We start from the raw sequence: 41,156 nt of genomic DNA on the forward strand, positions 1-41,156 counted from the left end.
GGCGTTCCAGCGCGAGGCCATCGCCCCGGGGCGGCTTGCCTGGCTGGTGCTGGCCTTTGGCGGGGTGGTGCTGATCACCGGGCTGGAGCACGGCGGCGCCAGCGGCGGCATGCTGTACGGGGTGGCGCTGGCGATGCTGGCGGCCTTGCTGTACGCCGTCACCACCATGGCCACGCGCCGCCTCAAGGGCATTCCGGCAGGGCAGATCGCGGGTTTGCAGATGGTGATGGGGGTGGTCCTGCTGTTCCCGCTTGCGCACCCGGCCGTGGAGACGTTTGGCGGGCGCACCTGGGGGGCGTTGCTGGCGCTGGGCCTGGTACATACCGGCGTGATGTACACGTTGCTGTACGGCGCCTTCCAGCGCCTTAACGTGCTGTCGATCGCCACGCTGTCCTTCGTGTACCCGCTGGTGGCCATCGTGATCGACGTGCTGGTGTTCGGGGTCGTGCTCACGCCGCTGCAAGTGGCCGGCATGGCGCTGATCCTGCTGGCAGTGATCGGCAACCAGCTGGGCTGGAATCCGTTCCGGCACGCGCGGACGCAGGGCTGAAGCCAACGGACTGGAGGAGAAGTTCGACGGCGGCACCAGCATCCGTCCATCGTTTGCAGTATTATCGAACGATCGTACTTTTTTGGTCCCAACATGTCAGCCACGCCAGCCAGCCAGACCGTCCATTCCTTCGACCACGCGATCGCGCTGGAGCCGGCGGGCGACAATCTGTTCCACGGACGCACCACGCCCGCCTACTGGAACATGATCGGTCCCTTCGGTGGCATCACGGCGGCAACCCTGTTGCAGGCCGTGCTGCAGCATCCCGCCCGGCTGGGCGACCCGTCCGCGCTGACTGTCAACTTCGCCGGGCCGATCGTCGAAGGGCCGTTCGTGATCGAGGCGCGCCCCGTGCGCACGAACCGCAACACCCAGCACTGGTCCATCGAACTGCGCCAGGGGGACGAGGTGGCAACCACGGCCACCGCCTTCTTCGCGGTGCGCCGCGAGACCTGGAACTGCGGCGAGGCGGTGTTCCCGCAAGTACCGCCGGCGGAAACCGTGGCGCCGATGTCGGGCTTCGCGAAGGTGCGCTGGCTGGATGCTTATGAGTTGCGGCCAGTGCGCGGCGCCAAGCCAAGCACGGAACCGGGCACCGAGCACCCGGACAGCCTGACGCAGTTCTGGCTGCGCGACGCGCCGGCGCGTACGCCGGACTTTGCCGCGATGGCGGCATGGTGCGATACCTTCTACCCGCGCATCTTCCTCAAGCGCGCCGGTTTCGTACCGGCCGGCACGGTGTCGCTGACCACGTATTTCCATGCGGACGCGCCCACGCTGGCCGCGCTGGGTGACAGCCATGTGCTGGGCAGCGCCCAGGCCCAGGTGTTCCGCCAGGGCTTCTTCGACCAGAGCGCGCAGATCTGGAGCCCGCAGGGCGAGTTGCTCGCGACCTCGCACCAGATTGTCTACTACAAGCAGTAAGAGTAAGCGCGTGCTAGCTGGTCTCAGGCCGCGGCGCGGGCCTGCGCCTCGTAGTGGTGCACGGTGTGGCGCATCGCCCATAGCAGCGCCACGCCGGGCAGCGCCGCCACCACGGTGCTGAGGTAGAACGCCGGCCAGCCGAAGGCCTCCACCAGGTAGCCCGAGCTGGGGCCCACATAGACGCGCCCGACCGAGGCCAGCGCCGACAGCAGCGCGTACTGGGTGGCCGAGAACGAGCGGTTGCACAGCGTCATCAGCAGCGCCACGAAGGCCGCCGTGCCCATGCCGCCGCAGAGGTTTTCCACCGCGATGGTGGCGCCCATGGTCCACAGGTGCTGCGGCGTCACCGCCAGGATCCAGTAGCCCAGGTTGGATACAGCCTGCAGGATGCCGAACAGCATCAGCGAGCGATACAGCCCCAGGCGCACCATCAGCGTGCCGCCGAACAGCGCGCCCACGATGGTGGCGGCCAGCCCCAGCGTCTTGTTGACCAGGCCGACTTCGCCAGCCGAAAAACCCACGCCGCGGATCAGGAAGGTGGTGGAGAGGCTGCCGGCAAACGCATCGCCCAGCTTGTAGAGCACGATCAGCAGCAGCAGCCACCAGGCACCGGGGCGCGAGAAGAAGTCGCGCAGCGGGCCCAGAATCGCTTCCTCCATGGAGCGCGGCGTGCGCGCCGGAGATTCCGCCTCGGGCGCCCACAGCAGGCTGAAGATGCCGATGCCCATCAGGCCCGCCATCAGGATGTACATCTGCTGCCAGCCCATCACGCGGTCGGCCAGCCACAGCGCCAGCCCGCCCGACACCAGCATTGCCAGCCGGTAGCCCAGCACCTTGACCGCCGCCCCCACGCCGCGCTCGGGCGCGCGCAGCACGTCGGTGCTGTAGGCGTCGAACACGATGTCCTGGGACGCCGACAGGAAGGCCACCAGCGTGGCCAGTGCCGCCAGCGTCCACAGCGCCTCGTGCGGCGGACAGAAGGCCATGCCCGCGATGCCCAGCACCAGGCCGAGCTGGGTCACCAGCAGCCAGCCGCGGCGCCGGCCCAGCAGCGGCGGCGTGTAGCGGTCCATCAGCGGCGCCCACAGGAACTTGAAGATATAGGCCTGGCCCACCAGGGAGAAGAAGCCGATGGTCTTGAGGTCCAGGCCTTCCACCGTCATCCAGGCCTGCAAGGTGCCGGACGTGAGCGCCAGCGGCAGCCCGGAAGCGAAGCCCAGCGTGAGCATGGCGCCAATGCGGCGATTGCGGAAAATGTCGAGATAGTCTTGGAAGGTCATGAATCAGGATGGCAATCAGGCGGGGCAAGGCGCCGTGTATTATTGCATTACCGTCAGCACAGGCCTGGTGAGCGGGATGCGCCGGGTCCGTGCGGTGCCCTGGCCGCGCCAATCCTTCAGCGCCCTGCTTGCCGAAAACCGCATCCGAGGAATCGCCATGTCCGATCGCCAGCGTTGTCAGAACCGCCACCAGCGGGCCGGGATTGCGTTGCCGCGGCAACTGGCCGCGCTGGCGCTGGCCGCCAGTGCCACGCTTGGCATGGGAGTGGTACAGGCCCAGGGCCAGGCGCAGCCACAGGACGCGGACGAGGGTATCCGCGTGCAACGCGGCGGGGCGTCCATCCGCCAGATCGTGCCGGTGGAGGTCATCGAGCAGCAGGCCTCGCAGGAGTACGAGCAGATCAAGGGGGAAGCGCAGGCCAAGAAGACGCTGGTCGGCGACAACAATCCGCAGTTGCAGCGCCTGCGCGCCATCGCCAGGCGCATCCTGCCGCAGACCACGCGCTGGAACGAGCGCGCGAAGCAATGGAAGTGGGAGGTCAACCTGATCAATGCCAAGCAGGTCAATGCCTTCTGCATGCCGGGCGGCAAGATCGCCTTCTACACCGGCCTGCTCGACCAGCTCAGGCTGACCGACGACGAAGTCGCCATGGTGATGGGGCACGAGATCGCACACGCGCTGCAGGAGCATGCGCGCGAGCGGGCCGCCAAGTCCGAGATCACCAACCTGGGCGCCAACGTGATTTCGCAACTGTTCGGCTTCGGCAACCTGGGCAATATGGCGCTGGGCACCGGGGCGCAGTTGCTCACGCTGCGGTTCTCGCGCTCGGACGAGACCGAGGCCGACCTGGTGGGCATGGACATCGCGGCGCGCGCCGGCTACGACCCGCGCGCCGCCGTATCGCTGTGGCAGAAAATGGGCACGGTGTCCCAATCCACGGCGCAGTCAGGCTCGGAGTTTCTTTCCACCCATCCCTCGGGCCGCACCCGCATCGCCGAACTCGAGAAGCACCTGCCCGAGGTGCTGCCGCTTTATGCCCGCGCGATCGACTCCAGCGTCGGCAAGCTGCCGCCTTACCGCGCCAATATGGCCAACCTGGGCGGCGCGCCGATGGACAGCGGCGACGACGACCGGCAAAAGCCGCTGAAGAAGTAAAGGCGCCAGCGGTACAGGGGCGCATCCTGAGCGAGGATGCCGAGCGGGCTGGTCCGGGCGCTTCGGCCCCAGACAAAAAAAGAGCCACACAGGGTGGCTCTTTTTTTGTTCTCGAGGACGTTGGCTTGCTTCAGGCGCTCAGGCCGGTCGCTTCATCCGCGCCCACATGCACGTTCATGCATTGCACCGCGGCGCCGGCAGCGCCCTTGCCCAGGTTGTCCAGGCGCGCCATCAGCACGATGCGCTCGGCCGAGCCGAACACGAACAGGTCGACGCGGTTGGTGTCGTTGCTGCCCTGCACGTCGAAGAAGCCGCCGTCGAGGTTGGCTTCGTCGCCCACTGGCATCACGCGCACGAACTGCTCGCCTTCGTAGTGCTTGCGGTAGATATCCGCGATCTGCTCGGGCGTGACCTTGCGCGCCAGGCGATCCGGGTACACCGGTACCGTCACGGCCAGGCCTTTGAGGAAGTTGCCGACGATGGGGTTGAAGATCGGCGCTTGCGCCAGGCCGGCCTGCACGCGCATCTCGGGCAGGTGCTTGTGCGCGAGGCCAAGCGAATACGGACGCGGGCTGTCCAGCTTCGGGTTACCGCCGGCTTCGAACTCGGCAATCATCTGCTTGCCGCCGCCGCTGTAGCCGGTCAGCGAGAACGCCGAGACCGGGTAGTCGGCCTGCATCACGCCGGCTTCCACCAGCGGACGCACCGCCATCAGGAAGGCGCTGGCGTGGCAGCCCGGCACCGCGATGCGCTTGCTGGTGCGGATCTTCTCGCGCTGGCCGCGCGTGAGTTCCGGCAGGCCATAGGCCCAGCTGTCGGTGGTGCGGAACGCCGTGCTGGCGTCGATCACGCAGGTATTGGGGTTGGTCACCAGCGCCACGGCTTCGCGCGAGGCGACATCGGGCAGGCACAGGAAAGCGACGTCGGCGGCATTCAGAAAGCGTGCTCGTTCGGCCGGATCCTTGCGCTTGTCATCGGCGATACGCAGCAGCTCCACGTCGGAACGGCCGGAGAGATAGTCGAGCAACCGGAGACCGGTAGTGCCTTCCTGACCATCTACGAACACTTTGAAAACCATGGCGGACTCACTCGGAAATACGAAAGGTCCCATGCCGGAATCGGATGGGAACCAGCATTGTAACTAGGTTGGGGGACGTCGCAGGGTGCATGCCGCGGTGCATCGCAAATTCCCTTGTTAGTTGTAACCTAGTAGGTTAAATTCGATGGAGAAACATACGCCTCACTGCAGGCTCTCGGTGATCAGGACTTGGCCATCGACGGGCGGATTTGCCTGACCAGCTCTGCTGCCGTTCACAGTCGCAAGCTCGGATTCGACAGTGCCGACGTGATCGCCGTCATTGCTTCGCCGACTTCGGCCGACTTTTACAAGAGCATGACGACCTACGCGGATCACAAGGTATGGCAGGACGTTTACCGGCCGATTACCGCCGCCGGTGCCCTGTATCTGAAACTGACGGTCACCGATGCGGTGCTGGTTGTGTCATTCAAGGAGCTGGAACCATGAAATGTCCAGAATGCGGGGGTGCGGAACTGGTGCAGGACACGCGCGACGTGCTTTTTACGTACAAGGGCGAAACTGTCATCATTTCCGCGGTCTCGGGCGGCTTTTGTCCGGCGTGCGGGGAAATCGTGCTGGATCCGGATCAGGCGGACCGGTACGGCGAAGCGGCGGTGGCGTTCCAAAAGCAGGTCAATGCCGCCATCGTCGATCCCGCCTTCATCGTGGCCGTGCGCAAGAAGCTGAGCCTGGACCAGCGTGAGGCCGCCGAGATATTCGGCGGCGGCGTCAATGCCTTCTCGCGCTACGAAACCGGAAAGACCAAGCCGCCGCTGGCGCTGGTCAAGCTGCTCAAGGTGCTGGAGCGGCACCCGGAGCTGCTGGAAGAGGTGCGCTCGGCGTAGCCGGTGCGCCCTTGGCCGTACTCGTTACAGCGGGAAGTCGTAGTCGATCGACAGCGGCGCGTGATCGCTGAACTTCTCGTCCTTGTAGATCGAGGTGGCTCGCGCGGTCTCGGCGATCTTCGCCGTGGTCAGGTGGTAATCGATGCGCCACCCGACGTTCTTCGCATAGGCCTGGCCTCGGTTGCTCCACCAGGTGTACTGTTCGGGGCGCGGGTCCAGCTTGCGGAACACGTCCACATAGCCATGCACGTCGAAGAGTTCGCCGATCCAGCCGCGCTCTTCCGGCAGGAAACCCGAGTTCTTCAGGTTGCCCTTCCAGTTCTTGATGTCGATTTCCTTGTGCGCGATGTTGACGTCACCGCACAGCACGATCTCGCGGCCGCTGGCCTTGAGTTGCAGCAGGTGGGGCAGGAAGGCTTCCATGAAGCGGAATTTCGCCTGCTGGCGTACTTCTCCGCTGGAGCCCGAGGGCACATAGACCGAGATCACGGCGAGGTGCGGATACTGCACCTCGACATAACGGCCTTCGTTGTCGAACTCGGGGACGCCGAAGCCGGTGATCACGCGCTCCGGCTTGTGCCGCGTGTAAAGGCCGACACCGCTATAGCCTTTTTTTTCCGCATAATGGAAGTAGCCGTGGTAGCCATGTGGCGCCAGAAACGCTTCCGTCATGTCGGCAGCCTGCGCCTTGAGCTCCTGGACGCAGACCATGTCGGCGTCCTGCTTGCCCATCCATTCGAAAAAGCCTTTCTTGGCCGCGGAGCGGATGCCGTTGAGGTTGGCGCTGATAATCCGTAACATCTCGGGAAATTTTGAAATCAGAGAGAAAAGATGACGCAGCAGACGACGCAGCCCGGCGCTGGCGACCTGAGCCAGACCTTCATCCGCTTCGCGCTGGACGCCGGCGTGCTGTCCTTCGGCGAATTCGTGACCAAAGCGGGCCGCAAGTCGCCGTATTTCTTCAACGCGGGCCTGTTCAACCAGGGCGCGATGCTGGGCCAGGTGGCGCAATTCTATGCGAAAACCCTGCTGGCCTCCGGTTTGGAGTTCGACGTGCTGTTCGGGCCAGCCTACAAGGGCATCACGCTGGCGTCCGCCACGGCGGTTGCGCTGTCCGGTCTCGGACGTGATGTCGGCTTCGCCTACAACCGCAAGGAAGCCAAGGACCACGGCGAGGGCGGCACCCTGGTGGGCGCCAAGCTGCAGGGCAAGGTCGTGATCATCGACGATGTGATCTCGGCCGGCACCTCGGTGCGCGAATCGATGGCGATGATCCGCGCCGCGGGTGCGGAGCCCGCCGCCGTGCTGATCGCACTGGACCGCATGGAAAAGAGCGGCACCGCGGACCAGGTGGGGACGCATTCCGCGGTGCAGGATGTGCAGCGCGAATATGGCGTGCCGGTGATCTCGATCGCCAGCCTGACCGACCTGCTGGCCTACCTGGATGCTTCGCAGGATCCCGCGCTGGGCGGCTCGCGCGAGGCAGTGGCTGCCTATCGGCAGCGCTACGGCGTATAGTCTGGAACCTGTTGCAGGTTGCGTGCAAAGGTCTGTCGCAATGCAGCAGATGACGGGAACCGCGCAGGAAGGACGCCGGTCTGACTGATCTAGCTGGCTGGCCAGCCCGGCCGCCGGCAATTCGCCTTGCCGCCCGGCAAGGCGACGCAGCATCTCTCAGGAGGTTAGCTGGCGATGGACATCAAGACGATCCGCGAGCAGGCATTCGCCATGCCGCTCACCAGTCCGGCCTATCCGATGGGGCCATACCGCTTCATCCATCGGGAATTCTTCATCATCTCCTACCGCACCGATCCCGGGCTCCTGCGCGCCGTGGTGCCGGAACCCCTGGAGATCGCCGATGCGGTGGTCAATTACGAATTCATCCGCATGCCGGACTCCACCGGCTTCGGCGACTACACCGAATCGGGCCAGGTGATTCCCGTCACCTACCAGGGCAAGCCCGGCAACTACACCCACGCCATGTACCTCGACGACCTGCCGCCACTGGCGGGCGGGCGCGAGCTATGGGGCTTCCCGAAGAAGCTCGCTTCCCCGCAGCTGGCCGTCCATACGGATACCCTGGTCGGCACGCTTGACTACGGTCCGGTGCGCGTGGCCACCGGCACCATGGGCTACAAGCATCGCGAGCTCGATGCGGCCGCATTGGGGGTGGCGCTGTCCACCACGCCCAACTATCTGCTCAAGGTCATACCCCACGTGGATGGCACCCCGCGCATTTGCGAACTGGTCTGCTACTTCCTCAAGGACGTGGCAATGAAGGGCGCCTGGACCGGGCCGGCGGCACTGTCGCTGTTCCCGCATGCGCTGGCGCCGGTGGCCGGCCTGCCGGTGCTGGAAGTCATTGGCGCCAAGCATTACGTTGCCGACCTCACCCTCGGGCTGGGCGAGGTGGTGTTCGACTATCTGGCCTGAACGGCCTGCATCCACATCGGTCTCCATCGGCTCGACCCATGCGGTCAATCCGGTCAGCCCGATCCACCCGCATCATCCGCAAGGGAGGTACGTCATGAAGCTCCAGGGAAAATCCGCCATCGTTACCGGCGCCGCCAGCGGCATTGGCAAGGCTATCGCTGATTTGCTGGCCAAGGAAGGCGCAGCGGTCGCCATCGCCGACCTGAACCTCGAGGCGGCGCAGAAGGCCGCTGCCGATATCGAGGCAGCAGGCGGGCGCGCTATCGCCGTGGCCATGGACGTGACCAGCGAAGACGCCGTCAACAATGCAACCGACGCGGTCGCCAAGGCGTTTGGCGGCATCGACATCCTCGTTTCCAACGCCGGCATCCAGATCGTCAACCCGATCCAGAACTACGCCTTCTCCGACTGGAAGAAGATGCAGGCCATCCATCTCGACGGCGCCTTTCTCACCACCAAGGCCGCGCTCAAGTACATGTACCAGGACAAGCGCGGCGGCACCGTGATCTACATGGGGTCGGTGCATTCGCACGAGGCCTCGCCGCTGAAATCGGCCTACGTGGCCGCCAAGCACGCGCTGCTGGGCCTGGCGCGTGTGCTTGCCAAGGAAGGCGCGGAGTACAACGTGCGCTCGCACGTGATCTGTCCGGGTTTCGTGCGTACGCCGCTGGTGGACAAGCAGATTCCCGAACAGGCCAAGGAACTCGGCATCAGCGAGGAAGACGTCATCCGCCGCGTCATGCTGGGTGGCACGGTGGACGGCGTATTCACCACCGTGGACGACGTGGCGCAGACCGCGCTGTTCTTGTGTGCGTTCCCGTCGGCGGCTTTGACGGGGCAGTCCTTTATCGTGAGCCACGGCTGGTACATGCAATAAGCGGCAAGGAAACGGCCTTGCGGCGGGATGGCCGGGCGCTGGCGCGCCACGGCACCGCCGCCCGGCCGGCATGGCTGCAGGCAACGTTGTTAAGCAAAGCAATCAAGGAGGGGTCGTGGCAGGCGGACGTCGGCAAAAGCAGGATCAGGCAGTACCAGGAAGGAGCGCGCCGAAGGCGGCCGTGAAGAGCGCAGCGGCAGCCGTTGTGGCGGACCCCGCAGCGCCGGCGATCAAGCGCGAGGCGCGCAAGAGCGAAGCGCTGGACCCGCCGGAGCCAAACCTCCTGCCGCCCGGCGGCTGCGCGCCGCCGGACCCGGAGCCGCAAGGGGACGGCAGCAAGCGGCCGGTTCACCACGAATACACCGTCAGGGCGCTGGTGCTGCAAGGCGGCGGCGCGCTCGGTTCCTATCAGGCGGGGGTGTATCAGGGCCTGGCCGAAGCCGGCATCCAGCCGAACTGGGTGGCAGGCATCTCGATCGGCGCGCTGAACGCCGCGGTGATTGCAGGCAATGCGCCCGAGCGCAGGGTCGAGCAATTGCGCGCCTTCTGGGAGTACATCTGCCGGCAGCCCTGGCTGCCCAGCCTGCTGCCGTATGAGGTCGTTGCCGAGAGCGCCGTGCACTGGCCCGATCCGATGCGCGTCTGGTTCGACGGCATCGAAGCCGCGCGCGCGGTTTTAGAGGGACAGCGTGGCTTCTTCCAGCCACGCCCCTGGCCCAGCCTGCTCGAACGCCAGGCCGGGCCGGGCGCCTCCAGCTACTATGACACCTCGCCGCTCAAGAGCACGCTGGAGCGTTTCGCCGATTTCGACCGCATCAACGAGCAGCATCACGAGATGCGGGTGTCGGTTGGCGCGGTCAACGTGCATACGGGGAACTTTGCCTATTTCGACAACACCCGCCGCAAGCTGCGTGCCGAGCATTTCATGGCCTCGGGTGCCTTGCCACCCGGCTTCCCGGCCGTTGAGATCGATGGCGAGTTCTACTGGGATGGCGGCCTGGTGTCCAACACGCCGTTGTCCGAGGTGCTGACCGCCCAGCCGCGGCGCGATGCGCTGATCTTCCAGGTGGACCTGTGGAGCGCGCGAGGCAAGTTGCCGCACAACCTGCTGGACGTGGCCGAGCGCCAGAAAGACATCCAGTATTCCAGCCGCACGCGCACCATCACCGACTACATGGCCGAGCAGCAGAACTACCGCCGCATGCTGAGCGAAGTGATGGCGCTGGTGCCGCAGGGCCAGCGCGACAACGACTGGTACCGGAAAGCGGCGGGGTACGCGTGCGACGCGAGACGCAATGTGATCCAGCTCATTTATCGCGATAAGACATTCGAGGGGAATGCCAAGGATTACCAGTTTGGACGACTGACGATGAATGAGCACTGGACCAGCGGGCTGGATGATATTCGGGAGACGTTGAAGCATCCGGAATGGCTGGCTATGCCCACGCATGAGAAGCCGTTTGTCACGCACGATATTCATCGGGGGAACGGGCATTCGTGATTGGGCGGGGAGAAGGCTTGACTGCGGTCGCGGTCGCAGTTAAAGCCCCCGCCAACCCTACACCACCTTCAATTTCGCCAACTCCGGCTTGCCCGGCGGATACTCCGGCTTCAACCTGGTGAACACCTCCATCAGGATCTCAGCCACCATCAGGTTCCGATGCGTCTTGGAATCCGCCGGCACGATATACCACGGTGCTTCCGGCGTGCTTGTGGCGGCAATGGCGGCCTCATAGGCGGTCGCATAGCTCTTCCAGTACTGCCGCTCTTCCAGGTCCTTGGGGTCGAACTTCCAATGCTTCTGCGGATCCGCCAGCCGCGCTTCAAGCCGGGATTTCTGCTCGTCCTTGGAAATATGCAGGAAGCACTTGACGATGGTGGTGCCGGTTTCCAGCAGCATCGTCTCGAATGCGCGTAGCTGCTTGTAGCGGCGCTCGCATTCGTCGTCGTCGATCCATTCGTGTACGCGCGTGATCAGCACGTCTTCGTAGTGGCTGCGGTTGAACACGACGATCTCGCCGGCGCGCGGCACCTGGGCGTGGATGCGCCACAGGTAGTCGTGCGCGAGTTCTTCGGCGGTAGGGGCCTTGAAGGCGACCACGCGAATGCCCAGCGGGTCGAAACTGCGAAACACGCCACGCACGGTGCCGTCCTTGCCGCTGGTATCCATGCCTTGCAGCACCACCAGCAGCTTGCGCTTGTGTTCGGCGTAGAAGATGTCTTGCACCGCGTCGAGCTGGGTGCTCAGCTCGGTCAGGCGGGCCTGGTCGGCGATTTTGTCGCCGCTGGAGAACGGCTTGGCGCCACTGTTGAAGTCGGCAAGGCGAAAGTTCTTGCCCGAGGTGATGCGGAAATCGGCGAGCGACATTGGCACTCCATGGTGGGCGCGGCCGTGGCTGGCCGCAAGCCCCTATGGTCAGGCCGGCAGCCGGTCCAGGTCAATGCTGCCTTCGAATACCGTGGTGGCCGGGCCGGTCATTCGCACCGACTCGCCTTCGCCGTCCCAGGCGATGGAGAGGTCGCCGCCATGCGTATGCACCAGCACCGGCGAGTCCAGCAGACCACGGCGGATGCCGGCGACGACCGCCGCGCACGCGCCGGTACCGCAGGCCAGCGTCTCGCCGGCCCCGCGCTCGAACACGCGCAGGCAAATGGCATGACGCTCCAGCACCTGCATGAAGCCCGCGTTGACGCGGTTGGGAAAGCTCGCGTGATGCTCGATGATGGGACCGTCCTGCAGCACGGGGAACGCCTCGGTGTCATCCACCACTTGCACCGCATGCGGATTGCCCATCGAAACCGCGGAGATCCATTCCGTGCGGCCGTTCACTTCCAGCCCGTAGAGCGTATCGCGGCCTTCGGCCCTGGTCGGCAGGCCGTCGGGGCGGAAGGGGACGCGGGCCGGCTCGAGTTCCGGCGCGCCCATGTCGACCGTGACCTGGCCGTCGTCTTGCAGGGTCAGGGTGATGACGCCATTCATCACTTGCACGCGTACCGAGCGCTTGTCGGTCAGGCCCTGGTCCGTGACGAAGCGCACGAAGCAGCGGGCGCCATTGCCGCAGTGCTCCACCTCGCCGCCGTCGGCGTTGAAGATGCGGTAGCGAAAGTCGACGTCGTCGCGGGTGGGCTTCTCGACCACCAGGATCTGGTCGGCGCCTACGCCGAAATGGCGGCTGGCCAACGCGCGCCATTGCCCGGGCGTCAGGTTCAGGGTCTGGTGGATGCCGTCGAGCACGACGAAGTCGTTGCCGGCACCGTGCATCTTGGTGAACTGGAGTTTCATAGTGCGATTGTAGTCGGGCTGTCCGGCGCTTGCCGGCGGCTTATCGAAGGTGGCTCGGGCGGCATATCTGACAGGTGGTGCCCGCGCCGTGCCTGCCTGGTCAGTAGTTTTCGCGCTCGCCGTCCGGGCGGTGCTTGAAGCGCTTGTGCACCCAGTAATACTCGGTCACGCGCGGGCGGATGCAATCTTCGAAGAAGGCGTTCATGCGCCGGGTGTCCGCGGTCACGCTGTCGCCGGGATAGTTTTCCCACGCTGGCAGGATGCGCAGCACATATCCCTTGTAGTCGGGCAGCATCTCGGTATAGATCGGCACGACCTTGGCGCCGGTCAGCCGCGCCAGGCGCGATACCGAAGTCAGCGTGAGGGCTTCCACGCCGAAGAACGGCACGTATTCCGAGTCGCGCTCGCCGAAGTCCATGTCGGCGATCAGTTGCAGGGCTTCGCCTTTGCGCAGGCAGCGGATGATGTCGCGCGCACTGTCGTTGCGGGCAATCATCTTGGCGCCGAAACGGCCGCGCGCATGCTTGAGGAAACCGTCGAACAGTTCGTTCTTCTGCCTGGTGTAGAGCGATGCGCCGGAGCGCCTCACGTGTTCGCGCAGATGGATGGTGAGCCGGATCGCGCCGGCCTCCACGCCTGAGAGATGCAGCGTGACAAGGATGTGGGGCGTACCATCCAGCGCCACGAGATCGGCCTGGTCGTCGATCTGGACCCAGCGGCGCATCTGTTTCTCGCTGCCAGTCCAGAAGATGCCGCGCTCGGCAAAGCTGCGGAAGACATTGCGGAAGGTCTGGCGCGAGAGCGATTCGATCTCGGCCTCGGTCCGCTCGGGGAAGCACAGGCGCAGGTTGGTTTGCACCACGCGGCGGCGGCTGCTGGGGATCAGGTAGAGCAGGCTGCCGAGTCCTTCGCCGAAGCGTGCAACAAGCGGATAGGGAAGCTTGCCCAGCACGGTCAGCAGGCCGATGCCAAGCCAGGTGAAAATGCGGCTCATTTTTGGTCGTCAGAGAGGGATACGGATGCTGTGGGCGGCACTTCCAGTGGATTGCGCGAGGCGTCGCCCGGCGGCGCCCGGGGCGGATCCGCTGGTGGCAACTCCGCGCCACCCGGATGCTTGTAGCGGTTGTAGCCCCACAGGTACTGGGTCGGGCATGCCCTCACCAGCTTTTCGACGGCTTCGTTGATGACGGCGACAGCTTCGGCCGGGTCGGCGGGCAGAAGATGGTTGATGACCTGCATATGGCCGAGATAGCCGACGCCGCGCGGCAGGCGCTCGGCGAAGACCACCGCGATCGGTGCGCCCGTGAGTTGCTGCAGGCGCTGCACCAGCGTCATGGTGTAGGCGGGCTTGCCGAAAAACGGCGCCCAGGCGCCTTCGCCGCCGGTCGGAACCTGGTCCGGCAGGATGCCAATGGCCTCGCCGCGCTTGAGTGCCTTCACCAGCATACGCACCCCGCGCGGCTGCGCGGGCGCCATGGCCAGGTTGGGCCGCGTGCGCATCTTGACGATCCAGTCGCGCAGCCAGGCCTGGTGTGGTGGCTTGTACAGCGCCGTGACCGGATGCCGCAGTGCAAATGCCTGCGGGAGCACTTCGAAGCAGCCCAGGTGAGGCACCAGGATGATCAGCCCGCGCCCCTGCGCCATCAGCCGGTCGAGTTCCGGCCAGAGCCGGTCGGCAAAGCCGTACATGCGCGCCTCGGGATTGCGCCGGCTCCAGAAATAGGGCATTTCCAGGATCATGCGCCCCGTCGAGCGGGCCGCTTCGGCCAGCATCGCCTTGCTGGCATCGGGGTAAGCCTGGCGCAGATTTTCGGCCAGCCGCCTGCCATAGCGTCCTGGCAGGCGTGCCGCCAATAGTCCGAGCACGCCGCCAATGGCGTGCAGCCACCAGAGCGGCAAGCGGGAAATCAGCCAGAACAGGAAGGTCATCGGGTTGCGATAGCGGCCCGGTGGGCCGGGTGGGTAATTAATGTTTTGCCGGGCGGTGCCGTTAGTGGGGCTATCAACAAGCATTCAATGCTGTAACGGGGCCCGCCTTGCGGCGTGCACGGCCTGCGGGCAGGTGCCAAGCCAGCGGTATGCCGCTAACTGGATGGCGCTAGCCGGCGACAGCGCCTGGTATGCAAGCAAGTCCAAGATAACGACACGCTGCAGCACCGCTTGCAGGCGCGTATAATAGCGCGTATCGCCGAGTTAACTGACAACTTGCGGGGCGATACCGTTCTACCGGAACGGCTTGAAAATACCGCTAAAGCGTCGCCGCCCGGGCTGAGAGGTTGGCGCGCAATAGCCAAACCTGGAGAAAAGTTCGTGGCAAACGACTTCCTGTTCACTTCGGAATCTGTCTCCGAAGGCCATCCCGACAAGGTCGCTGACCAGATTTCCGACGCAGTCCTCGATGCCATCCTGGCGCAGGACAAGTACGCGCGCGTGGCAGCTGAAACGCTGTGCAACACCGGGCTGGTAGTCCTCGCCGGGGAAATCACCACGACCGCCAACGTCGATTACATCCAAGTCGCGCGCGACACCATCAAGCGCATTGGCTACGACAACACCGAATACGGCATCGACTACAAGGGCTGCGCCGTGCTGGTTGCTTATGACAAGCAATCGCCCGACATCGCCCAGGGCGTGGACCGCGCCTCCGACGACTACCTGAACCAGGGCGCCGGCGACCAGGGCCTGATGTTCGGCTACGCCTGCGACGAAACGCCGGAGCTGATGCCCTTCCCGATCTACTATTCGCACCGCCTGGTCGAGCGCCAGTCGCAACTGCGCCGCGACGGACGTCTGCCCTGGCTGCGTCCGGACGCCAAGTCGCAAGTGACCGTGCGCTATGTCGACGGTCGTCCGCACAGCGTGGATACCGTGGTGCTGTCGACCCAGCACGCGCCGGATATCAGCCAGGCGCAGATCCGCGAAGCCGTGATCGAGGAAATCATCAAGCCGGTGCTGCCGGCCGAGATGCTCAAGGACACCAAGTACCTGGTCAACCCGACCGGCCGCTTCGTCATCGGCGGCCCGCAAGGCGATTGCGGCCTGACCGGCCGCAAGATCATCGTCGACACCTACGGCGGCGCTTCGCCGCACGGCGGTGGCGCCTTCTCGGGCAAGGATCCGTCGAAGGTTGACCGCTCGGCTGCCTATGCCGCGCGCTATGTCGCCAAGAACGTGGTCGCCGCCGGCCTGGCGCGCCAGTGCCAGGTGCAGGTCAGCTACGCCATCGGCGTGGCCCGCCCGATCAACGTGACGGTGTACACCGAAGGCACCGGCAAGATCTCAGACGAGGCGATCGCCGCGCTGGTGCAGGAGCATTTCGACCTGCGTCCGAAGGGGATCGTGCAGATGCTCGACCTGCTGCGCCCGATCTACGAAAAGACCGCTGCTTACGGCCACTTCGGCCGTGAAGAGCCGGAATTCTCGTGGGAAGCGACCGACAAGGTCGCTGTGCTGCGCGCTGCCGCCGGCCTGTAAGCGCTGCACCCGCCGCACCGGAACGCCGCCCTCGGGCGGCGTTTTTTCGTCTGGCAGGTGCCGCGCGCGGCTTGGGGCGAGCCTTGTCCTGGATCAAGCGGGCCGATGCGGGGCATGGCGGGGCACGGTCGCGAGGGTAGAATCGCGGGATGGCAAAGCGGTGCGGCGAGTGGCGCTTTGTTATCCCGGCGCAGCGTGTGCATGTGCGCACTGAAGCCCGCCGGAGCCCGCATACCGAGGATGCCCCATGTCACCTGATTCGACCCTTACGCCTTCCGCGCCCAGCCCGGCCACCGCGCCAGGGGCAGGCATGCCCGCGCTCAACCTGATCCGGCCTCAGCCCTATACCGAGTGGGCGCCGCAGGTCGATGCCGGCACCAAAGCCGAACTGCGCCGCGAACTGGAGCAGGGCGCGGTGCTGTTCTTCCCCCAGTTGCGCTTTCAGTTCGAGCCGGGCGAGGAACGCTTTCTCGATAGCCGCTGGTCGGACGGCAAATCCAAGAACATCAACCTGCGCGCCAGCGACCAGGCTGTGCGCGGCGCGACTGGCGGCGAGCAGGACCTGAAGGACCTGTACCGCCTGATTCGGCGCTATGCCGAATACAGCGAGAAGCTGGTGCTGAGCCTGTTCCCGGAATATGGCCCGCACATGGTGCGCGCCGGCACCTCATTGCGCCCGAGCGAAATCGCCGGGCGGCCGGTGAGCTGGCGCAAGGACGACACCCGGCTGCATGTGGACTCCTTCCCGTCCAATCCGCTGCTGGGTCAGCGGCTGCTGCGCGTATTCCACAATATCGACCCGCAGGCGCCGCGCGTGTGGCGGGTGGGCGAACCTTTTGGCGACTTCGCGAAGCGCTTTGTGCCGAAGACCAAGGGGATGTGGCCGGGGCAGGCGAAGGTGATGGAGTTGCTGCATATCACCAAGCGCCGGCGTTCGGAGTATGACCATCGCATGCTGCAGTTGCATGATCTTGCCAAGGCCGATCTGGCGTACCAGGCGAGCGTGCCGCAGCAGGAATTCCATTTCCCGCCGGGGTCGACCTGGATTGTGTTCAGCGATCAGGTGCTGCACGCGGCTATGCGGGGGCGGGCCATGATGGAGCAGACTTATTATTTGTCGCCGAAGGCGATCGGGGACCATACGCATTCGCCTGAGGCGGTGTTGTCGCGGATGTTGGGGCGGCCGATGGTGGTGGGTTGAGGCCCATCTTCGAAGTCAAAGGCTTAAAGTCAACGGCGGTTTCACCCCCCTGCGGGGGGCGACCTACTTTCTTGTCTCGCCAAGAAAGTAGGCAAAGAAGGCGCCCCATACGGGATAGGTAAACCTTGACGGCTCGCTTCGCATCGCGGGCCGCACATCCAGTGGCGTGTCTTCCCTCAGCGCAGCAGCAGCCGGATCATCGTTTCGAACCGCTTGCCGTAGGGCGGCTTGAGCAGCCCGGCGCCATTGAGCCGGGACTGGCGGAAGATCGGTTTGAGCTTGGAGAAGGTCTCGAAACCCGCTTCGCCGTGGTACGCGCCCATGCCGCTGGGCCCCACGCCGCCGAAGGGCAGGTCTTCCTGGGCGATATGCAGCAGCGTTTCGTTGATGCTGACGCCGCCGGCCACGGTCTGCGCCATCACCCGGTCGATCGCGCCGGGGTCTTTCTCGAAGAGGTAGAGCGCCAGCGGGCGCGGCCGTGCATTGATGTAATCAATGGCCTCGTCCAGCGTGCGGTAGGCCACCAGCGGCAATACCGGGCCGAAGATCTCTTCCTGCATCACGGTGGCGTCGGCGGGCACGTCAAGCAACAGTACCGGCGCCAGCCGGCGCCGTGCCGGGTCCGATGGTGCCTGGGACAGCGGCACCACGCGCGCGCCCGCGCGTTCGGCGTCGTTGACCAGCCCGTCCAGCCGGGCAAAGTGGCGCGGGCTGATGATGGTGGTGTAGTCGGGGTTGCCGGCCAGGTCCGGGTAGAGGCGGGCGGCGCAGGCGCGTGCCGCCGCGACGAACGGCTCGCGCATCGCTTCCGGCAGCAGCACATAGTCCGGCGCGATGCAGGTCTGGCCCGCGTTAAGCAGCTTGCCCACCAGGATGCGCTCGACCGCGTGTTCCAGGTCGGCGCCCGGGCCGACGATGACCGGCGACTTGCCGCCCAGCTCGAGCGTCACCGGCGTGAGGTTGGCCGCCGCCGCGCGCATGACATGGTGGCCGACCTGGGTCGAACCAGTGAACAGCAGGTGGTCGAAGGGCTGGGCGGAGAAGGCACTCGCCACCTCCGCGTCGCCATTGATCACGGCGACCTCATCGGCGGCGAAGTGTTGCTGCGCCAGGCGCGCGAACAGCGCGGCGAAGCGCGGGGTGTACTCGGAGAGCTTGACCATGGCGCGGTTGCCCGCGGCCAGCGCGCCCGCCAGCGGGCCCACCGTCAGGTAGAGCGGATAGTTCCACGGCACCACGATGCCGATCACGCCCAGCGGCTGCGGCATCAGCCGCGACGTGGCGGGTTTGAACCACAACCCGGTGCGCGCCCGCCGCACCTGCATCCAGCGTTTGCCATGACGCAGCGCATCGTCGATCCCGGCCACGCTGGGAAAGACTTCGAGCAGCGCGGTTTCCTGGTGAGCGCGATTGCCAAAGTCGGCGCTGATGGCCTGCGAGATCTCGTCCCGGTGTTCGGCCACCAGCTTGCGCAGCCGCCGCAGACGGTCGGCACGCACGGCCCAGGCAGGCGACTGGTCCCGCCGCGAGGCGGCGCGCATGGCGTCGAATACGGATGACATCTCGGGCACTTCTCTCATCTCTCGTTCTCCCGGGGCCGCGCGCTGCCCGTGGCGCGCGCGGCGTTTCAATTCCCGCACCATATGTCATGCGGCCGCCACTGGCAATGGAGGCCGGCCACCAGCCTCGTGCTTCAAACAGCCGTATTCATCGCCCTTCCTTTACCCTTTCCAGCGCCCCGGCAAAGCCCTACACTGATTTCGCGGCATGCTCTCGGCGTGCCCGCCAGACCGGGTTGCCCGGCATGCCCGGCCTGCCCCAGCGTCCGGCGCAACCCCGGCAGACTGACCTCCGACCACGCGGGGAGACGGATGGAAACCACCTTTGACTATCTTGTCGTTGGCGGCGGTTCGGCGGGGTGTGCCCTGGCCGGGCGCCTGGCCGACAGCGGCAGCGACAGCGTGGCGCTGCTCGAAACCGGAGGCCACGATCACCATGTGCTGGTGTCGACGCCGGCAGGCTGCGCGGCTTTGCTGCCGCGCGCCGGCAGCCGCAACTATGGCTACCACACCGTGCCGCAGCCGGGGCTGGACGGGCGCCGCGGCTACCAGCCGCGCGGGCGTGGCCTTGGCGGCAGTTCCTCGCTCAACGCCATGATCTACACGCGGGGCACGCCGTCCGACTACGATGGCTGGGCCATGGCCGGGTGCGATGGCTGGGCCTGGGACGACGTGCTGCCCTATTTCCGCCGCGCGGAATGCAACGAGCGCGTGGCCGGGCGCGACGACGATCCCTTGCACGGCGGCAGCGGTCCGCTCCATGTGTCGGACCTGCGCACGCCCAATCCGTTTGGCCAGCGTTTCATCGAGGCGGCCCAGCAGGCCGGCTACCGCCGCAACGATGATTTCAACGGCGTGGACCAGGAAGGCGCGGGCTGGTACCAGGTGACACAGCACGGCGGCGAGCGCTGGAACGCGGCGCGCGCCTACCTGCACCGCGGCGATGCCGCCGACCGCGCCAGCAATGGCGGCCGCGCCAACCTGCATGTGCTGACGGGCGCGCAAGTGCTGCGCATCGAGTTTGAAGGCCGCCACGCGGTGGGCGTCGTGGTGCGGCTGGATGGCCGCGAGACCGTGCTGCGGGCGCGCCGCGAGGTGATCGTGTCGGCAGGGGCGTTCGGTTCGCCGCAACTGCTGATGGTGTCGGGCGTGGGCCCGGCGGCGCATTTGCGCGAGCTGGGCATTCCCGTGGTGCATGACCTGCCAGGCGTGGGCACCAACCTGCAGGACCATCTCGACGTCATCGTGCACAAGCGCGTGGCGGCATCGGAGCTGTTCGGCGTGTCGGTGGGCGGCGCCTTCCGCATGCTGGCGGAGATCCTGCGATACCGGCGCGAACGCACCGGCATGATGACTTCCAACTTCGCCGAGGCGGGCGCTTTCCTCAAGAGCGATCCCGGACTGGAAGAACCGGACCTGCAGCTACATTTCGTGGTCGGCATGGCCGACGACCATATGCGCCGCCTGCGCTTCGGCCACGGCTATTCCTGCCACGTCTGCGTGCTGCGCCCGAAAAGCCGGGGAGAGGTGCGGCTGGCCTCGCCCGATATCCGCGAGGCGCCGCTGATCGATCCGCGTTTCCTGTCCGCCCCGAGTGACCTCGACGGCCTGGTGGCGGGCGTGCGCATCGTGCGCCGCATCCTTGCGCAGCCGCAACTGGCGGCGTTCGGCGGCAAGGAGTTGTATTCCGCGCACCTGCGCGCGGATGGCAGCGACGACAGCGCGATCCGCGAGATGATCCGCGCGCATGCCGACACCATCTACCATCCCGTCGGCACCTGCCGCATGGGTATGGATGAGAACGCGGTGGTCGACCCGCAACTGCGCGTGCGGGGTGTGGAAGGGCTGCGGGTGGTGGACGCGTCGATCATGCCGACGCTGATCGGCGGCAACACCAATGCGCCGGCCATCATGATCGGCGAGCGCGCGCATGACCTGATCCGGCACGGTCCCCGCGTGGTACTGCGCATGGCGGAGGTGTTGGCGGTGTGAGCCCCGGCCCGGCGCCGGGCCGGACTCGCGCTGGCTCTCGGGCCGGCATTGCGAAGATACTGCGCCGTCAGGCCGCGTTCGCCAGCCGGAAGGTCGACACCGTATCGCGCAGCTTGCCGGCCTGGTCGTCCAGCGATTGCGCCGCGGCGGCGGCTTCTTCCACCAGCGCGGCGTTTTGCTGCGTGACCTCGTCCATCTGGCCGACCGCCTTGTTGACCTGTTCGATGCCGGCGCTCTGCTCGTCGGAGGCCGCGGCAATCTCGGCAATGATGTCGGACACGCGCTTTACTGCATTCTGGACTTCGCCCATGGTCTTGCCGGCGTCCTCGGCCTGTGCCGAGCCGGTGCGCACGGTGTCGACCGAGCTGTCGATCAGGTCCTTGATTTCCTTGGCGGCGCTGGACGAGCGCTGCGCCAGGCTGCGCACTTCGCCCGCCACCACCGCGAAGCCCCGGCCCTGTTCGCCGGCGCGCGCGGCTTCCACCGCGGCATTCAGTGCCAGGATATTGGTCTGGAAGGCGATACCCTCGATCAGGCTGGTGATTTCGGCGATGCGGCTGGAGCTGGTGCTGATCGCGCCCATGGTTTGCACCATCTGCTGAACCGCGGCGCTGCCGTGCTCGGCGACGCTGGCGGCATTGCCGGCCAGGCCGCTGGCCTGGCGCGCATTGTCGGCGTTCTGCCGCACGGTGGTGGTCAGCTCCTCCATGCTCGATGCGGTTTGCTCCAGCGAGGCCGCCTGCTGTTCGGTGCGCGCCGACAAGTCGGTGTTGCCCGCGGCGATCTGGCGTGCCGCCACGCCCACGGATTCGGTCGAATGACGCACTTCGTGCAGCGCCACCGCCACGCGTTCGAGCAAGCGGTTGAAGGCGGCCGCGGTGCGGCCGATTTCATCCATGCGCCCGACCGGCGCGCGGCGCGCGAGGTCAAGGGAGTCGCTGACGTATTCCAGGGTCTGCTCGATCTCGGCCAGGCTGCCATGGATGCGCCGGTAAAGCGTCACCGCCAGGAAACCGGTGCCCAGCACGGCTACGGCGATCAAGACCGAGAACACCATGACTGCAGTGTGGTACTGCTCGCGATTGCTCAGGACGGCGTGCTCGCCCAGTTCCGCGTTGTAGGCGATGTGATCCTCGATCGTCTTGCGCATCGCGGTCGACGCCTCATGCAGTTCACCACTCACGAGCATGGCCTGCGCGGCTGCGTAATCGTTGGCGTGCGATTTCTCCAGCAAGGCGGCGCGTCCGGCGCGGTAGCGCTTGAGGGCGGCCCGGTCAGCCTCGAGCATCTTGCGATCAGTCTCGTCGGAGATATCCGCGCGTTCGTATTTGGCGGCGGTAGTGTCGAAATGCTGGTCCGCACTGGCGAGCGACTGTTCGGCTTCAGTCTTGCCCTTGAGGTCGTCGGTCATGGTATGCCGGTAAAGCGCGATGCGCATGGTGTTGACGTCGTCCTTGAGGCTGACAAGGATGCGCACGCTGTCCAGCGTGTTGTTGTTGAAGTACTCGAAGCGCTGTTCCGACTGGTGGAGTTGCCAGATGCCACCAAGGCCCACCCCGAGCAAGGCGAACAGGGCAAGAGATAAGGAAAGTAGCAGGCGTTGGCTGATGTTCATGTCGGGATGTCGGCGCCCGCCGCGGCAAGGCGCTCCGCTTGATATTTAAAGATGACTATCGGGCACTTATGTATTAAATGTATGCCCTTTATATCAACGGTTTACGGCATCACTGGCCTTGGCTGTAGCGAGGCGGGGAATTAATCCGGGGGGTATGTTGCGAGGCCAGGTGCGCACGGACGAATCGCGCCATGCGCCAGCATGACAGCGTGCGGCCGTGTCAGCTGCCTGGGCGCCTCTGGGCGTTCACGCGCGGCGATGCACCGGCGGCTTCACGCCGGCCATGCGCGCGCCACCACGCCCGCCAGCGCGGCTTCGTCGCCCTCCAGCGTGCCGAACACGCGGCCATGCTGGCGTCCAAGCCGGCTGGCCACGAAGCGCTCGGCATCGTCGGTGTCGGCATGGGCGAGCATCAGCGCCGCCTGCGCGGTCAGCACCAGGCCCTGGGCAAAGCGCCGCGCGCCGGCTTCGAGATGTTCCGGCGCGTCGCGCAGCATCGCCTGCAGCGAGGCGAGTTCGGCGCGCACCGCCGGATGGCCGCCGGCGCGCCGTCCTAGGTCCTGCAATAGCCGCCCCGCGTCCTCGGGATTGCGCTGGAGCGCGCGCAGCACGTCCAGGCACATGATGTTGCCGGAGCCCTCCCAGATCGAGTTGACCGGCGCCTCGCGGTACAGCCGGGCCATCGGGCCTTCCTCCACGTAGCCGTTGCCGCCCCATACCTCCATGGCTTCGCCCGTCACCTCTATGGCGCGCTTGCAGACCCAGAACTTGGCCGCCGGCGTGACGATGCGCTTCCAGGCGGCGGCCAGCGGATCGGCATCGGCCCGCTCGAAAGCATGTGCCAGTTCCATCATGAGCAGGGTGGCGGCCTGGCTTTCCAGCGCCAGGTCGGCCAGCACGTTGCGCATCAGCGGCTGCTCCGCCAGCAGGCGGCCGAACGCCATGCGGTGCCGCGCGTGGTGGATGGCCTGCACCAGCGCCGCGCGGATGATGGCGGCGCTGCCGATCACGCAATCCAGCCGGGTATAGGTGGCCATCTCGATAATGGTCGGGATGCCGCGGCCTTCCTCGCCGATCAGGATGCCGGTGGCCTCGCGGAATTCCACTTCGCTGCTGGCGTTGGAGCGATTGCCCAGTTTGTCCTTGAGACGCTGGATCTGCACCGGGTTCTTGCTGCCGTCGTCGCGAAAGCGCGGCACGAAGAAGCACGACAGCGGCCCGTCCTCCGCGCCCATGCGCGCCACCACCAGGTGGGCATCGCACATCGGCGCGGAGAAAAACCACTTGTGCCCGGTGATCGCGTACTCGGCGCCGCGGCCCTCGCCGCGCACGGCGCGCGCGACGGTGGTGTTGCTGCGCACATCGGAGCCGCCCTGCTTTTCCGTCATGCCCATGCCGATCATCACGGCATGCTTGTCGCGCCAGGGCAGGTCGCGCGGATCGTGCTCGGTGGCAAACAGTTTCGGCCCCAGTTCCGCGAACAGCGCCGCTTCCTTCTGCAGCACCGGGATGCTGGCGAACGTCATGGTGGGCGGGCACAGGGATCCGGATTCGGCCTGCGCCTGCAGGAAATAGCCGGCGGCGCGCGCCACCCACGCGCCCTCCCTGGGCTGCGCGAACGGCAGCGCCTGCAACTGCTGGCTGCGCAGCAGGGCCAGCAAGGCGTGCCATGCCGGCGGAAATTCCACTTCGTCGATGCGCTCGCCGGTGCGGCTGTGCGTATGCAGCTCGGGCGCGTGGCGATTGGCCTCGGCCGCCCACTGCTGGACATCGGGTTTGCCCAGGCGCGCCCCGAAGACATCGAGCGCACTGGCGTGCCAGCCGCCGCCAAGCCGCTCCAGCGCGTCGCGCAAGGCGGGGTCGCCGGTGAACAGGTTGTGGCCGGTGAGGTCCGGGACCTGGTTGAACACGCGGTGGGTGGCAGCTTCAGTCATGAGGTCTCCTGTGCGGTCTTCTGCGAGCGTTGCGCATGGGCATGTCTGATTGCATGGTAGAGCAAGCGGCGCGCTATGTGCGTGGGCTTGCACTGTGTCCGGCCCCCAACACTTTGCGCCGTCATGGCTGGGCTCGCGGGCCGGGCGCTTGCCGTTCGCCGCTTCCCGGCGATACACTGCACGCTCCTTTCTCGACGCTGCTGCGCAGAAGGTACTTTTTGCCCCGGTCCGCCGGAGGCACCCCCGTACCTTGTATTCCCGGCAGCCATGTCTTCCCTTCCCCGTCTTGAAAAAGCCCTGCAGCGCCAGGGCATCCATGTCGAGCGCATCCAGGGTGTCTATCACCTGCGCAACGAACACGCGCAAGCCTCCGTGCTGTTGCCCGCCACGCTTCCCCTGGAAGCGAAAGCCGTACGGCAGTTGCTCGACTTTGCCGCGGTGCGTTCGCCGGACGGCCACCATGGCGTTTGCAAAGCCTGCGCCACGCCGGACTTTCATCCCGGCGGCATCGCGCCGGTCGGATCGATCGTTGCCACCGACGCGGATTTCGTCATTCCCGCCGCGATTGGTACCGACATCAATTGCGGCATGCGCCTGATTACTACAAGCCTGAAGCAAGCCGCCCTGCTGCCGCAGCAGGATGCCCTTGTGAGCAGGCTGACGCGTGCGCTGCTCGATAACGGCCGCGACATGCCGGTGCATAGCGCCGCGTTCCGCGCCCTATTCGACGAGGGACCCGCCGCGTTCATCGATCGCGTGGCGCCGCAAGGCTTGTGGGCGCAGGTCGATCGTGCCCGGCTGGAGGCCGAACTTGCCGCTTGCGTCGGACTGGATGCGTTTGGCGGGAGTGCCCGCTATGCGCCGGATGCGCACGTCGGCAATCGCGAGGTCTTTCGCGATCCCTGTCTCGGCACGCCGGGCGGGGGCAATCATTTTGTCGAACTGCAGGTGGTGGACGAGATCTTCGACAGGCACGCGGCATATCGCGTCGGCCTGGCGCCCGGCGATGTCGTGGCGATGATCCACAGCGGCTCGCGCGATGTCGGCTTCTACGTGGGCCGGCGCTGGATGGACCGGGCGCGCCAGGCCTGGCCCGCAGGCCTGAAGCATCCGACGAGCGGGCTGTACGGCTTGGCGGGCAGCCTGGCGCACGAGTACCTGGTGGCCATGGGTACGGCGGCACGCTATGCCTGGGCCAACCGGGTGGTGCTGGCCGAACTCGTGCGCAAGGAACTGGCCGAGTTGTGCGGCGCGACGGCTTCACGGCTGGTGGTCGACGTGCCGCATAACGTGGTGCTGCGCGAAAACGGCCTCAATATCCACCGCAAGGGCGCGACACCCGCGCATCACGGCGACCTGGCCCTGATCCCCGGTTCCATGGGGGATGCTTCCTATATAGTGAGCGGTTTGGGTCACACCGATTGGCTCTCGTCATGCAGCCACGGAGCCGGCCGCAGTGTCCGGCGCCAGGCTTTGCGCCGCTTGAAAAGCGATCATGCCAACGCCGGGTGGCGCTGCGTCACGCTGCGCGAGGAGCGCAGGGTGGAAGAAGCGCCCGAGGCCTACAAGCCGATCGGTCCGGTGCGGCAGGCACAGGAAGAGGCCGGGCTGATCGAAGCAGTGGCGCGGTTGAAGCCTTGGGTGACCTTCAAGGCTTGAAATCGCGGCGGTGTTCGAATGGTGTTCGAATGGCAGTGCATGCGCACGCTAAGTCATGGTGCGTTGCAGCGTAATGGTGTACATGTTAATGCCTGGGGGCCGCATGGCCCTCAGCCATACCTTGACGCACGACACTCCAGATTGAAACAGGGGTGGTCAAGCTCCGAGCCTTGTGCTTAAATTCACCCCGTTGGATGAAACAGGGGTGCCGTACGGATGGGCCGTGCGGCTGAGAGAGTCCCTTCGAACCCGATCCGGCTAGTACCGGCGTGGGAAGTTTCATGGTTACCGAAAAGCTCCTGCCTTCTCCAAGGCACATGATCCCGGCCCCGGCGCCGCGGCCATGCTCACAGGGCTCCTGGTTTCGTCCATCCCCGCAAGAGAGAGGACGACACCCATGGCCCGCACAAATACCGCCCCCGCCGCATCTTTCGAGTCGCTTGAAACCGATCTCGACAAAAAATTCGCCTATCCGGCATCCAGCAAGACCTACCTGACCGGCAGCCGCCCCGATATCCGCGTGCCGCTGCGCACGATCCTGCAGACGTCCACGCGCACGGACAAGGGCGAGATGTCCAATCCGCCGATTCCCGTGTACGACACCTCGGGCCCGTACAGCGATCCGGACATCCATATCGACCTGAAGGCCGGCCTGCCATCGGTGCGCGGCAAGTGGATCGAAGAGCGAGGCGACACCGAAGTGCTGTCCGGCCTGTCGTCGGAATACGGCCTGGCACGCGCCGCTGATCCGGCCACCGCGCACCTGCGCTTTGCCCAGCTGACCAACCCGCGCCGCGCCAAGGCCGGCGCCAACGTGTCGCAGATGCACTATGCGCGCCGCGGCATCATCACGCCCGAGATGGAATACGTGGCGCTGCGCGAGTCGCTGAACCTGCAAGCGCTGTACGACAAGCCCGAATACAAGGCGCTGCTGCGCCAGCACCCCGGCAATGCGCTGGGTGCCGCGCTGCCGCTGCGCCCGGAAGACATGACGCCGGAATTCGTGCGCAAGGAAATCGCCGCCGGCCGCGCCATCATTCCCGCCAACATCAACCACACCGAACTGGAGCCGATGGCGATCGGGCGCAATTTCCGCGTCAAGATCAACGGCAACCTGGGCAACTCCGCCGTGACGTCGTCGCTGGCCGAGGAAGTGGAAAAGATGGTGTGGTCGATCCGCTGGGGCGCCGACACCATCATGGATCTGTCCACCGGCAAGCACATCCATGAAACCCGCGAGTGGATCCTGCGCAATTCGCCGGTGCCCATCGGCACGGTGCCCATCTACCAGGCGCTGGACAAGACCGGCGGCATCGCCGAGGACCTGACCTGGGAAATGTTCCGCGACACGCTGATCGAGCAGGCCGAGCAGGGCGTGGACTACTTCACCATCCACGCCGGCGTGCTGCTGCGCTATGTGCCGATGACCGCGGACCGCGTCACCGGCATCGTCTCGCGCGGTGGTTCGATCATGGCCAAGTGGTGCCTGGCGCATCACAAGGAAAACTTCCTGTACACGCACTTCGACGAGATCTGCGAAATCATGAAGGCGTACGACGTGTCGTTCAGCCTCGGTGATGGCCTGCGTCCCGGCTGTATCGCCGACTCCAACGACGACGCCCAGTTCGGCGAACTGCGCACGCTCGGCGAGCTGACCGACAAGGCCTGGAAGCACGACGTGCAGGTCATGATCGAAGGCCCGGGCCACGTGCCGCTGCAGCGCATCCAGGCCAACATGGATGAAGAGCTGAAGCACTGCTACGAAGCGCCGTTCTACACGCTCGGACCGCTGGTGACGGACATCGCCCCCGGCTACGACCACATCACCAGCGGCATCGGCGCGGCCAATATCGGCTGGATGGGCACGGCCATGCTGTGCTACGTCACGCCGAAGGAGCACTTGGGCCTGCCGGACAAGGAAGACGTGCGCGAAGGCATCATCACCTACAAGATCGCCGCCCACGCGGCCGACCTTGCCAAGGGCTGGCCGGGCGCGCAGCTGCGCGACAACGCACTGTCCAAGGCGCGCTTCGAGTTCCGCTGGGAAGACCAGTTCAACCTCGGCCTGGACCCGGAACGCGCGCGTTCGTACCACGACGCCACGCTGCCGGCCGAAGGCGCCAAGATCGCGCATTTCTGCTCGATGTGCGGTCCCAAGTTCTGCTCGATGAAGATCACGCAGGAAGTGCGCGACTACGCCGCTTCGCTCAAGCCGGAAGCCGAGAAAGGCATGCAGGAAAAGTCGATCGAGTTCGTCAAGAGCGGCAGCAAGATCTACTCGTAAGGCAATGCAATGGGTGCGGCGCTCGCCAACGTGGGCGCCGCATGCGAAGTTCTGTGCCCTTCCCGATGGACAGGGCACGCCATGACTTAAAGGAGGCCGGCGCGCCGCCGCGCAGTCGCGGCGAGCACCGGCACAACCATCCCCATGACAACGCAGTCGTTTGATGTGGCCGTGCTCGGCGCCGGTCTGGCCGGGCGCCTTTCCGCCTGGCAACTGGTACGTGCCGGCCTGCGCGTGGCGCTGGTCGAACGCGCCGGCCCCGATGGCGCCGGCTCGGCCGCGCATGTGGCGGCGGCGATGCTGGCGCCCCTGGCGGAATCCGCCATCGCCGAGCGCCGCATCGTCGAGCTGGGCACCGCCAGCGTCGACCTGTGGCGCGCCTGGGTGGCCGAATTGCCGGAGCCGGTGTTCTTCCAGGAGGACGGCACGCTGGTGGTCTGGCATACCCGCGACCGCAGCGAGATGTCGCTGTTCACCAGCCGCGTGCGCGCGGTGGCGCCGCCCGAGCTGGTGGCGGAGCGCATGCGCGCGCTCGACGGCAACGGCGTGGCCGCTCTCGAGCCTGCGCTGGCGGGCCGCTTTTCCCAGGGCCTGCTGCTGGCCGGTGAAGGCCAGCTCGACAATCGCGGCACGTTGCGCGCGTTGCTGGCCTGCGCGGTTGGCGGCGGCCTGCATTGCGTGTGGGAAGCCGGCGAAGTCGAGGCCGGCGACCTGCCGGCGCTTGGCATCTGCGCACGCGTGGTGCTGGATTGCCGCGGCCTTGGCGCGCGCGCGGCGTGGCCCGGGCAGCCGGCCGCGCACGGCAGCATGCCGGGTTTGCGCGGGCTGCGCGGCGAAGTGGTGCGCGTGCACGCGCCCGAAGTCAAGCTGCATCGCCCGGTGCGCCTGCTGCATCCGCGCTATCCGATCTATATCGCGCCCAAGCCCAACGATCTGTACGTGATCGGCGCCACTGAACTCGAAAGCGAGGACGATTCGCCGATGAGCGTGCGCTCGGCGCTGGAACTACTGTCGGCGGCGTATTCGCTGCATCCGGCGTTCGGCGAGGCGCGCGTGCTGGAACTCAATGTGCAGCGCCGCCCGACGCGCCCGGACCACCTGCCGGCCATCCGCGTCGACCAGCATGCCCGCATCGTGCGCCTCAACGGCCTGTACCGGCATGGCTTCCTGATCGCGCCGGCAGTCACCGAGGCAGCCTGCCAGGTAGTGCGGGCCCTGCTCGATGACGACCCCGCGGCCTATGCCGTGCCGGCAGCGCTGCGCTGGCCCGGCATGATCGTGGCCGCGCTTGATACCGTTGCCGGCTCGCCGGTGCTGCACTGAACGGAACAGAACAGAACGCCCATGGATATCGTGCTCAACGGCCGTCCGCTGGCTCTTGCCGACAACGCCACCCTGGCCGACGCGGTGGCTGGCGCCGGCATCGCGCCGCCCTTTGCCGCCGCGCTCAACGGCCAGTTCGTGCCGCGCGCCGCGCATGCGGCCACCGCGCTCGCCGCCGGCGACCGCATCGACCTTGTGCAACCCGTGACGGGAGGCTGACCCAACATGACCCTCAATACCGCTGAATCGCGCCGCGACCTGCTCGGCGATCCCTTCGTGCTCTATGGCGAGTCGTTCGCCTCGCGCCTGTTGCTGGGCACCGCGCGCTATCCGTCTCCCGCCACCTTGCAGGCCGCGGTGGAAGTGGCAAAGCCTGCCATGCTGACGGTGGCGCTGCGCCGCCAGGGCGCGGTCGGAGAAGGCGAGGGCGGCCAGGCCTTCTGGCAGATGCTCAGGTCGCTGGACGTGCCGGTACTGCCCAATACCGCCGGCTGCATGGCGCCGCAGGAAGCCATCACCACCGCCATGATGGCGCGCGAGGTGTTCGAGACCGACTGGATCAAGCTCGAGCTGGTTGGCGACGACTACACCCTGCAGCCCGATACGCTCAACCTGCCTGCCGTGGCCGAGACGCTGATCAAGGAAGGCTTCAAGGTGCTGCCGTATTGCACGGAAGACCTGGTGCTGTGCCGCCGGCTGCTTGATGTCGGCTGCCAGGCGCTGATGCCCTGGGCCGCGCCGATCGGCACCGGCAAGGGCGCCGTCAACCCGCACGCCATGCGCCTGCTGCGCGAACGGCTGCCGGATACGCCGCTGATCGTCGATGCCGGCCTTGGCCTGCCATCGCATGCAGCCCAGGTACTGGAGTGGGGCTACGACGGCGTGCTGCTGAACACCGCCGTGGCGCAAGCCGCCTACCCGGTGAACATGGCCCGCGCTTTCGCGCTGGCCGTCGACGCCGGCCGCACCGCCTACCTGGCCGGCCCCATGCCCGAGCGCGACATTGCGCAGGCGAGCACGCCGGTGGTGGGCATGCCGTTCTGGCACGCCGAAGGCGTGGAGGACCGCGCATGACGAGCCACAGTATCCAGGCCGGTGTCGACGCCGCGCTGCACGACACACTGCTGGCGCGCTACGGCGCCACATTCGGCAGCAATGAGAAAGCGTGGCGCGTATGGACGCAGGCCGCCGTGCCCGCCGCGCTCGGCGATGCCGACGTGGTGCTGTTCGACGGCGAAGCCGATGCCGGCACGCTGGCGCGCATCGGCGCCGCCGGCGCCATCGCCATCGAAAGCGACCGCGAGGGCGGGCAATGGAGCGATACCGTGCGCTCGCCGATGGGCACCTGGGTGTTCAACGCCCATGCCGACGGCGACACCGCGCACTCGCCGGCCTTCGTGGCCGTGCTGCTGGCTTGCCTGGCACTGCATTTTCCCGCGCATGACGCACTCTGCCTGGCGCGTGCATGGCAGCCCGGCTCGCAGGAATGGCCGGTGGAATTCGCGCGATTCCCACGCGTGCGCCATGCCGCGCTGGTCGCGCCGGAGTCGCGCGTCGAGCCATTCGCGCCGTGCCCGCCGCTGGGCTTGTATGCGGTGGTGCCGAGTGCCGAGTGGATCGAGCGCCTGGTGCCGCTGGCGGTGCCCACGGTGCAGTTGCGCTTCAAGTCGGACGATGCGCAGGCCGTGCGCAGTGAAATCGAGCGCGCTGCGAACGCCGCGCGTGGCAGCGCGTCGCGCCTGTTTATCAACGACCACTGGCGTGCGGCTATCGACTATCACGCCAGCCACGGCAACGACAGCGCGGCCAGCGGCATCTACGGTATCCACCTCGGCCAGGAAGATCTCGACGAAGCAGACCTCGATGCGCTGCGCGCCTCCGGGCTGCGGCTTGGTGTGTCCACGCACGGCTATGCGGAGATGCTGCGCGTGGCGATGATCGGCCCGAGCTACCTGGCGCTGGGCGCGATTTTCCCGACCACCACCAAGGTGATGCCGACCGCGCCGCAGGGGCTGGGGCGCTTCCATGCGTACGTCAGGCTGATGCGGCCCGTGGTGCCTTCGCTGGTGGGCATCGGAGGCGTCGACGCGGCACGGTTGCCGCAGGTGCTGGCCGCGGGCGTGGGCAGCGCGGCGGTGGTCCGCGCGATTACCGAGGCGGCGGATGTGCCGGCCGCGGTGAGCAACCTGCTGGGAATGTTCCCGGAGGCATGAATGCCTCCGGCCCGTAGGTTGGCCAGGCGGGAACCCGGGCCCGCCACCACTGCCATAACACCCATGCCACCTGCAGACATCCGCCTTGCCACGCCGGCGGACATATCCACTCTCCCCGCCATCGAACGCGCCGCCGCCGCGCTATTCCCTGCGGTTGACCTGCCAGCGGCGCTGCGCGAGCAAGTCACCCCGATCGAAGACTTCCGGCGCGCGCAGCGCGAGTGCCGCCTGTGGGTTGCCATCGCCACCGACGGCACCGTCGCCGGCTTCGCGCTGGCCAGCCTGCATGGACATCACGCCTACCTCGACGAGATGGATGTGCATCCCATCCATGCCCGCCGCGGCTTCGGCCGCGCACTGGTGAACGCCGTAGCCGTTTCTTTCCGTCAGCAGGGCGTGCAATCGCTAGGCCTCACCACGTTCAGCCACCTCCCCTGGAACGCGCCGTTCTATGCGCGCCTCGGCTTTCGCCGGCTCGACGACGCCGGCCTCTGCCCCCGGCTGGCCGCCGTGCTGACGCACGAGGCCATTCTTGGCCTGCGGCAGCGCATTGCCATGCGCCTGGTGCTGCAGGCGCCGCATTGCGTTACGATAGCGCCGTGTCATCCACCCCGGCGAACACCGTGATCTCGCCCCAGTTCATCAGCCGCGTCTGCCTGCGGCGCGACATCGTCGACAGCTTCGAGCGCTATCCCTTCTGCCTGCTGGCGGTGCGCACGCTGGATGCGATAGCGATGCATCCCAAGGTCACCTTCCTGGTCGGCGAGAACGGCTCGGGCAAAACCACGCTGATGGAGGCCATCGCCGTGCTGCGCGTGCTGCTCGATGGTGAGCCGGGCGAAGCGAAAGAGCCGACCTGAATGCTGCGCTGTCCCACTCTGGTCGCTTCCTTGTTGATGCTGCTTGTCACATTCAGTGCAGGGGATGCGCGCTGGATGGACGGCGTTGGTTTTCTTGACCACGCGTTGCAGGGCGGTGTCCTTGTCTGGATATTCCTGTTTTGCCTGCTGGCCTACATTCCGCTGCTGGTGCTGGTCGCCAGCTACGCGCTGCGCGATCTGATGGCGCTCTACCTCTATAGAACCCGGCGCGCAGTCGTCAGCCTGCTCTTGTTTGTCGTGATTCCGTCCATTGCGCTTTACCGCTTCAATGCGTGGTTCGTCCGGGAGATCCTGTAGGGCACAAGAGCGTGCGGTGAACGGCCAGGTCCGCACCATGCGCATCGCGTTGGCGTTACGATTGCGGCCGGCGATGCCGTGGCCGAAGGCCAGGCCGTGGTGGAATTCGCAGAACTCGAACAAGGAAACCCTGTTTTGGAAAGTCCCGCTCAGATTGTCCCGGTTGCGCCGGGCACGCCCGAGAAGCCCTATTTCGGCATCGACGTGCCGCTGATGCGCCATCTCGGCCTGCAACCCGTGCAGATGGAGGCGGGCCTGTGCCGCACGCGCCTGCCGGTCAGCCCGTTCCTGGTCAACAGCCGGGGCGACGTACATGGCGGCACCTTGATGGCGACGCTGGATTTCACGCTCAGCGGCGCGGCGCGCTCGCATGCGCCGCTCGATACCGGCGTGATCACCATCGATATGTCCACGCACTTCCTGGCCGCCGCGCGCGGTGAACTGCACCTGGAAGCGCGCTGCATGCGGCGCGGCGCGCGCATCGCTTTTTGCGAAGGCGAAGTGAAGAATGCCGCCGGCGAGGTGGTGTGCGTGGCGCGCGCGGCGTTCAAGCTGGTGCCGCTGAGCAGCGGCGGCGACTGACGCTTCAGGCGTTGCCGCTGGCCGGACGATAGACTTGGGCGAAGCGCGCCTGCTGGACGATGCCGTAGTCGTTCGGGGCGTACTGCATCAGCCAGTCGCCGGCCGCGCCATGCAGTACGTCGCCGCCGGTGGAGCGGGCAATGCTGAAGGCTTCGTTCATGCGTTTGGCGAGCACGACGCCCGGGATGTTCCGGTAGGCGCCGTCCTGGCCGTGCGTGCCGGTTTGCAGCGGTTCGTACTTCGGGTCGAAACGCTCGCGCGATACGACCCAGCGGTCGCCGGTGGAGCCGGTGATGATGGCGTCGCCGGGCTGGTAGCGGTTGGGGCCTTCGAGGCTGATGAGTTCGCCGGGTTCCTTGGCGAAGGCTACCTGGACGACTTCATGCTTTTGGTAGGGGGCGGCGGCGGGGTCGGTGCGCAGGTCGATGTGGGTCAGGGTGGGCATGGTGCGATAAGGGCCTGAAAGCTCAAAGTCAAAGTCAAAGTCAAAGGCAGTTTCACTCCCCTGCGGGGAGCGACCTGCTTTCTTGGCTTGCCAAGAAAGTAGGCAAAGAAGGCGCCCCATACGGCCTCTAACGCCGTCACGGCTCGCTTCGCTTCGCATTGGGGGGGCTGCTCGTGTTTCACCCCAGTACCCGCGGCGCAAAGCCGTGGTTCAGCGGCCCGTTGCCCGCCCCAAGCTCAAAGTCGGCGCCCGCCACGATCGCATCGGCCACAAAATCCAGCGCCACTTCCACCGCATCTTCCAGCGTATCGCCGCGCGCGAGTTGCGCCGCGATGGCCGCCGCCAGCGTGCAGCCGGTGCCATGCAGGTTGCGGGTTTCAACGCGTGGATGGGAGAACACGCGCACGGTGCCGTCGGCGCCCAGCAGCAGGTCGTCCAGGCCGGCATCTTCCGGCTCCAGGTGCCCGCCCTTGAGCAGCACCGCCGGGCAGCCCAGCGCGGCCAGGTCGCGTGCCGCCTGCTCCATTTCGTCACGCCGGGTGATCTTGCGGCCCAGCAGATAGGACGCTTCCGGCAGGTTGGGCGTGACCAGCGCGGCGCGCGGGAACAGCAGGCTGACCATGGCCCGGGTGGTGGCGTCGTCCGCCAGCGTGGCGCCGGAGGTGGAGATCATCACGGGGTCCACCACCAGCCGGCGGATGCCGTGGCGGTCCACCGCGGCGGCTACCGCTTCGACGATGGCCGCCGTGCCCAGCATGCCGGTCTTGGCCGCATCCACCCCGATATCGCTGGCCACCGCGTCGATCTGCGCCGCCACCATGTCGGCCGGGATGGCGTGCACGCCGGTCACGCCCAGGGTGTTCTGGGCGGTGATGGCGGTGATCGCGCTCATGCCGAAGCAGCCCAGCGCGGCAAAGGTCTTGAGATCGGCCTGGATGCCGGCGCCGCCGCCCGAGTCGGAGCCGGCGATGGTCAGGGTGCGCGGGGGGCGGTGTGTCGTCTGGGTCATGTATCGGACGGGCGGCAAATAAAAAACGTGTTGGCGGCAATGCGCGGCGCCTTTTGGCAGGCTACAATACCGCCACTCCGAGGAGCGTTGCAACGAATGGGCCCCATTGTGCCATTCGCCAGGCTCGGACTGTCTTCAACGGCGCTCGCTGATCCGTGGCACATACACGGAGGCGAGTCGACCTATCCGCCCGTTATGCAAAGTGGCTTTTTCCGCCACGGCATGGCGCGGCCGTATCCCCCGCACTTGTCCTTCGTCGCCACTCTTCATCGGAGTGAAACATGAACGCAGTGACTGACCTCAAGAACGACTACCTGGTGGCCGACATCAACCTCGCAGGCTGGGGCCGCAAGGAAATCGCCATCGCCGAGACCGAGATGCCCGGCCTGATGGCCATCCGCGACGAGTTCGCCGCCGCCCAGCCCCTGAAGGGCGCGCGCATCGCCGGCTCGCTGCACATGACCATCCAGACCGCCGTGCTGATCGAGACGCTGGCCGCGCTCGGCGCCGACGTGCGCTGGGCTTCGTGCAACATCTTCTCGACCCAGGACCATGCTGCCGCGGCCATCGCCGCCTCGGGCACGCCGGTGTTCGCCTTCAAGGGCGAATCGCTGAAGGAATACTGGGACTTCACCCATCGCATCTTCGACTGGGCGGATGGCGGCACCCCCAACATGATCCTGGACGACGGCGGCGACGCCACGCTGCTGCTGCACCTGGGCGCCCGCGCCGAGAAGGACGCATCGCTGATCGCCAAGCCGGGCAGCGAGGAAGAGACCTTCCTGTTCGCCGCGATCAAGGAAAAGCTGGCCAAGGACCCGTCCTGGTACAGCCGTAATCTGGACGCCATCAAGGGCGTGACCGAGGAAACCACCACGGGCGTGCACCGCCTGTACCAGATGGCGCAAAAGGGCGAGCTCAAGTTCCCCGCCATCAACGTCAACGACTCGGTGACCAAGAGCAAGTTCGACAACCTGTATGGCTGCCGTGAATCGCTGGTGGACGGCATCAAGCGCGCCACCGACGTGATGATCGCCGGCAAGGTTGCGCTGGTGGCCGGCTACGGCGACGTGGGCAAGGGCAGCGCGCAGGCACTGCGCGCCCTGTCGGCCCAGGTGTGGGTGACCGAAGTCGACCCGATCTGCGCGCTGCAGGCCGCGATGGAAGGCTACCGCGTGGTGACCATGGAATACGCTGCCGACAAGGCCGACATCTTCGTCACCTGCACCGGCAACTACCACGTCATTACCCATGACCACATGGCCAAGATGAAGGACCAGGCCATCGTCTGCAACATCGGCCACTTCGACAACGAGATCGACATCGCCTCGCTGGAAAAGTACGAGTGGGACGAGATCAAGCCGCAGGTCGACCATGTGGTCTTCCCCGCGGTTGGCGACCAGCCGGGCAAGAAGCTGATCATCCTGGCCAAGGGCCGCCTGGTGAACCTGGGCTGCGGCACGGGCCACCCGTCGTACGTGATGAGCAGCTCGTTCGCCAACCAGACCATCGCCCAGATCGAACTGTGGCAGGAACGCGATAGCGGCAAGTACCCGGTCGGCGTCTACACGCTGCCCAAGCATCTGGACGAGAAGGTCGCGCGCCTGCAGCTGAAGAAGCTCAACGCGCAACTGTCCGAGCTGACCGAGCAGCAGGCAGCCTATATCGGCGTGAAGAAGGAAGGCCCGTACAAGGCCGATCACTACCGCTATTGATCCGCTGATCAGCAGATCGGCTTTTGATCTGTCTCTGACCGATCCCCGGATCGTCAACCCGCGGCGTGCCCACGCCGCGGGCGTGCTGCCCCGAATCCGTTTCACCCAAGCGAAGGAGTCGTCATGAGACTGTTGGCCGTCTGGATCATCAATGCCGCCGCGCTGTTCCTGGTGGGTAGCCTGATCGATGGGATTCATCTTGGCGGCTTCGGCTCGGCCATGATTGCCGCCCTGGTGCTCGGCCTGGTGAATACCTTGATCCGCCCGATCCTGGTGATCCTCACCTTGCCGGTGACGCTGCTGACGCTTGGCCTGTTTATCTTCGTGATCAACGCGCTGCTGTTCCTGTTCGTGGGCAAGCTGCTGGCCGGTTTCGTGGTCACCGGCTTTGGCGCGGCCTTGCTAGGCTCGATCCTCTACAGCGTGATCTCCTGGGCGCTATCCAGCCTGCTGCTGGGCGAGCGCCGCAGCGCCTGACGCCTGCTGGCGTCCCATGCCAATTTTTCAGCGCGCCGCGCCATAGGCGGCGCGCCACCATCATGCAAGACCGCTACTTCAGCTTCGAATTCTTCCCGCCCAAGACGGCGGAGGGCGCCGAGAAGCTGCGCAACACGCGTGCGCAACTCGCTCCGCTGCATCCCAAGTTCATCTCGGTGACGTTCGGCGCCGGCGGCACCACCCAGCAGGGCACGCTGGATGCCGTGCTGGAAATCCAGCGCGAAGGCATCGAGGCCGCGCCGCACCTGTCGTGCGTGGGTTCCTCGCGCGAGAGCATCCGCGATATCCTCAAGACCTATCGCGATGGCGGCATCCGCCATATCGTGGCGCTGCGCGGCGACATGCCATCGGGCATGGGCGAGATCGGCGAGTTCCGCTTTGCCAATGAGCTGGTGGAATTCATCCGCGCCGAGACCGGCGACTGGTTCAATATCGAAGTGGCGGCCTATCCCGAGTACCACCCGCAGGCCAAGTCGCCGCGCCACGATCTCGAGAATTTCGTGCGCAAGGTCAAGGCCGGCGCCGACTCCGCCATCACCCAGTACTTCTTCAACGCCGACGCGTACTTCCGCTTCGTCGACGACGTGCGCGCCATGGGCGTGGAAGTGCCGATCGTGCCGGGCATCATGCCGATCACCAATTCCTCGCAGCTGATGCGCTTCTCCGAGATGTGCGGCGCCGAAGTGCCGCGCTGGGTGGCCAAGCGGCTGGAAGGCTTTGGCGACGATCGCGAATCGATCCGCGCCTTTGGCCTGGACGTGGTCACCGCGCTGTGCGAGCGTTTGCTGGCGGCCGGCGTACCGGGGCTGCATTTCTATACGCTCAACACGGCCAGCGCGACCAAGGCGATCTGGCAGCGCCTGAAGCTCTAAGGCATCTCTCAGCGCCAGACGCGATGCCACGCCGCCCCGATCCCTTCATCGACCATCTGCTCGAACTGATGGGGCCGCTGGCGGCGCGCATCGGGCCGATCACCTCGCGCCGCATGTTCGGCGGCCATGCCTTGTACTACGACGGCCTGGTGTTCGCGCTGGTCCTGGGCGGGCGCTGCTTCCTGAAAGTCGACGACAAGACGCGGGCGCGTTTCAAGGCCGAGGGCGGCGAGCCGTTCCGCTACAACCGTGCCGGGCGCGAGATCGCCATGCTTCACTACCTGAGCGCGCCGCCGGCCTGCCTGGAGTCGGCCGAGGCCATGACGGCCTGGGCGCGCCTGTCGGTGGAATCCACGCTGCGGCTGGCCAACCAGGCTGGCTGAACGGCGGACCGGAACCCGTTCCGGCACCCGGCCGCGCGGTGGCATACTTTGGCTCATGGTCACCGCCGTCACCGCTACGTTTCGTTTCTACGAGGAACTGAACGACTTCCTGCCGCGTGCGCAGCGCGGACTGGACTGCGTTTGCGCCTGCGCGCGCGCCGCCACCGTCAAGCACATGATCGAGGCGCTGGGGGTACCGCACACCGAGGTCGAGCTGATCCTGGTGAACGGCGAGTCATGTGGATTCGAGCGCCCGCTGCAGGATGGCGACCGCGTGTCCGTTTATCCCAAGTTCGAAGCCTTCGACGTCACACCGTTGCTGCGCGTGCGCGACGAGCCACTACGCACCACGCGCTTCGTTGCCGACGCCCATCTGGGCGGGCTGGCCCACCTGCTGCGGCTGACCGGCTTCGACACCCTCTACGACAACCATTTCGCCGATAGCGAGATCGAGGCCATCGCCATGCGCGAGGGACGCATCGTGCTCACGCGTGACCGCGAACTGCTCAAGCGCCGCGGCGTCACCCACGGCTGCTATGTGCGCGCCATCAAGGCCACGCCGCAGTTGCGCGAGATCTTCGCGCGACTGGACCTGGCCCGCAGCGCGCGGCCGTTCTCGCTGTGCCTGGATTGCAATGTGCCGCTGCGGCCGATCGGCAAGGCCGAGGTGGATGGCCGCGTGCCGGCGGGCGTGTTTGCGCGGCAGGAGCGGTTTGTGACTTGCGGGTGCTGTCAGAGGGTGTTTTGGGAGGGGTCGCATTGGCGGCATATGAGGGATTTGGTGGATGAGTTGGTGCCTGCGGGGCGGATTTAGTTGGTGGCTTGTTTGTTTGAGGCGATGGCCTTTGGACCCGAGAGCCTTACAACATCCCTCTGCTGGGGTGGTCGCAGTTTCTTTGATCGGCGATGGTTATTGCACCCAAGTGCGTACGACATCCCCCTGCGGGGGACGCCGGTCACTCTTTTTTGCTTCGGCAAAGAAGACTAACGAGAAGAAAGCCGACCCTGCCGGGGGCAGAGCAATCGCGGGTGCGCAGGGTGCTGGTTTCGTCGTATGGGCAGCGGTTCTGCTGGTATCTGCCGTTACCGGCTTGCAGGGCAGCGCAATGGCGTGCCCCATGGGTTTCGTGGTGCGGCCCCTGACCTCGTGTGCAGTGCCCATTCCCACATCTGCCGTTCGCGGTGCGAGGGGCTGCGCCGTTTCGGGTGTGGCTGGTTTCGTGGTTTTGTCTCGGAGAGCAGGCGCGGTGATGTTCGAGCGTGACCCTCGCGAACCGGGCCACCACCACGAAACCAAGGGCATTGAGAGCAAGGTGCCGCTCGCGCCGGTACGGCAGGGCATCAAATGGCAGGGCGCCCGCCGCCAGAGACAAAACCACGAAACCACCAAGGCGGGCAGCGTCGTGGCGCTCGGCACCGCGAACGGCAGATGGCCGAATGGTCACCGCGCCCGAGGTTGGGGGCCCCACCACGTGACCAATGGGTAATGCAGTGGCGATGTCCTTCAAGCCGGTGAGGCACGCCAGCCAACACTCAGGGCCGTACGACGAAACCACCGAGGCCCATCAGCCTTATTGCTCTGCCCCCGGCAGGGTCGGCTTTCTTCTCGTTAGTCTTCTTTGCCGAAGCAAAGAAGAGTGACCGGCGTCCCCCGCAGGGGGATGTCGTACGCACTTGGGTGCAATAACCATCGCCGATCAAAGAAACTGCGACCAACCCCACAGGGGGTGAGCTTCCCCCGAAATTTCGCCTTCCAAGAGGTGAGGTATAACCTCAACCAGTTGGAAGGAAGCGAAATGCGAAAGATACCGAAACAGGAATTCACTGCGGAGTTCAAGGAACAGGCCGTCAGGCAACTGCGTGCCGGGAAGACGACAGGAGAGCTGGCTGCGGAATTGGGCGTGTCTGATCAGACACTGCGCAACTGGCGCAAGGCCGCCGAGGCCGGCAAGCTCAATGGGGCTGGTGCCAAGCCTGTGACTGCTGAACAGATGGAGCTGTCGCGCCTGCGCGCGGAGAACAAGCGCTTGGCGATGGAGCTTGAAATCGCAAAAAAGGCAGCGGCGTACTTCGCGAGGGACCTTCTGTGAAGTACGCCTGGATCGAGCGGGAACGAGCCACCTATCCGCTGGTGATTCTCTGTAATGTCCTGACGGTTAGTGTGAACGGCTATCGGGCCTGGAAGCGCGGCGGCACACCGTCGCGCAAGCGCCTGACCGATACGCAAATGATGGCGTTGATCCGCGCGACCCATGCCCAGCTCAAAGGCGCATATGGATCGCCACGCATGCTCCGGGAAATCCGTGCGCGAGGCTTCCCAGCCTCCAAGGAACGGGTCGAGCGGCTGATGCGCGAGAACGGCATTCGCGCCCGGCACAAGCGGCGCTGGCGGGCAACGACGAATTCCAGGCACTCGCTGCCGATCGCGCCGAACCGACTGGAGCGCAACTTCACGCCCGCCGCGCCAAATCAGGTTTGGACGGCGGACATGACCTACATCTGGACCGACGAAGGCTGGCTGTATCTGGCCATCGTGCTTGACCTGTTCAACCGCGAAGTGGTTGGCTGGTCGATTCGGCCCCGGATGACGGCAGATATCGTGACAGATGCGCTGGCGATGGCTTGGTTCCGCCGCAAGCCCGCACCGGGATTGATTCACCACTCGGACCGAGGCAGCCAGTATGCTAGCCAGGCCTTCCAGGCCAAGCTGGTGGATTACGGCATGGTCTGCTCGATGAGTCGCAAAGGGAACTGCTGGGACAATGCCCCGAGCGAGAGCTTCTTCAACAGTCTG

Annotated in this window: 39 protein-coding genes, 2 pseudogenes and 2 riboswitches (1 of these 43 cut by a window edge); of the genes and pseudogenes, 29 read left to right on the forward strand and 12 right to left on the reverse strand. The window is 66.1% G+C overall.

The annotated features are described in order from the left end of the window. Nucleotides 1-550, forward strand: partial view of a DMT family transporter gene (locus tag AC1DS6_RS25935; protein ID WP_441631484.1) — the 3' portion only. It extends 395 nt beyond the left edge of the window; the window shows 550 of its 945 coding nt (coding positions 396-945); the start codon falls outside the window, past its left edge; its stop codon occupies nucleotides 548-550. A 93-nt stretch (nucleotides 551-643) separates the two neighbouring features. Next, nucleotides 644-1,474 (forward strand): acyl-CoA thioesterase, encoded by an 831-nt coding sequence (locus AC1DS6_RS25940; protein ID WP_441631486.1) that lies wholly within the window; start codon nucleotides 644-646, stop codon nucleotides 1,472-1,474. Between the two features lie 23 nt (nucleotides 1,475-1,497). Here AC1DS6_RS25940 and AC1DS6_RS25945 read toward each other — a convergent pair whose 3' ends face one another. After that, complete coding sequence (locus AC1DS6_RS25945) at nucleotides 1,498-2,754, reverse strand: muropeptide transporter (RefSeq protein ID WP_441631488.1); 1,257 nt, start codon at nucleotides 2,752-2,754, stop codon at nucleotides 1,498-1,500. A gap of 259 nt (nucleotides 2,755-3,013) precedes the next feature. On the opposite strand from AC1DS6_RS25945, the gene AC1DS6_RS25950 reads away from it, so the two are divergent. Further along, nucleotides 3,014-3,910, forward strand: a complete 897-nt coding sequence (locus tag AC1DS6_RS25950) for a M48 family metallopeptidase (protein WP_441631523.1) — start codon at nucleotides 3,014-3,016, stop codon at nucleotides 3,908-3,910. Nucleotides 3,911-4,040: 130 nt separating this feature from the next. Here AC1DS6_RS25950 and argC read toward each other — a convergent pair whose 3' ends face one another. After that, complete coding sequence (gene argC / locus AC1DS6_RS25955) at nucleotides 4,041-4,988, reverse strand: N-acetyl-gamma-glutamyl-phosphate reductase (protein ID WP_441631489.1); 948 nt, start codon at nucleotides 4,986-4,988, stop codon at nucleotides 4,041-4,043. A gap of 189 nt (nucleotides 4,989-5,177) precedes the next feature. On the opposite strand from argC, the gene AC1DS6_RS25960 reads away from it, so the two are divergent. Then, entirely contained in the window at nucleotides 5,178-5,435 is a 258-nt protein-coding gene (locus tag AC1DS6_RS25960) for a type II toxin-antitoxin system MqsR family toxin (RefSeq protein ID WP_441631490.1), read from the forward strand. Then, nucleotides 5,432-5,833, forward strand: a complete 402-nt coding sequence (locus AC1DS6_RS25965) for a type II toxin-antitoxin system MqsA family antitoxin (RefSeq protein WP_441631492.1) — start codon at nucleotides 5,432-5,434, stop codon at nucleotides 5,831-5,833. The genes AC1DS6_RS25960 and AC1DS6_RS25965 overlap by 4 nt, the downstream gene beginning before the upstream one ends. Nucleotides 5,834-5,857: 24 nt before the next feature. Here AC1DS6_RS25965 and AC1DS6_RS25970 read toward each other — a convergent pair whose 3' ends face one another. Continuing rightward, complete coding sequence (locus AC1DS6_RS25970; RefSeq protein ID WP_441631494.1) at nucleotides 5,858-6,634, reverse strand: exodeoxyribonuclease III; 777 nt, start codon at nucleotides 6,632-6,634, stop codon at nucleotides 5,858-5,860. A 30-nt stretch (nucleotides 6,635-6,664) separates the two neighbouring features. On the opposite strand from AC1DS6_RS25970, the gene pyrE reads away from it, so the two are divergent. The 4 genes from pyrE (at nucleotide 6,665) to AC1DS6_RS25990 (ending at nucleotide 10,644) form a co-directional block, all read left to right on the forward strand. Then, entirely contained in the window at nucleotides 6,665-7,351 is a 687-nt protein-coding gene (gene pyrE / locus AC1DS6_RS25975) for an orotate phosphoribosyltransferase (protein ID WP_441631496.1), read from the forward strand. 174 nt (nucleotides 7,352-7,525) lie between these two features. Next, nucleotides 7,526-8,266: an acetoacetate decarboxylase gene (locus AC1DS6_RS25980; protein ID WP_441631498.1), complete on the forward strand. Its 741-nt coding sequence runs from the start codon at nucleotides 7,526-7,528 to the stop codon at nucleotides 8,264-8,266. A 94-nt stretch (nucleotides 8,267-8,360) separates the two neighbouring features. Beyond that, nucleotides 8,361-9,143 (forward strand): 3-hydroxybutyrate dehydrogenase, encoded by a 783-nt coding sequence (locus AC1DS6_RS25985; protein ID WP_045236184.1) that lies wholly within the window; start codon nucleotides 8,361-8,363, stop codon nucleotides 9,141-9,143. A gap of 283 nt (nucleotides 9,144-9,426) precedes the next feature. Continuing rightward, nucleotides 9,427-10,644: a DUF3734 domain-containing protein gene (locus tag AC1DS6_RS25990; RefSeq protein ID WP_441631525.1), complete on the forward strand. Its 1,218-nt coding sequence runs from the start codon at nucleotides 9,427-9,429 to the stop codon at nucleotides 10,642-10,644. A gap of 57 nt (nucleotides 10,645-10,701) precedes the next feature. On the opposite strand, the gene AC1DS6_RS25995 is transcribed toward AC1DS6_RS25990, so the two are convergent. The 4 genes from AC1DS6_RS25995 to AC1DS6_RS26010 form a co-directional block, all read right to left on the reverse strand. Then, nucleotides 10,702-11,511 (reverse strand): polyphosphate kinase 2 family protein, encoded by an 810-nt coding sequence (locus tag AC1DS6_RS25995; RefSeq protein ID WP_441631500.1) that lies wholly within the window; start codon nucleotides 11,509-11,511, stop codon nucleotides 10,702-10,704. A gap of 48 nt (nucleotides 11,512-11,559) precedes the next feature. Then, a complete protein-coding gene (gene dapF, locus AC1DS6_RS26000) occupies nucleotides 11,560-12,426 on the reverse strand; it encodes a diaminopimelate epimerase (RefSeq protein ID WP_441631502.1) in 867 nt (288 codons plus the stop codon). 100 nt (nucleotides 12,427-12,526) lie between these two features. After that, entirely contained in the window at nucleotides 12,527-13,420 is an 894-nt protein-coding gene (locus tag AC1DS6_RS26005; RefSeq protein WP_441631504.1) for a lipid A biosynthesis lauroyl acyltransferase, read from the reverse strand. Then, nucleotides 13,417-14,355, reverse strand: a complete 939-nt coding sequence (locus AC1DS6_RS26010) for a lysophospholipid acyltransferase family protein (protein ID WP_441631506.1) — start codon at nucleotides 14,353-14,355, stop codon at nucleotides 13,417-13,419. Before AC1DS6_RS26010 ends, AC1DS6_RS26005 begins: the two co-directional genes overlap by 4 nt. A 381-nt stretch (nucleotides 14,356-14,736) precedes the next feature. Between AC1DS6_RS26010 and metK the strand changes: the two genes are divergently transcribed. Next, nucleotides 14,737-15,900 (forward strand): methionine adenosyltransferase, encoded by a 1,164-nt coding sequence (metK, locus tag AC1DS6_RS26015; protein ID WP_035874278.1) that lies wholly within the window; start codon nucleotides 14,737-14,739, stop codon nucleotides 15,898-15,900. Nucleotides 15,901-16,210: 310 nt separating this feature from the next. After that, a complete protein-coding gene (locus AC1DS6_RS26020; protein WP_441631527.1) occupies nucleotides 16,211-17,101 on the forward strand; it encodes a Kdo hydroxylase KdoO in 891 nt (296 codons plus the stop codon). A gap of 176 nt (nucleotides 17,102-17,277) precedes the next feature. Here the strand turns inward: AC1DS6_RS26020 and AC1DS6_RS26025 are convergent, their stop codons facing one another. Next, entirely contained in the window at nucleotides 17,278-18,681 is a 1,404-nt protein-coding gene (locus AC1DS6_RS26025) for a coniferyl aldehyde dehydrogenase (protein ID WP_441631509.1), read from the reverse strand. Nucleotides 18,682-18,972: 291 nt separating this feature from the next. Here AC1DS6_RS26025 and AC1DS6_RS26030 point away from each other — a divergent pair, with 291 nt between their 5' ends. Further along, nucleotides 18,973-20,652: a GMC family oxidoreductase gene (locus AC1DS6_RS26030; RefSeq protein ID WP_441631511.1), complete on the forward strand. Its 1,680-nt coding sequence runs from the start codon at nucleotides 18,973-18,975 to the stop codon at nucleotides 20,650-20,652. A gap of 67 nt (nucleotides 20,653-20,719) precedes the next feature. Here AC1DS6_RS26030 and AC1DS6_RS26035 read toward each other — a convergent pair whose 3' ends face one another. Both AC1DS6_RS26035 and AC1DS6_RS26040 read right to left on the reverse strand, forming a co-directional pair. Further along, on the reverse strand, nucleotides 20,720-22,267 hold the full coding sequence (locus AC1DS6_RS26035; protein WP_441631513.1) for a methyl-accepting chemotaxis protein: 1,548 nt from the start codon (nucleotides 22,265-22,267) through the stop codon (nucleotides 20,720-20,722). Between the two features lie 272 nt (nucleotides 22,268-22,539). Beyond that, a complete protein-coding gene (locus AC1DS6_RS26040; RefSeq protein WP_441631515.1) occupies nucleotides 22,540-24,201 on the reverse strand; it encodes an acyl-CoA dehydrogenase family protein in 1,662 nt (553 codons plus the stop codon). Nucleotides 24,202-24,468: 267 nt separating this feature from the next. On the opposite strand from AC1DS6_RS26040, the gene AC1DS6_RS26045 reads away from it, so the two are divergent. The 10 genes and pseudogenes from AC1DS6_RS26045 (at nucleotide 24,469) to AC1DS6_RS26090 (ending at nucleotide 33,440) form a co-directional block, all read left to right on the forward strand. Further along, nucleotides 24,469-25,860: an RtcB family protein gene (locus AC1DS6_RS26045; RefSeq protein ID WP_441631517.1), complete on the forward strand. Its 1,392-nt coding sequence runs from the start codon at nucleotides 24,469-24,471 to the stop codon at nucleotides 25,858-25,860. A 191-nt stretch (nucleotides 25,861-26,051) separates the two neighbouring features. Continuing rightward, nucleotides 26,052-26,153, forward strand: a riboswitch (TPP riboswitch). A gap of 104 nt (nucleotides 26,154-26,257) precedes the next feature. Next, on the forward strand, nucleotides 26,258-28,144 hold the full coding sequence (gene thiC, locus AC1DS6_RS26050; protein WP_477103457.1) for a phosphomethylpyrimidine synthase ThiC: 1,887 nt from the start codon (nucleotides 26,258-26,260) through the stop codon (nucleotides 28,142-28,144). 144 nt (nucleotides 28,145-28,288) lie between these two features. Beyond that, nucleotides 28,289-29,467 carry an FAD-dependent oxidoreductase gene (locus AC1DS6_RS26055; protein ID WP_477103458.1) on the forward strand — a complete coding sequence of 393 codons (1,179 nt, stop codon included), beginning with the start codon at nucleotides 28,289-28,291 and terminating at the stop codon, nucleotides 29,465-29,467. 21 nt (nucleotides 29,468-29,488) lie between these two features. Further along, the gene (gene thiS, locus AC1DS6_RS26060; protein WP_035868404.1) at nucleotides 29,489-29,686 is read left to right on the forward strand and encodes a sulfur carrier protein ThiS; all 198 of its coding nucleotides are present in this window, start codon (nucleotides 29,489-29,491) and stop codon (nucleotides 29,684-29,686) included. Nucleotides 29,687-29,692: 6 nt separating this feature from the next. Beyond that, nucleotides 29,693-30,541, forward strand: a complete 849-nt coding sequence (locus tag AC1DS6_RS26065) for a thiazole synthase (protein ID WP_441635675.1) — start codon at nucleotides 29,693-29,695, stop codon at nucleotides 30,539-30,541. Beyond that, nucleotides 30,538-31,680, forward strand: coding sequence for a thiamine phosphate synthase (locus tag AC1DS6_RS26070; protein WP_441635677.1), 1,143 nt, complete (start codon nucleotides 30,538-30,540; stop codon nucleotides 31,678-31,680). The genes AC1DS6_RS26065 and AC1DS6_RS26070 overlap by 4 nt, the downstream gene beginning before the upstream one ends. Before the next feature lie 63 nt (nucleotides 31,681-31,743). Further along, entirely contained in the window at nucleotides 31,744-32,307 is a 564-nt protein-coding gene (locus AC1DS6_RS26075) for a GNAT family N-acetyltransferase (RefSeq protein WP_441635679.1), read from the forward strand. Beyond that, nucleotides 32,304-32,489 (forward strand): annotated as a pseudogene (locus AC1DS6_RS26080) (AAA family ATPase); the annotation flags it as partial. The gene AC1DS6_RS26075 and the pseudogene AC1DS6_RS26080, both read left to right, overlap by 4 nt. Before the next feature lie 51 nt (nucleotides 32,490-32,540). Next, the gene (locus AC1DS6_RS26085) at nucleotides 32,541-32,858 is read left to right on the forward strand and encodes a hypothetical protein (RefSeq protein WP_441635681.1); all 318 of its coding nucleotides are present in this window, start codon (nucleotides 32,541-32,543) and stop codon (nucleotides 32,856-32,858) included. Nucleotides 32,859-32,993: 135 nt separating this feature from the next. Beyond that, entirely contained in the window at nucleotides 32,994-33,440 is a 447-nt protein-coding gene (locus tag AC1DS6_RS26090) for a PaaI family thioesterase (protein WP_045236253.1), read from the forward strand. A 4-nt stretch (nucleotides 33,441-33,444) separates the two neighbouring features. Here the strand turns inward: AC1DS6_RS26090 and AC1DS6_RS26095 are convergent, their stop codons facing one another. Both AC1DS6_RS26095 and thiD read right to left on the reverse strand, forming a co-directional pair. Next, nucleotides 33,445-33,885 (reverse strand): PGDYG domain-containing protein, encoded by a 441-nt coding sequence (locus tag AC1DS6_RS26095; RefSeq protein WP_441635683.1) that lies wholly within the window; start codon nucleotides 33,883-33,885, stop codon nucleotides 33,445-33,447. 178 nt (nucleotides 33,886-34,063) lie between these two features. After that, nucleotides 34,064-34,894 carry a bifunctional hydroxymethylpyrimidine kinase/phosphomethylpyrimidine kinase gene (gene thiD, locus AC1DS6_RS26100; RefSeq protein WP_441635685.1) on the reverse strand — a complete coding sequence of 277 codons (831 nt, stop codon included), beginning with the start codon at nucleotides 34,892-34,894 and terminating at the stop codon, nucleotides 34,064-34,066. A gap of 73 nt (nucleotides 34,895-34,967) precedes the next feature. Continuing rightward, a riboswitch (S-adenosyl-L-homocysteine riboswitch) is annotated at nucleotides 34,968-35,048 on the forward strand. A 127-nt stretch (nucleotides 35,049-35,175) separates the two neighbouring features. Here thiD and ahcY point away from each other — a divergent pair. From ahcY to AC1DS6_RS26135, 7 genes and pseudogenes are all read left to right on the forward strand, one after another. Further along, nucleotides 35,176-36,609 (forward strand): adenosylhomocysteinase, encoded by a 1,434-nt coding sequence (gene ahcY, locus AC1DS6_RS26105; protein WP_441635687.1) that lies wholly within the window; start codon nucleotides 35,176-35,178, stop codon nucleotides 36,607-36,609. A gap of 123 nt (nucleotides 36,610-36,732) precedes the next feature. Continuing rightward, on the forward strand, nucleotides 36,733-37,086 hold the full coding sequence (locus tag AC1DS6_RS26110) for a phage holin family protein (protein ID WP_035870441.1): 354 nt from the start codon (nucleotides 36,733-36,735) through the stop codon (nucleotides 37,084-37,086). Between the two features lie 62 nt (nucleotides 37,087-37,148). After that, complete coding sequence (metF, locus tag AC1DS6_RS26115) at nucleotides 37,149-37,979, forward strand: methylenetetrahydrofolate reductase [NAD(P)H] (RefSeq protein ID WP_045236164.1); 831 nt, start codon at nucleotides 37,149-37,151, stop codon at nucleotides 37,977-37,979. 23 nt (nucleotides 37,980-38,002) lie between these two features. Continuing rightward, entirely contained in the window at nucleotides 38,003-38,362 is a 360-nt protein-coding gene (locus AC1DS6_RS26120; RefSeq protein ID WP_276289833.1) for a TfoX/Sxy family protein, read from the forward strand. Between the two features lie 55 nt (nucleotides 38,363-38,417). Next, a complete protein-coding gene (locus AC1DS6_RS26125) occupies nucleotides 38,418-39,176 on the forward strand; it encodes a Mut7-C RNAse domain-containing protein (protein WP_441635689.1) in 759 nt (252 codons plus the stop codon). Between the two features lie 436 nt (nucleotides 39,177-39,612). Continuing rightward, nucleotides 39,613-39,849, forward strand: coding sequence for a hypothetical protein (locus AC1DS6_RS26130; RefSeq protein ID WP_441635691.1), 237 nt, complete (start codon nucleotides 39,613-39,615; stop codon nucleotides 39,847-39,849). A 309-nt stretch (nucleotides 39,850-40,158) separates the two neighbouring features. Then, a pseudogene (locus AC1DS6_RS26135) lies at nucleotides 40,159-41,156 on the forward strand (IS3 family transposase); the annotation flags it as partial.

The organism is Cupriavidus sp. 05L310 (assembly GCF_056398185.1).

What these genes read in the sequence shown, in the direction of transcription:
- AC1DS6_RS26035 (WP_441631513.1), bottom strand. Translation starts at nt 22,267, where the DNA reads ATGAACATCAGCCAACGCCTGCTACTTTCCTTATCTCTTGCCCTGTTC.
- AC1DS6_RS26065 (WP_441635675.1), top strand. Translation starts at nt 29,693, where the DNA reads ATGACCCTCAATACCGCTGAATCGCGCCGCGACCTGCTCGGCGATCCC.
- pyrE (WP_441631496.1), top strand. Translation starts at nt 6,665, where the DNA reads ATGACGCAGCAGACGACGCAGCCCGGCGCTGGCGACCTGAGCCAGACC.
- AC1DS6_RS25970 (WP_441631494.1), bottom strand. Translation starts at nt 6,634, where the DNA reads ATGTTACGGATTATCAGCGCCAACCTCAACGGCATCCGCTCCGCGGCC.
- AC1DS6_RS25985 (WP_045236184.1), top strand. Translation starts at nt 8,361, where the DNA reads ATGAAGCTCCAGGGAAAATCCGCCATCGTTACCGGCGCCGCCAGCGGC.
- AC1DS6_RS26125 (WP_441635689.1), top strand. Translation starts at nt 38,418, where the DNA reads ATGGTCACCGCCGTCACCGCTACGTTTCGTTTCTACGAGGAACTGAAC.
- AC1DS6_RS25940 (WP_441631486.1), top strand. Translation starts at nt 644, where the DNA reads ATGTCAGCCACGCCAGCCAGCCAGACCGTCCATTCCTTCGACCACGCG.
- AC1DS6_RS26070 (WP_441635677.1), top strand. Translation starts at nt 30,538, where the DNA reads ATGACGAGCCACAGTATCCAGGCCGGTGTCGACGCCGCGCTGCACGAC.
- AC1DS6_RS26110 (WP_035870441.1), top strand. Translation starts at nt 36,733, where the DNA reads ATGAGACTGTTGGCCGTCTGGATCATCAATGCCGCCGCGCTGTTCCTG.
- thiD (WP_441635685.1), bottom strand. Translation starts at nt 34,894, where the DNA reads ATGACCCAGACGACACACCGCCCCCCGCGCACCCTGACCATCGCCGGC.
- AC1DS6_RS26095 (WP_441635683.1), bottom strand. Translation starts at nt 33,885, where the DNA reads ATGCCCACCCTGACCCACATCGACCTGCGCACCGACCCCGCCGCCGCC.
- AC1DS6_RS25945 (WP_441631488.1), bottom strand. Translation starts at nt 2,754, where the DNA reads ATGACCTTCCAAGACTATCTCGACATTTTCCGCAATCGCCGCATTGGC.
- AC1DS6_RS25980 (WP_441631498.1), top strand. Translation starts at nt 7,526, where the DNA reads ATGGACATCAAGACGATCCGCGAGCAGGCATTCGCCATGCCGCTCACC.
- argC (WP_441631489.1), bottom strand. Translation starts at nt 4,988, where the DNA reads ATGGTTTTCAAAGTGTTCGTAGATGGTCAGGAAGGCACTACCGGTCTC.
- metF (WP_045236164.1), top strand. Translation starts at nt 37,149, where the DNA reads ATGCAAGACCGCTACTTCAGCTTCGAATTCTTCCCGCCCAAGACGGCG.
- AC1DS6_RS26040 (WP_441631515.1), bottom strand. Translation starts at nt 24,201, where the DNA reads ATGACTGAAGCTGCCACCCACCGCGTGTTCAACCAGGTCCCGGACCTC.
- AC1DS6_RS26010 (WP_441631506.1), bottom strand. Translation starts at nt 14,355, where the DNA reads ATGACCTTCCTGTTCTGGCTGATTTCCCGCTTGCCGCTCTGGTGGCTG.
- AC1DS6_RS26120 (WP_276289833.1), top strand. Translation starts at nt 38,003, where the DNA reads ATGCCACGCCGCCCCGATCCCTTCATCGACCATCTGCTCGAACTGATG.
- ahcY (WP_441635687.1), top strand. Translation starts at nt 35,176, where the DNA reads ATGAACGCAGTGACTGACCTCAAGAACGACTACCTGGTGGCCGACATC.
- AC1DS6_RS26005 (WP_441631504.1), bottom strand. Translation starts at nt 13,420, where the DNA reads ATGAGCCGCATTTTCACCTGGCTTGGCATCGGCCTGCTGACCGTGCTG.
- AC1DS6_RS26055 (WP_477103458.1), top strand. Translation starts at nt 28,289, where the DNA reads ATGACAACGCAGTCGTTTGATGTGGCCGTGCTCGGCGCCGGTCTGGCC.
- thiS (WP_035868404.1), top strand. Translation starts at nt 29,489, where the DNA reads ATGGATATCGTGCTCAACGGCCGTCCGCTGGCTCTTGCCGACAACGCC.
- AC1DS6_RS26020 (WP_441631527.1), top strand. Translation starts at nt 16,211, where the DNA reads ATGCCCGCGCTCAACCTGATCCGGCCTCAGCCCTATACCGAGTGGGCG.
- AC1DS6_RS26030 (WP_441631511.1), top strand. Translation starts at nt 18,973, where the DNA reads ATGGAAACCACCTTTGACTATCTTGTCGTTGGCGGCGGTTCGGCGGGG.
- AC1DS6_RS26045 (WP_441631517.1), top strand. Translation starts at nt 24,469, where the DNA reads ATGTCTTCCCTTCCCCGTCTTGAAAAAGCCCTGCAGCGCCAGGGCATC.
- AC1DS6_RS26025 (WP_441631509.1), bottom strand. Translation starts at nt 18,681, where the DNA reads ATGAGAGAAGTGCCCGAGATGTCATCCGTATTCGACGCCATGCGCGCC.
- AC1DS6_RS25965 (WP_441631492.1), top strand. Translation starts at nt 5,432, where the DNA reads ATGAAATGTCCAGAATGCGGGGGTGCGGAACTGGTGCAGGACACGCGC.
- thiC (WP_477103457.1), top strand. Translation starts at nt 26,258, where the DNA reads ATGGCCCGCACAAATACCGCCCCCGCCGCATCTTTCGAGTCGCTTGAA.
- AC1DS6_RS26085 (WP_441635681.1), top strand. Translation starts at nt 32,541, where the DNA reads ATGCTGCGCTGTCCCACTCTGGTCGCTTCCTTGTTGATGCTGCTTGTC.
- AC1DS6_RS26130 (WP_441635691.1), top strand. Translation starts at nt 39,613, where the DNA reads ATGTTCGAGCGTGACCCTCGCGAACCGGGCCACCACCACGAAACCAAG.
- AC1DS6_RS25950 (WP_441631523.1), top strand. Translation starts at nt 3,014, where the DNA reads ATGGGAGTGGTACAGGCCCAGGGCCAGGCGCAGCCACAGGACGCGGAC.
- AC1DS6_RS25995 (WP_441631500.1), bottom strand. Translation starts at nt 11,511, where the DNA reads ATGTCGCTCGCCGATTTCCGCATCACCTCGGGCAAGAACTTTCGCCTT.
- dapF (WP_441631502.1), bottom strand. Translation starts at nt 12,426, where the DNA reads ATGAAACTCCAGTTCACCAAGATGCACGGTGCCGGCAACGACTTCGTC.
- AC1DS6_RS26075 (WP_441635679.1), top strand. Translation starts at nt 31,744, where the DNA reads ATGCCACCTGCAGACATCCGCCTTGCCACGCCGGCGGACATATCCACT.